A 57,671-nucleotide genomic window follows, 5' to 3' on the forward strand; every position below is an offset into this window, starting at 1 on the left:
CTAGATAGACGCTTTACAAGGGCAAATCTCACAAAGAGCGAAATGATAAATACGATACTTGCACAACTTGCCAAGACGGACACAAGCATAGTGATTGTGATTTTTCTTAATGGTGCATAGACTGAAGTTTGCGGTGCAGAGACAAGCACACTCCAAAACGAGCCAGTATTACGCCACACTTCAAAGGTAGAAACTCCACCGATTGCTTCTTTGCCGTGGCGATTTATGTATTCATATACACCACTTGTATGTGCAGCTTGAGCGTCTGTGATTTGTTGAAGTGATGGGTGAGTATTGACTTCGGCAATCTTTTTACCAAATAGGCTAATATCATCACTTGCCGCATACACACCACCGGTTGAAAGGATTAAGATAAAGTCATTTTCATACACGCTATTTTCTTTATTTAGCACGATTTGCTGGATAATCGTATCAAGGTTGATTGACATACCAAGCACACCGATGAGTTGATTCCCGCTAAAGAGTGGCACGACAGCATTGACTGCGTGGAAGCTTTCACCCTCAAGGGTAATTTCAACAGGCACACCAAAGATAGAGCGTTTTTCTTGTATCGCATTTTGCACAGCTGAAAAATCAAGCACCTTAGATTCAGCATTAACACGATGGACACCGCCGATACGCGTAGGATCATCATCACGATAAATCATTAAATATCCACTTTTGCCGTTTTTGGAAACAAAATCTTTTTGCAAACCATTGTGAGCGTAAGGCTCAAATAAAAATACATAGGCATATTTTGCCCAATTTGATGTATCTAGTAGGCTTGATACGCTTTCATCAATCGTCTTGTTATCAAGCGTGATTCCAGCTTTAAGAAAGTTATTGATTACACCTTGTGTGTTTTCCAAAAGTGCAAAACTCTCATCAAAAATCGGGGCAATCTTGTTTGCGTGTCGCTGGGCGACATTATAGAGCATAGTTTTAGCTTCCTTATCAAGCGTGGAGCGAGATTGTGAGAAAATGACAAGTGCCATAATACCAATACAGACTAAAACGACAATAGCAACAATAAGATTCATTTTAGTGCCAAATTTGAGTTTTCTTAATGATGTAAGCATAATGACCTCCAACTTATTTCAAAAAAATGAGAAATAATTGCTGTATTCTAGTCAAGTTTATTGAAAGATAGATAAAATGTTTTTTTTGTTTGTGGGATTTTGTTACTAAAAGTAATCAGTGGCTACAAAATGTATATGGGGGAGTTTTGATTTAAAATTACACAGATTCTATTTTTGATATTTAGGATAATTGACAGCTTGGGCTTGTGAGCTAGATTCTAAATAAGACACGCAGAAAAAGCAAAAAAGTTTGATAAACAAGCCACCAAAGCCTTAAAGGCTTTGGAGTAGAAGGGCGTGGAGTTCAGCATTGAAAGCTTTAGCATTTTCAAGGTTATTGCCTTCAAGCACCACTGCCGCACCAAAGAGTAAAGTAGCACTTTGTGCGATTTTTTCCGCATTTGCGGTTTTAAGCTTTTCAAAAAGTGGGTGAGTGATGTTAAGCTCTAAGATAGGCTTAGATTCGGGGAGTTTCTGCCCCATTTGTGCCATAAGATTTGCCATCATTGGATTGCTGTCTTCTTTAATCAGCGTGATTGGTGAATCGCCTAGTTGTGAGAGTTTGACTTCGCTGATTTGCTCTCCTAAGGTGTCCTTAAAGGCTTTTATCAGCGGCTCATAGGCTTTTTGTGTGGCTTCATCAATGCTCTGCTCCCCTAGCTCTTCTAAGGCTTCTTTGCTATTAATGCTTTTTAGCGGAGTTTTGTCATATTCGCCAATCATCGGCATTACAACCGCGTCAATCTCATCGCTTAAAAGCAAGACATCAAAGCCCTTTTGTGCGTATTTTTCAAGCAGTGGTGCATTTTTAATCGCTTCTTTATTTTCGCCTAGCATATAGTAAATGCTCTTTTGCTCACTACTCATTGCTTCTTTATAGGCTTTAAGCGAGATAGATTCAGCCTTTACACTCTCAAACCGCAGAAGTTCTAGAATCTTGTCCTTATTCTCATAGTCACCATACAAGCCTTCTTTCAGCACTTTACCAAACTGCTCGTAAAATTTCTTATACTCTTCTTCGTTTTTTGCGATATTAGCAATCTCGCCTAAAATCTTCTTTGTGGAGGCGGATTTGATATTAGCTAGAATCTTATTTTGCTGTAAAATCTCGCGGCTCACATTCAAAGGCAGGTCTTCACTATCAATTACCCCACGCACGAAGCGTAAATATGGCGGTAATAGCTCCTTGTCATCATCAGTGATAAATACCCGCTTGACATAGAGCTTCACACCTGATTGATAATCCACGCGGAATAAGTCAAATGGAGCTTTGCTAGGGATGTAAAAAAGTGTGGTGTATTCTAAATTGCCTTCAACCTTTGTGTGAATCCACCGCATAGGCTCATTATTATCGTGTGAGAGTGTGGCGTAAAACTCTTTGTAATCTTTATCTTTAAGCTTGGATTTTGGAATCTTCCATAGGGCTTTAGCGGTGTTGATTTGGGATTGCTTGTTTTCTTTGCTCTCTTTTGTAGAATCTCCTTTTTTAGAATCTTCTGCGTTTTCACTCTTGGTCTCTGTGTAATGGAGATAAATAGGGAATGCGATATGCTGGGAATATTTATGGATAATGTTTTCAATCTCCCAACGAGACGCAAAGTGTGCATCTTCATCTCGCAAATACAGCGTGATTTGCGTACCTTGAGATTCTTTAATACACTCGCCAATCTCATATTCGCCCTTGCCTTCACTTACCCACGCATAGGCTTTTTCTTCACCTGCTTTCTTGCTTTGCACCACGACACGATGTGCTACCATAAATGCTGAGTAAAAGCCTACGCCAAACTGCCCAATAAGTGCTGAATCTTTCTTTTTATCCCCGCTCAGTTGGCTAAGGAAGCTCTTTGTGCCAGACTTTGCGATAATGCCTAAATGTTCTTTCATATCAGATTCACTCATACCAATGCCATTGTCCTCTATGGTGAGTGTTTTTTTCTGCTCATCAAAGGATATGTCAATGCGTGGCTCAAAGCTTAGGGATTTGAGATTATCCTGTGTGAGCGTGAGATATGAGAGCTTATCAAGTGCGTCAGATGCGTTACTTACAAGCTCTCGCAAGAATATCTCTTTATTGGAATACAAGGAATGTATCATTAGGTCTAAAAGTTGTGTAATTTCTGTTTGAAATTGATGTTTTGTTGCCATTTTTTCTCCTTAAAATTCAAATTGAAGTGGCAATCATAGCAGAAAATATTAAATTATGTGTAAAGTTTATAATGATTCTATAAACTTTAATGAGTGAGTTTATATAATAAAAACTAAGTTTTTTGTATGATATTTGGAATAACAAAGCAAGATTCTAAGAATATTTATTATACAAGTTATACAGGCCGAGTTGTAAGTAATGACAAGCTAGAATCTTGGGATTTTTAGCGTTGGGATTGAAGGGTGGATTCTATAAAATTTTATAGAATCTATGGTGAGATTCTAAGACAAACATAATAAAAAAACATAAAGGAAAAAAGTGAAAGTAGCTATTGTGCTAGGTGGTGGAGGCTCTAAGGGGGCGTATCAAATTGGAGCGTGGAGGGCATTAAGGGAGCTTGGTATAAAGTATGATATGGTTACAGGCACAAGCATTGGGGCTTTGAATGGAGCATTAATGGTGCTTGGCGATTATGAAAAGGCGTTGGAGTTATGGCGTGAGATAGATATAGATAAGGTGGTGCTAAATGGGCTAAATCTCCGCACAGATTTGCAATATTATTATGAAAATAGTGAGAAACTTCTGCCCTTTATCAAAAGCTACAAGGATAATAAGGGTATGGATATCACTCCGCTTAAAAAGATTATTCAAAAATGCGTTGATGAGCGGTTTTTTAGCTCTAGCGTGGATTATGCGTTAATGAGTGTAAGATTCCCTAGCTTTGTGCCTGTAAAAAAATATAAAAATGAGCTTTCAATGGAGAATCTCGCTTCGTGGATTTTGGCTTCAGCCTCGTGTTTTCCGGCTTTTCCGGTATGTGAGATTGATGGATGGGGCTACATAGATGGGGGATATTATGACAATCTCCCTATTAGTCTTGCTTTTGAGCTAGGTGCAGAGCAGGTTATCGCCATAGCGTTAAATCCAGAATCTCACCCCTTTAGTCATCATCCGCTTGTGAAAAATATTTACCCCCTTAAGCCCCTTGGCGGTATGCTTGATTTTGACAAAATGAGTATTGAAGAGAACTTGGAGCTTGGCTATTTTGACACGCTCAAGGCTTTTGGTAAGTTGCAGGGCTTTACATACAGCTTTTATCCTAACACTAAAGATATGCCACAATATCTTATGGCGATGAGTAGGGCATTAAGCATTGTAATGCAAAAAGAATTACACAATACAAAGGAATTGCCTTTTGCTTTGCATAAAGCTTTGGAATTTATTATGCCTTTAGAATCTAAGCGGATTTTAGAGCTTTTATCTCATAATGAAATGATGAGTGTGAATCTAGGCGAGATTCACAATGAAAAATCTCAAATGATTTTTAATCAATCAAAACTTGCTGCTATGGTGCTTTGCCTTGTAGAGCTGATGATGGGGCAGTATGACTATGAGCGTAAAAGGATATATCATCTTAATGAGATAATAGATGAGCTTAAGGCTAAAAATACGCAAAGGCAGGAAAAGACGGAGTTTTTTCAGGCTTTGAATCTGCCAAATGTTTATCAAAGTGATAAAAAGATTATATGGGCGTTTTTTCATCTCTTTTGCTTTGAACTGCAAGGTGGCGGAGTGTGAGGGAAAGTCTATGTGAGGGTGGATTCAATCCGCAGTTTCAAGCAAAATTTACGCCACAATGCAAACCAGAATCTAAGCTAAAATTTGAAAAGATTTATATTGAAATAAGCGATTATTGTGGGCTGAAGTGTGGATTTTGCCCGAGTGCAAATATTGAGCAAAGACGCGGAGCTATGGATTTAGAGCTGTTTGAAAAGATATGTTATGAGATTCAGTCTCACACAAAGCGGGTGTGTTTGCATATTTTGGGCGATCCTTTGGGGGTAAAAGATTTTATCTCTTATGTTGAGATATTGAAAAAATATCATTTGGCAGTGGAGCTTGTTACCACAGGGCTTTTTTTGCAAGAGTGGCATTTTGAGCTACTCACACAAAAGCCTTTTGTGCAGGTGGCGTTTTCTTTAAGTGCGTTTTTGGCAAATGAGAATCTTTTGAAAAAGCGACATTTGGAGCAGATTCTAAAATTTTGTGCGTTTAATCTCTCTCAAAATTCGCCCATTTTTGTGAATCTGCGTCTGCATAGTGATGATATTTTTGCTGATAGTGTGAAGTTTAGGGTGTTGTGTGGCTTTGTGGCTAGATTTTTTGGGCTAGATTCTAATGTATTTATGGAAAGTCTTAAAAAAGGGCGAGTAAGGCTTGGGGCAAAGGTATTTGCTAATCCTAAAACTTCATTTGAATGGGAGCAAAGTGGCGGGGTGAAAACTTATCGGCTAAAAGCTCAAAAAAGTAATATAAAAGTGTTTTGCTATGGGGCGATAAAGCAGTTTGGAATCTTAAGTAATGGCAATGTGGTGCCTTGCTGTATTGATCATGGTGGGAAGACGAGCTTTGGCAATGTGAGAGAGCAGGGCATAAGGGAGATTTTACAAAGTAAAAAGTTTGTGGATTTTGCTTTGGCATTAAAGCGTGGAAAAGCCCCTTGCGAGCTATGTGAAAAATGCGGTTATAGGCTTATTTTGTGAGATAAATAAAAGTGGAATTATTTTTGCTGACAATCCTTTAAAAAAGTAAAGCTTCATCTCTAAAAGGACTTAGGGATTTGATTAAAGGGATTTTATGAAAAGAATACTAGCAGTTTTGCTGTGCGTATGTGGATTCTATGAAGTAGCAAATGCAAATAATATCGCACAATTGCTTTTAACTGGGCGTCCAAGCGGACATATGGGCGTGTATTATCAAGGTATGACAGGTGGTGCACCAAGTTTCGCTGATGCCAATGTGTCTTTAGCCTATCAAACCCAACGCTTTCAAGGTGTGGCACTTGGTGGCTCTATGTGGGCTGCAACAAAGCTATATCAAGCACACGGCGGAGACTTTTCGCAAGTGAAAGATAATTTTGTTCTCACAGAGCTTTATGCAAGTTTTGTGAATCCCAATCGCTTAAGTGTGTATGCAGGGAGATTCCAAACTAATAGCGAGTGGATTAAGCATTATACACAAGGTGTGTCAGCGACTTATGAAGATATAGAAAATTTAAAGCTTGATTTTATCTGGGCATATAAAAATGCATATGTAACAAATTATAGAATGGATAATTTTTCAAATCCATTTGGTAGTGTGGGTGCGTTGTATCTAGGGGCAACTATCACACTTCCCGAATCTCCTTTGCAAATTACCCCATATATTTATGCTGCTCCTAATGATTTTACCGCCTTTGGTGCAAAAGTGCTTGTGGCTGTGCCTGTAAATACTGCACTTTTATATGGGAAAATGCACTTTTTGTCTTTTAGTGCTAGGAATGATAAAATCATTGACCATTCAAGCACAAAAGGCGATGGAGGATTTGTATGGCTTGAGGGTGGAGCAAAGTGGCTGGGTATGAATGTTGGAGGTGGTGTTCTCTCTGTGGCTGAAAATGGAGCTAGGGGGATTGATTCGTTTGGGCAGAGTAGCTATTTTGAAAGGCGAGAAGGGCTTTTTTACAATAATGCCACATCACTTTATGGATTCTTAGAATATGACTTAAGGCAATATGTGCAGCTTGATGCAGCTATTAGGCATACAACCATAGGAAGCAAAAACATATTTAACTGGGAGATTGGACTTGTCTCTGAACCTCAACACAATATCAAGTTGGGTGCAAAGATTATAGGAATGATAAATAATGCCGATTTTACGCTCGATAATTCAATTTTTGCCAATGATGGTAGGAATTATCTACTAACTCGTGTCTTTGCACAAGTTAGTTTTTAAATCTTTTTAAGGAGTTTGTATGAAAAAAGTATATGTCTCACTTGCTTTAGTCTCTGCTATGGCGGTTGGTGCAAATGCGGTAGAGGTGAATCCTTTTGGGCATTTAGGAGCATTTTATCATCAAGGGTTTGGTGGTTTAGGCACATTGAATGATAAAGGCAAGGAAGTGCAAAAAGCCTATGGAAATGTTTCTGCACGCGTAGGGATTGAGCTAGGCTTGGGCAAAAATGTAAGCATTGGTCTTGGTGGCTGGGGTGCTTACCCATTCTATGATATTTCACAAAATGATTTTATCACTAAAAGTGCATTCCCAAATTATGCTGATGTGTCTGATGCGTATTTTAGATATGATGGCGGGAGATTAAGCTTTGTGCTTGGACGCTTTGATATAGGGCAGTTTTTCCTAGGCGTTGATGGTAAAAACTATACGGGTGTAGATTGGATCTATGGCAATGTGCAAGGTGGTGCGTTAAATGTAGATGGTGGGGCTATAAGTTTATGGGCATATTGGAGAAACTCTCAGCTTGGAGCAGGACAGGCTTATAACAGAATGGGCTATGAGCTTTCAAGCTTTGATACTTATCAACACCAAAAAGGTAAGAAAGGTGAGCTTGTAAGTGGTGGTGTGGATATCAAATTTGGTGAAATGTTTAAAGTTTCTCCATTTGTGAGCTATCTTACAGATACAAATACGAGTGTAGATTATAGTAAAAATACAAAAGGCGTTGATGATATATTGAATGCAGGTGCAAAAGCACAGCTTGATCTTGGCTCTGGAAATGTGCAGTCAAAGACGACTTTGCGTGCTGTGTATAGTATGACTAATCTTACAGGGAAAGCAGATACCGCAAGTGGTATGACTTTTTGGATTGATGAAGAGTTGCGTTTAAATGAGTGGCTTAAGCTTGGTGCAGGATATGTCTCAAATGACAAGGATTCATATATTCTTAATTATGGTGATAGAGCAAGATTCTATGGTTATCGTGGCGGTATGAGTGGAGCTGGAGTAGGTGCTTCACTTGGTTATGGTGATACTTGGTATATCTTCGGTGGTATTGAATCTAAACGAGTAGCCCTTGATGTGCTTTACTCTGGTGGTGATTATGAGGAAATCTCTGCAGTTGGTTCACTCACGCTTTGGCAAGGAAGTGATAAGATGTATTTCAAAGTCGGTGCTGGATATGTTGGGACAGGCAAACAAGCTAGCACAGATTCAACAGCCGAAAATGCTATAATCGGCTCTTGGAATGGCAAATGGCAAAACTCTGCACTTGCATTTGCTAAATTTGGATTCTAAGAATCCTTACAAGGCTAGGCTTCTAGCCTTGTAGTTTTATATACACACCACTTTATAAAATTTACTCTATTAAAGCAGGAATTAAAACATTTTTTGCTACAATCCCCAACTTTTTTACATCAACACAAAACAAAGGACATAGAATGAAAAAAGGAATCCACCCAGAATACATCCCTTGTAAGGTAACCTGCGTAACAAGCGGAAAGCAAATTGAGGTTTTAAGCAATAAGAGTGAGCTACGCATTGATATTTCAAGCTTTTGCCACCCATTCTACACAGGAAGTGATAAAATCACTGACATCACTGGACGCGTTGAGAAATTCCGCCAAAAATATAATATGAAATAAATCTATGCTGACACTTGTGCCAACCCCCATAGGAAACCTTGAAGACGTTACCTTGCGGGCGTTGGAAGCCATAAAGTCAGCTGATGTAATTTTGTGTGAAGATACAAGAGTGGCTAAAAAGCTTTTAGAGCTACTCATTTCACGCAATATCCTTGAACTTCCAAATGAACAGAATCCTAAGGAATTTGTGGATTCTAAGCAAATCAAATCCTTTCACTCACATAATCAAGATGAGTTTCTCTCCATCTTGTCGCAGGATTTTTTCAATACAAATGTCGTGTATCTTAGCGATGCGGGAATGCCTTGTATTAGTGATCCTGGTGCAAAGCTTGTATCTTATGCGATAGAACATCACATTGCCTTTGATGTTTTGCCCGGGGCTTGTGCGTTAAATGTGGCATTTTGTGGGAGTGGTGTAGAATCTACACCATTTGTTTTTGTAGGATTTTTACCACATAAAAAGCTAGAGCGACAAGCGAAACTTTTGCAGATTGCTAGGCTCAATATGGGCGGTGCGTATAGTGCGATTTGCTATGAAAGTCCGCATAGAATCTTAGAGACCTTGCAAGATATTGCATTTTTACTTCCACATACTCGCATTGCCGTGCAAAAAGAGCTTACAAAACTTCATCAGCAGCGATATTATGGCACAGCACACGAGATTGGCACAATGCTAGAAGATTCTGTAATACGAGGAGAGTGGGTGCTTATCCTTGATTTTTCGCATACTTTGGAGCATAAGGAATATTCGCTAGAGTATGAGGAAGCCCTGATGCTTGATATTCCACCAAAGATTAAGGCAAAGATTCTAAGCAAGATGAGTGGTAAAAGTATCAAGCAATGCTATGAAGAAATTTTGAGTGCGGAGTAAGTAGTGATTATTTATGGTAAGCAGCCTATTTTGTATGCCATAGAGACTTGCCCTTGCAGTATTACAGAATTTTATCTCGCAAAAGAATTGCCTAGAGATTTATTTTCACAACTTGCTAAATTAGACAAGCCCATTAAACGCGTGGATAATAAAAAAGCTCAAGCTCTCTCTCGTGGCGGTAATCATCAAGGGATTCTCGCGCAAATTATCCCGCCACAAGCTTTAAGTCTTAAAGAACTAAAGGAGAAAGATTCACTTTTGGTGCTATGTGAGATTAGCGATGTGGGGAATATTGGCTCAATTTTTCGCACAGCTTACGCGTTGGGTGTGGGCGGAATAGTCATTTGTTTGCCAAGCCTTAGTCAAAAAGCGATAGAAGGTATAGTGCGTCTTTCAAGTGGGGCGTTTTTAAATATGCCTTATGGGGTTTTTACACAAGTCTTTGATGTGCTAAATGAGCTTAAAAATGCAAACTTTACCCTTGTAGGTGCGGATATGCGAGGGCAAGAGAGAATAGAAAATCCACAAAAATGGGCATTGTTTCTAGGAAGTGAATCTATGGGTTTATCAGCACGATTGAAGCACAAACTTGATACAATGCTCTCTATCAAAATGAAGCATCACTTTGATTCGCTCAATGTAGCGGTGGCTACGGGAATTTTAATAGATAGGATTAATTATGCAGGGAAACATTAATATGCAATTACTTGATGAGGAACTAGGGAAGCTTAAGGCAATTGGGCTAAAGGAGCTAAGCAAAACAACTAAACTTGCGAGTTCTAAGATTGAAGATGTGCTAGAAAAGCGATTTGATAAGATTGATAGTGTGCGGGCAAAGGGCTTCATTGCGATTTTGGAGCGTGAGTATGGTGTTGATTTGCGTGATTGGATTCTCTCTAAAGAGCAGTTGCAAAAGCCTGATATAAGTAGTGTTGCAGAGGTGATAAGCAAACAGGATCAAGAAGAGCGATCTCAAAAGCTTATTGAAAATGTAGCGATTGTGAGAGAAAAAGAAGAAGAGAGAAAGAAAGATTTACAAAAAGAGCGTGAGCATTACGTGATTGAGATTGCATTAAAAAATGAATCTAAAAGTAAGTCTCACGCAGAATCTTACTCTTGGCTTTATGTGATTTTAGGACTTGTTTTTCTTGCACTTATGGGATATTTTGCCTACAAGGCTTTTATGCAGGATAGTCCTATTCCGCCTACTTCGCAGTCTAGTAGCACAGCACAAAATGAGAATGATGAGGGGTATGATGGTGTATTTTTTGATGCAACAAAACCGCTAGATAATGCCCCAACACAACAAGCAGATAAGCCAACACAAAATACACAGGAAGTGCAATCTCAAGATGTGCCTTTAGAATCTACAAGTAAGGATTCTATGCCACAAGCTTTAGCCCCACAAAATACAACAACGCAAACTCAAGAAACTCATCAATCAAGCCACCCAGAGCAAAATTTCTTTTTTAGCCCTAAGCCTAGTCAAGCAGATTCTCAAGCAGATAGTCAAAAGAAGCCGAGTGATAATATCTTATATATCCAAGCCGAGCAGGATTTGTGGCTTGGCGTGATTAATCTTGAGACAGGAAGCAAGGAGCAGTTTGCATATAAAAATAGTTATGAGATTCCATTAAACAATAAAATGCTTTTTGTGATGGGGCATAGTGCATTTAAGCTCACACTCAATGGCGAGGAAGTAGCTCACGGGAGCAAACATCCAGTGAGAATGTATTTTGATGGCTCAAGCCTTGTAGATGTGAATTATACGCGTTTTAAACAGCTGAATGGTGGTCTTGAATGGTAAGGCTTATCTTCATTCTTTTTTGTATTGTAGCGGGTGCGTGGGCTGATGCCTTTGATGATAAGATAAAAAATCTAATGGGGGAGCAAAGCTACCAAACAAACGCAAATTTCATTAATAGAATCTTTGCAAATAGAAATATATACTATACAGGCGGACGATTGGATATTGCTAAAATTGTTTATGCGCTAAAAAGTAATGGGCTACTTAGCTCGCGCTTTTCTCAACCAAGCGAGGTAAAACTTAGCTTTAGTGCAAGGACTAGTCCCGTGTTACTAACAAAGATTGGGAATAATATTTTAAGCACGATGGGATATTCATACTTTGTAGTAAGCAGAGCGGAGCTAAGTGGTGGGCTTTCAAGTGTGGAGTTTTCTTTTAATACCGAGCATAGCCCTGATATGGGGATTATTGTTGATGAGTTAGGTAAAAGGGGTTTTGTTTGCCTTGATATTAATCGTATCAATGCACAGAAGTGGGAATATATGCTTGAAGTCAATGAGTCGCGTCTGCCAAATACAAAATTCTTAGCAAAATCAGCAGCACTTAAATGGCGTGATGCCTCCGGGGAATATTGGGTCAGTGTCAATACAAGCGGAGATTTATATATACAGGCTGTGGATTTTCCAAAGTGGAATCCACATATTGTGTTGTATGATAAGAATCTTGGCATTATAGATATGATAAGTAATGCCGGTAGTAATGAAAGCTTGAAAGTTAAGATTCCACAAGGTGTGAAGTTTGTGATGATTACAGATTATGATGGGGCGGAGAATCTTAAGGGTGGTATTGCTGTGAATTTGAAGTAGATTATGAATCTAACAATGAGGAGAGAGCTATGTTTGATGAGATTGAGTTTGACAAAATAAAGCGTTTGCCAAAATATGTCTTTGCTGCAATTAATGAGATTAAACTTGAAATGCGTCGCAATAATGAAGATGTGATTGACTTTTCTATGGGGAATCCAGATGGTAAGACGCCTGAACATATTATCCAAAAGCTTTGTGAAGCCGCACAAAAAGATAAGAATCAAGGCTATTCTGTAAGCCGTGGAATCTACAAGTTGCGTTTAGCCATTTGTAATTGGTATAAGCGGACTTATGGTGTGGATTTAGACCCAGAATCTGAAGCGTGTGTAACAATGGGGAGTAAAGAAGGCTATGTGCATTTAGTCCAAGCTATTGCAAATGCTGGCGATAATGCCATTGTAGCCGAGCCTGCCTATCCTATTCATTATTATGCTTTTATTCTTAATGGAGCGAATGTCTCTACTTTTGGGCTAAAGTGGAATGATGAAATGGAGCTTGATGCAAATGATTTTTTTGCAAATATTAAAAGGGTGCTAAAAGAAGTAATGCCCCGTCCAAAATTTGTTGTTGTGAATTTTCCGCATAATCCCACGACTATTGTTGTGTATAGGGAGTTTTATGAACGCTTAGTGGCTATGGCAAAGCAGGAGCGATTTTATATTATTTCGGACATTGCGTATGCCGAGCTTTGCTTTGATGGCTTTAAAACACCAAGTATTTTAGAAATCCACGGAGCTAAAGATGTAGCTGTTGAGAGCTATACGCTGAGTAAAACTTATAATATGGCAGGTTGGCGAGTTGGCTTTGTGGTGGGGAATAAGAAAATTATTGAAGCGTTGCAAAAGATTAAAAGCTGGATTGATTATGGAATCTACACGCCTTTGCAAATTGCCTCTACTATCGCCCTTGATGGCGATCAAAGCTGTGTGGAAGAGATAAAGGGTAAGTATGAAAAGCGTATGGAAGTGCTGATTAAGAGTTTTAAAGAAGCGGGTTGGGAGATGAAAAAACCAAAGGCAAGTATGTTTATTTGGGCAAAGTTGCCTGAATGTGTGGGTGATATGGGTAGCTTGGAATTTTCAAAAAGGCTTTTAAAAGAGGCAAAGATTGCTGTGAGTCCGGGTGTGGGCTTTGGGGATTATGGAGAAGGGTATGTGAGAATTGCGTTAATTGAAAATGAAAAGCGAATCCGCCAATCCGCACGGAATCTCAAGGCATTTTTGAAGCAATTTTCATAAGATTTTATTAAGATTTTAAGGATTATTTGATGTCAAAGCTTGTTTTGGGAATGGTTGGCTTTGGGGTTGTTGGCTCCAGTGTGTTAAAGGCAATTTTAGCAAATGGTGAGATTATTAATGCAAGGGCAGGGAAGCAGATAGTTTTAAAAAGTATTGTTGTGCGTGATAAAGCAAAAGCGGCAAAAAAACTTGCCGATATGAATGCAAATGTAGCCCTTAGCACGAATATAGATGAGATTTTACAAGATAGTGAGATTGATGTTGTCATTGAGCTTATGGGCGGTGTGGAGTTTGCCTACACAATAGCACAAAGAGCATTGAAAGCAAAAAAAGCTTTTATCACCGCTAATAAGGCAATGTTAGCCTACCATAGAAGTGATATTGCACCCCTTGCGAGTGGTTTGCCTGTGGGCTTTGAAGCAAGCGTGTGTGGTGGCATACCCATTATACGCGTTTTGAAAGATGGCTTAAGTGCTAATCATATTTTAGCCATACGCGGGATTCTCAATGGCACGAGTAATTATATCCTAACTCAAATGCAGCAGTTTGGCAAAAACTTTGCCACCGCCCTTAAAGAAGCGCAGAATCTTGGCTATGCGGAGGCTGACCCTAGCCTTGATATTAATGGTGGCGATGCGGGGCATAAGCTTTTAATCCTTGCTTCCCTTGCGTATGGAATCCACGCTATGCCCGAAGATATATTGATTGAAGGTATTGCTGATATAACGCCTGATGATATGGAGTTTGCGAATGAATTTGGCTATGTGATTAAACTTCTAGGCATTGCTAAAAAGCAAGATGATGAAGTGGAGCTACGCGTCCATCCAAGTATGATTAAAAAAAAATCTATGATTAGCAAGGTTGATGGCGTGATGAATGGCATTAGTGTGATAGGCGATTATGTGGGGGAGAGTATGTATTATGGAGCGGGAGCAGGAGGGGAAGCAACAGCAAGTTCGGTGATAAGTGATATTGTCGCTATTGCTAGGGGGGAGAGTGCGGCAATGCTTGGCTTTAGCCGACCTTTGGAAGAGGGTAAATTGCGACTGAAAGATAAAGAAAAGATTCACTCACGCTACTACATACGCCTTTATGTGAGAGATAAGCCCGGAGTGTTAGGGGAGGTAGCACAGATTCTAGGGCGACATAATATTTCTATTGGTGCATTTTTGCAAAAAGAGACAGATAAGAAAAATATCGCCACAATGCTATTTTCTACACATCATTGCTTTGAAAGAGAGATAAATCACGCATTGTGTGAGCTTGAAAATATAGAATCCATTACCCAAAAGCCTTTCAAAATGCGGCTTGAAGATGAGTATGAGTAGGGCAAAGGGCAAAGAGGCAGAAGACAAGGCGTGTGCGTTTTTGCGTGAAAATGGCTTTGAGATTATAGAGCGGAACTTTTTTGCACGATATGGGGAGATTGACATTATCGCTCAAAGAGATGGAATCTTACATTTTATTGAAGTCAAAAGTGCGAGTGTTGGGGCTAAAAGTGGCTTTGAGCCTATTTATAACATCACGCCAAGCAAGATTGAAAAGCTTATATCCACAATAGGATTCTATCTTTCAACGCAGAATCTCACGCAAGAATATTGCCTTGATGCACTCATCATCAAAGGTGGGCATATTGAGTTTATAGAAAACATCACTTTGTGCTAGTTGAATTTCTCACGCTCAATGCCAACTTTTTCTTGCAAGGCTTTGATTTCTTTGCTCATAGCCGCTGTGGCACTGACTTGGTTAATTAAGATGTAAATATTAATAAGGCTTAAAAGCAAAGTAGCAAACACACAAAACAACGCAATTTTAACCGCTCTTTTAGCGATTTTGTTTGAATCCTCTTCTCTCATAAAAGCCTCCTTGTAATTTTATGAATAAGTATAGCACTAAACATTCCAAGTGCCAACAGCACGACAATACACGCCCCAATACTGACATTAAAATAATAGGCGATAAAAAACCCAGCCCACATAAAAATAAGTGAAATAAGCCACGAGATAAACATCATAGAGCCAAGCGAGTGGGAAAAGAGATTGGCAATATATGCAGGGATTGATAAAATCGCCAAAACAAGAATAAGCCCAGCCACGCTCATAGACAGCACCACACCAATGGCGATAAGCACAAAGACAATGCTTATCCACATATTCACATTTAAGCCCTTTGTTTGACAAAACTCACTATCATAAAATAAGCCTAGAATCTCATAATAATACAGCCTAACAAAAATGATAAGGAAAATATCAAATGCCGCCATTGCTATCATTTCATCTGTGCCAACAGCGAGAATTGAGCCAAAAAGATAGCTTGAAATATCGCTATTATATCCCGGACTTAAGTCAATAAGAATAATGCCTATTGCCATTCCAAATGCCCAGCTTGCACCCACATAGGCATCTAGCCTTTCTCTTTGGTATAAAAACGCATAGGCTAAAAATATCGCCATAAGCACCCCAAAGCACAACACTCCAAGCATCGTGCTAAAGCCACAAAAAAGAGCTAATCCAACACCGCCAAAAGCACTATGAGCTACGCCCCCAGCGATAAAGACATTTTTATTTGCCACAATCATAGAGCCGATGATTCCACTACAAATACTCACAAGAAATGATACAAATAATGCCACCCATACGAATTGATATGAAAAGAGTTCAATCATAATTTTAAATCCTTGAGATTATCCATCGCTTTTTGTGGCGATAAATTGCGTAAATTTGCCTGTGAATTGCCACCATTGATTTTTATGGTAGCAAAGTCGTGCTTTGCTACTGCGGAAATTATGAGATTTGTTTTAGATTCTAAGTTTTTAGATTTTTCGCTACACTCAAAATGACAAAGTGTGGAATCAACGCTATGATTACCCAAAGACGAATTGTTAGGTTGCATAGCAAAATGAGTTAGCAAATCTACTTCACAAATATGTCCACTCATATCAAGCTCAAAATGTGGAATCTCGTGTATAACAGCATTCTTATTGACATAAAGCACCTTTTTGGCATAGCCAAGTGTGAGTGAAATATCGTGGCTTACCACAACAATACTCATCGTGCGATTAAGCTTTTTGAGCAGTTCATAAATGCTTTTTTGTGCTTTAGAGTCAATATTTGCCGTTGGCTCATCAAGGATAAGAATCTGCGGATTATTCACAATTGCCCTTGCGATAAGCACCTTTTGCCGCTCTCCGCCTGATAGAGCATATAAGGGCTTTTTAGCAAGATGAGTGATTTCTAAAAGTTCCATTGCTTGAAAAATAGAACATTCACTCTTTTTTGGATTGAACCCAAAGATTCTAGGTTTAAGCAGCCCAAGGGCAATGGTATCTCTCACGCAAATGGGGAATTGTATATTGTGATAAGTCATTTGTGGGACATTGCCGATATGGCAGGGCTGTATATTTGAAGTGTAGCTAATCTCGCCCTTATTTGGCTTTAGTAGCCCAAGCAAAAGCTTTACAAATGTTGTCTTGCCCCCGCCATTTGGTCCTATCACCGCCCAAAAATCGCCAGATTCTAGCTTGAAGTTAATCTTTTCTAGCACATTTTCTGCCCCATAAGCAAAGCTTACATTTTTCATCTCTAGCATTATTTGTTTCTCTCTTTGCTAAAGTGCTTTTCTAGGCATTCTTGTAGTTTGGGATTATTCTCATCAAGGGATAGGGCGATTTGACACGCATAGAGAGCAAAGGAGTTAAGCCATTGGGATTTGAGTGGATTGAGAGTAAGAATTTCAAGCTTTAATTCATTCGCAAGGCTTTGGACGCGAGATTTTGAATATTGTGGTTGGATAAAAAGGGCTTTGATTTGTCTTTGTTTAATCTGTGCGATAAGCTCTCTCAAGTCTCTACCCTTAGCTTCTTTGCCATCTTTTTCTATGCTTAATTCTTCTAAGTCAAAATCCCTAGCAAAATCCCCAAAGGCTGGGTGATACACAAGAAAGCTTTTTGTTGCGTATTTGGCAAAAAGATTTTGAGCTTGAATATAAATCTGCTCAAGCTCTTTTGTAAGTTGTGTTGATTGTGTGGTAAAAAAGTCTTTATGCGTTGGTTGCAAGGTGCTTAGAATCTTGGCAATGAATGCTATTTGTGCTTGGGATTCTTTAAGAGAAAGCCAGATATGTGGATTGTGAGTGTGTGTGCTAGAATGTTTAGAATCTTGCGAGTGAGAAAGTGAGCTAGAATCTAAAGTGTGAGCGTGAGATTCTGAGAGATTATAATATTTTAGTTTTGGATTAATGCTGTGGAATTTCTTAAGCCAAGTGGATTCTAGAGGCATTCCCACGCCAAAAAACACTTCAGCATTTTGAATATGCTTCATTTGTTGTATATTTGGCTCATAGATTTCAGGGGATTTGCTAGGCGGGACAAGCACTTCTACTTCTACATATTCTTTGCCGATAGATTCTAGCATTTGCTTTTGTGGCAGAACACTCACAAGCACCTTAATAGGCTCGGCATAGCCACAAAGACAGAGTAAAAGTAAAATATAAGCTATTTTTTTCATTGAGCTTCTTTCATTTTAGATTCTTGCCAAATTCTTGTGGGGCGGTGATTTTTTCAGCAAGTTGAGAGATATTAGACATTGCCTTAACCTTATCAAGCAGAAGTGGGGATTTTGCAAATAATGAATTATGCTCTTCCCCCACATACAAGCTTGTGATAACAACACCGCCTAGCATATTCTCATAGCCTCTGCCCGTAGTCGCACTCCACGCACTATGAGCCACAATCGCCCTGCCTTCATACTCGCCGATGTAGAGCATAATATGCCCTTGTAGCCAAAGGATTGTTTGATAAGGCGTAGCATTAGCAATAATATAGCTTTCTTTTTCTTTGCGTGAAAGATTGCTTAAATCAACTTGATTATTTCCATAATACACTTGGGCTTTTGAATTACGCGGAAGATGAATGCCAAAATTTGTAAAAATATCACGGACAAAAGCCGAGCAATCACGACTTTCTAAGAATCCGCCCCAGCCATATTTATCCCCTATCATTGTATTGATGATTTCAGCAATGGCTTTAGAATCTGCAATTTGTGGGAAAGGCTTCATCATTTCATTAGGCAAATATACCTGTTCTCTTTTAGCTTCTCCATTTGGCAAACGCACATAGACTGCTACGCCCACAGATTGCTTTAGCTGTGTGCCATATTTGGGGAAAATCTGTCCAATGCGTGCTTGTGAGATAAAGTGATGCTGTGAGTTATAGAGTGGAATCTTATCAATCTTTGGGCTGATGTATTGTGTGTAGCTCTCTATCTCGCTAATCTGCTTAGATGTAAGCGTGGCAAGATGAGTAGATTCTACCCAGCCATACACAAAGCTTGATTGTATATGCACCCATTGCTTATCTTTGCTTATGTGTGTAATCAGCACAGGTGTATTGGCAAAGATAAGGGAGTTTTGCCACCTATCAAATGGATAGCCATTTATCTTATTAAACAAGGGCTTGTTTGTCGGCACGGCACGCACAGCAGTCGTTGTGGTGATAATGGCTTTTTGATTTTGGTTTGGATAGGAGCTAAGATTCATAGAATCTATAATATTTTGTGCGATTTGTGGGCTTATCTCTTGGAGATCTTCACCATAGCTTTTATTTTTGCTTTTGGTTTTGCTCTCATTTGTGGCAAGATTTTGCAGTGAAGGCACAATCCAAAAGACTTCATTTTTTTTAGGATTTGGCTTTTGATGCCACGGAGAGAAATGTTTTTGCAAATAGTCTTTTTGAAGTTTTGCTAGGACTTTGTCATTGCGTTTAGATTCTAAATCCGCTGGGAGATAAAAGAGTGCATCTTGAGGCAAAGTCTGTAAATCTTTGACTTGATGGCTAGGGATAACTTTATCCGCACAGGCATTCAAACCTAAGATGAGAAAAAAAGCATATATGATGAAAGCAGGGCGAAATGTCATTATAATGCCCTTTGTTGAAAGGCGTGGATAAGCTCTAAAATCTCGCTTTCATTATAGCCGATGATGAGGCGTTTATCACTTGTGATAATGGGGCGTTTTAAAAGCATAGGCGTGGCAAAAAGTATATCAATTTGCTCTTGTATATGTGAATCTAGGATAGATTCTGTGATTTTGCCTTCTTTTTTGAGATTTTTATAAGTAGTGCCTTTGCTGTTAAGAACGACTTTAATACCTTTAGATTCTATCCACGACTTGAGCTGTTTTTGACTTGGCGTAGTGGTTTTTAAATCAATAAAGTGAAATGGAATACTATGCTTATCTAGCAAGGTTATTGCCTTTTTGACACTACCGCAAGTTTTGATACCATAGAGTATGATTGTCATTATCCTGCCTTTAAAAGTTTGGTTGCTTAATATCTAAAAAATTTGAATCGGATTCTATCACAGGATAGTGCATACAAAGCAGATTTCTAACGCAAAATGCAATCATTTGATACACCTTTTCAAAGCCATCCATATCCTTGTAGCCATAAGGGTCAGGGACATCTACACCATTTAGCCCAAAATCGCCTAGCTTTTTTACTTTCTCTTTATCAAAGCCAAGCTGCAATAAATCCTTGTAATTACTTGAATCTAAGGCGATGATAATATCAAAACTATCATCAGCATACACGCTCACACGCCTACCACGCAAATCATCAATGCTAAAATTATGCTTTTTTGCTATTTGTCTAGACCCAGCGTGGGGGCATTCATCAATATGCCAACCGCTTGTCCCTGCTGAATCTACCTTTAAGGGTAGATTATATTTTTTCACAAACTCCCTTGCTATGCCTTCAGCTAGTGGGGAGCGACAGATATTGCCTAAACATACAAATAAAATACTAGAGACTTCTTTCATATTACCACCTTTGCGTTGATATAGAGATGAGTGGGGGAGTTTGCATTAAGGATAAAATGCAGCGGAGCTTGATTTAAATGGGTTTGATTTTCGCAAAAAAGTGGCTTTTCAAAATCAAAAATCGCAAAATCTACACTTTTATTTTTAGCCAAGATTCCATTATTTAGCCCTAAAGCTCTTGCCCCACAGAGTGTAGCACCAAGCAATAAAGTCTTAGATAGCTCTAAAATATCAGCTTGCGGATAGGCGTATAAGGCTGTGCGTAACTCATCAAGTAAATTAACATTATTATTTGAGCTTTTGCCATCAGTGCCAATGGCGGTTGGGCGATTTTGTAAAATCTCAAGGGGCAAAAAAGCATTGTTTAAAAGCCGATTGCTCCGCGGACAAGTGATGAGTGTCGCATTCTCACATAAATCTAGCTCTTTTTGCGTGATGTGTAAGCAATGTGTGAGTGAAAGGGCATTTTTTATAGGCAAGAGCATTTCTAAAAAGCTTTGTGGTGTATAAAAGGGCTTTGCGTTTTCAATGTTAGCTAAGCGTTTAAAAAAGCCCTTAAAATAGCCATCTTGCTGGGTAAGCCACTGCTTTTCTTGTGGAGATTCTAAAAAGTGAGCAGATAGTGGGAGGGTTTCACTCACACAGAGTTCTATAAGTTTTTTTGCCATAATGGGGTGGAGCGAGTAGGGCGAGTGTAGGGCGATGGCGGGGGTAAAAGTGGGCGATTTGAGATTCTTAGCATTATTTAATCGCTCTAGCACATTAGCGTAAAGGAAATCTATCACTTCTGCGTTGCTCCCTATGGCTTCGTTAAAATACACGCAACGCAAAGGGCTATGGGCTAGAATCTCCATATCATTACCATAGCTACTTATCGCCCCCACAGAGCCTACGCCTGATTTTAACTGCTCATTAATCCCTTGATTGATAATGGATTCAAACGCATCATTTTCTAACACATTATCGCGATTTTCCATAAGGCTATCAAGCCATTTTCCAAAATCCCCATAGCAAAACTCCGCCAAAACCCCGCCAAACTCAAAATGTATATGGGCGTTAATAAGGGCAGGAAGCAAGATTCCATTAGGGATAAAAGTCTTTTTTGCGTTTTTAAACTCAGCACTTAGGCTTTCATAATCCCCAACGCGTAAAATGCTATCCTTGCTAGATTCAAAGGCAATGCCACCATTATGCAAAATCTCAAACTTTTCATTACATACAAACACTAGTCCCGCACCAAATATTTCAATCATTATACGCCCTATTTTGTGCTTGTGATATTCACATCAAGCTTGTTATATGGAATCTCAATGCCGTTTTTATCAAGGGCGATTTTTATAGATTCTAACACTTTGCTTTGTGTGTTTAAAATGCCATATTCTATTTTCACCCAAAAGCGGAGTGTGAAGTTAAGTGAGCTTGCTCCAAGCTCGGTTAAGCCTATGAAATGCTGTTGATTTGGATCAACTTCAGGCGTGTTTTCTAGCACATCAATGATAATTTTTTTCACAGATTCTATATCGCTTTCATAACCTACACCGATGATAAGCTCAATGCGTCTTTGGTCGTTGAAAGTGGTATTTATGATATTTGCTGTTGCCATATTGCTATTTGGGATAATAGCGACCTTGCCATCATTTAAGCGGAGATTTGTTGTAAAAAGATTTATCGCCTCCACACTCCCTACCAAACCGCCTACTTCAATCAAATCCCCCCTTTTAAATGGACGCAAGATAATCAGCACAATGCCACTTGCCACAGATGAAAGAGAATCTTTAAGTCCAAGGGCGATAGCCACACCCGCAGTCCCAAGCACGGCGATGATGGAATTTGTTTGCACACCAATCGTGCCAAGTGCAGCGACAATCATCACCACAAGGCAGAGAATAAAGACAACTTGAGAGATAAAGCGGGATAGAATCTCATCTTTTTTGGCGACAATCTTGCGGATTTTAGAGCTTAAAAAACGCGAGAGATAATAGCCCACAATCAAAATAATACAAGCTTTGAAAAGAGCTATGCCTAAATGTTCTAGCTGTGGAATAAAAGTTGTAAGAAAGCTTTTAAAATCCTGCATTTTTTATCCTTTAAAGTTTATTGTTGGGATCGTGTAGAATCTCATTGCTTAAAAACGCTTCTACAACACCGCAAAGCTCCTGTTGATAGTAAGGAGAGAATATATCGCTACAAATGTATGTTTGATGTTGATTAAATAGCACAAGCTCGGCGATTTTCCCTTCCTGCAATGCTCCTTTGTTTAGTCCTAGAATTTGCGAGGGCGTGAAGCTTGTGAGCTTTGAGATTATCTCTAATGGAATCTTGTGGCTTTTATGCAAAAATGTATAAAGAAGTGATAGGTAAGATTCAAGGGCATCTATACCAAAACTTGCAAGCTCAAAAACTTGGTCCTTTTTAGAGTTATAATCTGCCGACTGCAAAGAGCCAAGCAAGTCAATCTCGCCATTTTTAAGCTTTTCTAGCAATGCTTTTTGTGAGATAGAATCTACAAGCGGAGGGTTAAGCTTGGCAGCGGTGTTGTAGTTTTGACATAGGCTTTCATCAAGCAGGAGATGATGGATTGGGCTTTGGGTAAAAAACTCACAGGCATAGCCCTTGTTTTTGTAAGATTCTAATAATTCAAAACTACGCGGATAGGTAAGGGAATCAAAAATAAGCCTTAAGGGTAAATCTTTTAGCATTTCGGCGATTTTTGGAATCTCTTTGGTTTGGCTATATGTGGGGATTGAAGGGAGTCCTAACTCCGCACTTAAAAGTCCTTCATTCATCGCCCCATCAGCGAGAGTAGAATCTTGAGGGAAGCATATAAGCGGAATGTGAAGCATTTGAGCGTATTGTGCGATACGCATAAAAGTATGGGCGTCATAATCACTTTTTACAAAAATAGCTTTGCCCCCACTTTGATGAAGTGAGCTAATATCGCTAAGTCTATCATTAGGCGTGAGTGGATTAATCGCGGGGAGCAGGTGGATAGGGGATTTGCTATTTAGGCTTTTTATGAGTTCAATAGAGCCATTTTCACTGCAAGGTGGATTTGTATAAGGATTCAGTAAAATTGTGCCAACACCGCCTTTTAGGGCTTTTTGTGCTAAGGAAATGAGCGTTTTACTTGAGAGAGATAGGGCTTTTGGGGCGATATTTAAATCAATCATCGCAGGAAATAGAATCTTACCCTGTATATCAAGCACCTTTTCATTCTCCATAGGACTTAAAGAGCCTATATGTGAAATCAACCCATTTTGTGTGCGTAAGTCCGCCTCTTTTACTCCCTGATAATCACAAAGTATCGCATTTTTAAACAGCATAAAACTCCTTTAGGTCAGTAAAAAATCACTCTTTTGTGCCATAATCAACACGCCTATAAGAATAAGCAAAATCCCCGAAATCACTTCAATGACTTTAAGAAAGGGCGTGAGTTTTTTGAGCATTTTAAGGGCAGTATTGATAAAAATCGCCACGAGCAAAAAAGCCAAACCAAGCCCCAAGCAATAGCATAGCATGAGCCACAATGCACTATTTTGATTAAAAATCCCAAGAGCTAAGATTGAAGCAAGAATGGGACCCACACAAGGACTCCAGCCGATACTAAAGCCAACGCCTAGCACAAAGGGGGATAAAAAGCCAAAGGCAGTGTGATTTGGGCTAAAATGAAAGGCTTTATACAAAAAGGCAAATTTAAATTGAAACAAAAAATGAATCCCAAAAAGGATAATCACCCCCCCAGCAATATACCGCATAATAGATGAGCTAAGGATTGAGCTAAGGGTAGATTCAGCAAAGAGAGCAAGGGTTATAAAGGTTGCTGAAAAACCAAAGATGAATAAAAGTGAAGCTAGGATTATGCGGGATTTGTGTGTTGTTTTTTGATGTAGCTCTTCAATACTTATGCCAGAGATGTAAGAGATATAAGGGGGGATAAGCGGCAGTAGGCAAGGGCTTAGAAAGGTAAGAATCCCAGCTAAAAAACTTGCCCCAAAAGGCGTAGAATCATAGAGTGTGATAAGGGTGCTTTCCAGATTCACTTTTATCCTTTATTTGATTGTGCTAAAAATTATTAAAGCATTAGCATTATAGCTAAGGCTTATAATATTTTTGTAAATTTATCCCAAAAAGCACAATTTTTGCTATAATCGCGTTTTTTAAATTGCTTCAAATTTATGAAAATAACATTATCAAATCCATTACATAAAGGCAACTAATGACACAAGATTCACAAACACCCACTCAAGAATCTCCAGCCCAAAACGAACAAAGCTTTGAAACATTTGGCTTAAAAGATTTTGTGTTAAAGGGCATTAAAGAAGCGGGATTTAGCTCTCCTAGCCCCGTTCAAGCTCAAAGTATCCCTATTGTTTTACAAGGCAAAGACTTAATCGCTCAAGCTCAAACAGGCACGGGCAAAACGGCTGCCTTTAGTATCCCCATTTTAAATGCCCTTAGTCGCAACAAAGAGATTGAAGCCCTTGTGATTACACCCACACGAGAACTTGCTATGCAAATTAGCGAAGAGGTGCTAAAGCTTGGGCGATTTGGGCGTATTAAAACCATTTGTATGTATGGGGGGCAGAGTATCAAGCGGCAATGTGATTTGTTAGAGAAAAAGCCAAAGGTGATGATAGCTACACCGGGCAGATTGCTTGATCACTTGCAAAATGGCAGGATAGAGAATTTCGCTCCAAAGGTAGTAGTGCTTGATGAATCTGATGAAATGCTTGATATGGGCTTTTTAGATGATATTGAAGAGATTTTTAAGTTTTTGCCAAATACGCACCAAACCTTGCTCTTTTCCGCCACAATGCCAGAGCCTATCAAGAATCTAGCCTTGAAGATTCTAGATAAGCCGGAGTTTGTAAAAATCACTCCCACAGATATTACAAATAAAGACATAGAACAGCAATACTACATTATCAATGAAGGGGAGCGAGATGAAGCGATTGTGCGGCTACTTGAGACGCAAAATCCCACAAAAAGCATTATTTTCACACGCACCAAAAAAGAAGCCGATGCATTGGCGACAAGGCTTGTTACAAAGGGATTCAAGGCTATGGCACTGCACGGCGATATGGAGCAGTGGGATAGACGCACAGCCATTAAGGCGTTTAAGGAAAATGAGATTGAACTGCTTGTGGCAACTGATGTGGCTTCGCGTGGGCTTGATATTAGCGATGTGAGCCATGTGTTTAACTATCACATACCGCTGAATCCTGAAAGCTATGTGCATCGCATAGGGCGAACAGGCAGGGCAGGGAAAAAGGGTGTGGCTATCACCCTTGCCACACCGCTTGAATATAAAGATTTAAGCAAGATTAAACAGATTACAAAAGCAAAGCTCACATTGTGTGAGATTACGCAGGAATACAGCGATGATGCGTTTTCACAAGAGATTTCCCACGCTAAGGTTAATGATAAATCTGTGGCGATTTATGAAAAGCTTAAAGATAAGGTTGATACAACACAACTTTGCCTTAAGCTCATTGCCTTGCATTTGGAAAAAAGTAAGCAAAATAAGATTGGGCTAAGTAAAGAGCAAATCGCCCAGCTTGAATCCCAATCCGAATCTAAAGAGCAAAAACACAATAAAAAATCTAGCAAATTTTCACACAATGCAAAGTCTAAGCCACAATCTCAAAGAAACAATAGCAGGGGTAATGGTAGAGATATGGGCGGAAATAAAAGAGGCAGAAAGCGTTATGATGATGTGGATAAAAGTCAGCCATACACAGGAAGCATTTGGGGGTAGTGGCTGTGGGAGGAATACTTAAGAGATTCTTACTTTCACTTTTTGTGTTGAGTGTGGGGCAGAATCTTCTCGCAGTGGATTTTTCACCCGCACCCATTTATGAGAATAACTCCACTTTTGGCAGTGTAAGTATTGGTGGTGTGGCGTATAATGTCAAAAGTAAGCAGGGCTATGATAATACACGCGGGGCAGTGCTTTTTGGGCTAAAGCGTGGATTTTTGCTTGGGGATTCTAAAAAGGTGCTTTTAAACGCGTGGCTTGAGGGGAGTGCTGGGGTTGAAAACAAAAATGGCTTGTATAGTGGCTCTGTGGGCGGACAGATTGGCTATCGTTTGTTTAATGGGTTAGTGATTGTGTTGCTTGGTGGGGGATTTGAGATGAGTAATCTTGCTATGCCACATATTCCAAAAGAGCAATATAACATCTATGGTGGATTAGCAAGAGCAGAGCTTTTTATAGATATTGCACAAGGCTATGGGCTAAGTGTGGGCTATACACGAGGGTTTAACGAAAAAAGCAAAAAGATTAAAGGTGAATCTTTTGATACACAAGGCATTATGTTAAGTGTGAGTTTTTATGATTTTAGTATTTAGGGCTAGATTCAAGCTCTAAAAGTTTAGCTTTTATGCCCCTTGCATTTTTGAATATATCTAAGGCATATCCGCCAATGTCCCCATTTTCACGCACTACACGATGACAAGGGATAAGTATCATTAATGGATTTGCATTGTTTGCGTTGCCAACAGCCCGTGAAGCATTAGGATTATGAATAGCTCTAGCAATGTCTTTATAGCTTCGTTTCTCCCCATAAGGAATCTGCCTTAAAGCTTCCCATACACGCATTTGAAACGCACTTCCCTGTGGCAAAAGGGGCAAATCAAAATAGAGAAGTTTTTTATCAAAATAGGCTTGAATCTGCAAGGCACATTCATCACTTAAGGGCGTTTTGTGAAATTTATTTAAAAGCTTTTTGTCCCAAGTGATGTGTGTGATATGTGTGGCGTTTGTGTAGATTCCTAAAGATATGGGCGTATTATCCCATAATAATGTGTAAATGCCACCATAGATATAGTGGAGATGTTGGATATGTTGGGGATTTGGCATTAGAAATATTTCACTACAACAAGCCTAGCTCCAGAGCCACTTTTGCCACTTGTGGGTGTGATAAAGCTTTGCATATCATTTTTATTTTTCACACCAAAGGCATTTGCAAGGCTCAAATCCTGCAAAATAAAACCCACAGGATCCATAAGAAGCAATGCAGTTTTGCCAAGGAATCTTGAGCCAAGCAAAGTATTGTGATTTTTGTGAATCTTCATACTCGCTTGATAAAATAGCTCTCCTAGAATTGAGCCAACCGCAGGGGTGATGACAAGATCCTGCCAAGAGGGCGTTTCGGCAAAGGCTTCCACACCATATTCCCAAAAGAGTGCAGAAGCAAGAGTGCTATACAGAGCAGATTCAGCCCAGCTATATCCTGCTACACGCGGCTGCATATAATACACTGCACCCCAATATGGGTGAGTAATCCAGTTTAAATACCAATCATCACCATCTACGATAGGACCACGCACAGTTTTCCTAGCCCAATTATCGCCAAGATTATAAATCTCTTTTTTATCCCAGTTTGTTACACTTTCCGGCATAAGATACAGCACACCAGCTCCTACAAGTGTCCCGCCTAAAATTAGCCCAGAGCCAACGCTAAGGTAGCCTAGCCTACTTGTAGGCTCATAGATGTAAGGATTCTCATAGTTTGTTAGATTCTTAGAATCTTGCTCTAAGGGTTGTAATGAGCTGTAATCAAAATGTTCTGCACAAAGGAATATGGGATAGGCAAAGAAAAAGCAAAATCGCATTATAAATTGTCTTAACATTGTTGCACCATAGGTTTTAGATTCACAATTTCTAGTATTTATAAATAAGCGGAAAAAAGAGAAACTGCCCCGATATGATAGCATACAGGGGCAAATAGAAGTGTTATTTACCAGCAACTTGTGCTTTGTTTGGATTATCAGCAGCTTGAGCTATCATACAGCTTTCAAGCGTTTTGGCATCAGCGGCATTATCCACTTTTTTTAGCCAACGATTGATTTGAGCCATTGTCTTAGATGATGGATCAGGAGCATTATATTGCTTCATAAGTGAAGCACAATCTGCTAACATAAAGCTAGGAAGCCCAGCGATAAGGGCGATTGCAATATATTTTTTCATTTCTTACTCCTTTCTTAGAATCTCAAAAGATACGCAAGAGCGATGTTTTGATTTGTAATATCTGCTTTTGGTGTAGGCGTAGGCATAGCAGCTGTGTTATAATCAAAATGTTGTCTTGTGTAGCTTAGGCGGAAAAATTGATTCAAATCAAGCTGCCAAATCGCATAGACATCGTGTACATCACCGCGTGTATTGCGGAAGTTGAATGGATCATTAATGCTTACACGAGAGAAGGCATACCAATATTGACTACCTTTGAAATACTCATAGCCGATTTTGAAAGCCGAGCCAATATCATAACGCAATCCAGCGTGAACTGCCCACGCATTTTCGTTGGCAAACTTGACATAAGGCGTATCCGCATTTTGTGTATTTTGTGTATTTTGTGCTTTTGCTATTGTTTCTGCTAGCTTGCTTGACTTACCATTACTACCTTTATAATAACTCGCTGATACAAACCAGTTAAGCCCTGTGCCAAGCATTTTGTCATTTTCAATATGAAGATTCACATATTGCATATCGCCAATATTTTGGGCGGGAAGTGCTGTTTGAGAAGTTGTTTGATTGTTTCCCATACTCATATTACTCATATAAGGTGTGGCATAGTTTTGGAGATTGATATAAGTCAGCATTAAGAGATTTTGCCCAAAGCTTTTTGGTGCAAAAGGTGTTTCAAACGCACCAAAGAACAGATTTGCATCACTTGCACCTTTATTACCCCAAATATTTCCACCAGCAGAAGAACTATTTGGATTCAAGGGTTGATAGATTTTAGAATATCCAGCTCTTAGGGCTGCGTTTGTATAAGGTTTGAGTGTTAGCACAGCACCATCGCCAAGTGCATTTACCGCAAGGGCAGGGTATGTGCTCATACGAGCCGAGCTATTGCGGAGATTTGATCCGGGACCATCAGTGCCGGGCAAACGACCGATAGTAAGGGCGGTATATTTCCCCATATAAATATCTACATAGGCTCTTTCTACATAGATAGCACTTCCTCCGGCTATACCGCGTCCTGCATCTAGCGAACCGATCGTCCCAACTGCAGGATAACCCAAATCAATATCACCAAATGCTTTTGTCATAGAAAGACGCCCTGTGAATTTTGTATATCTATTCACATCGGCATTCATATTAAGGTAAAGTCCCATAGCCCAGCGGTTTTTGTAATTTTCCGTTGTGCCTTCTGCTTTTGATTGAATGTTATTTAACGCTGTGGTAAATTCAAGCCCAAATTTCACTTTATTAAGTGTGGCGGCAAGCTCATTTGCATCAACGCGATCATTGAGTTCATCAATGTCTTTTTGAAGAGAATCTAATGTCGCAGCCAAAGTAGAAGAAGATAGCAGAAGCAGCCCCCCCCCAAGTGTAGCGATAAGCTTATGTCTTAGCATAAAAACTCCTTATTTGTGAAAATTTAAAGGTGGGATTTTCTTATTTTTTTGCTGAAAAATTGCTGAAAGCATATACTCTTAAGGTTTCACAAGTTATAATTTTAGCTCTGTTGAAAATCATAAAACAATGTAAAGGAGAGTTTATGAAAAAGTTGTTTTTAATCATTGGAGCACCGGGCAGTGGGAAAACCACAGACGCACAGCTTATCGCAAAGAATAGTGCGGATTCTATCGTGCATTATTCCACGGGCGATTTGCTAAGAGAAGAGGTCGCAAGTGGCAGTGAGCAAGGGAAAATCATAGATGGCTTTATCAGTAAAGGGAATCTTGTGCCGCTTGATATTGTGGTAAGCACGATTGTAAAGGCTATGGCAAACGCCCCAAAAGATGTGATTATCATTGATGGGTATCCGCGAAGTGTGGAGCAAATGGAAGCCTTGGATAAGAAGCTTAAAGCTCAAAGCGAAGTTAAGCTTATAAGCGTAATAGAAGTTGAAGTGAGTGAATCTGTGGCACGAGATAGAGTTCTAGGACGAGCTAGGGGGGCTGATGATAATGCAGAAGTATTTAATAATCGTATGCAGGTGTATCTCACTCCGCTTAAAGAGATTGAAGCATTTTATACACAAAGCAATGTGCTACATAGAATTAATGGTGAGCGGAGCATTGAAGCGATTGTAAGTGAAATGGAAGCCTTTATTAAAAGTAAGATTTGAGTAAAATAGATTCTAAAGGTTGCGGTGCTAGATTCTGTAAGAGAATAGAATCTAGCGGATTTTAGAATCTAAAATCCCGAGTTTTGAAAGAGAACTTGTTTATAAGATGGTATCCCATAGTTTTTGCCGGTAAAATCATATTTGTCAAAGATAGAGAATTGAAATGCTATGCAAAATATAAAAAGCACAACGCCAAGGCAAAAGCCAAAAATGATTGTAAGGCTTGAAGCTAGCACGATAGATGCATTGAGCTTGGGTGTGTTGCGGAAAAAGGTATTACACACAATGCCGACTATAATAAAGCTTTCCCATATCACAAACCAAGGAATCATAAAAATTTGATTGCTGAGAGTTAGGGTAGCAGGCAACCCCGTGAGAGAAAAGGCAACAACAAGGGCAAGACATACGCCAAAAACAACAAGACTTTGTCGCAATATGGGAATAAATATAAGAAAAAATGCAGGAAGATTCACGACAAAAAGATAAAAAACAAGGACAATTCCCCTTGATATAAGTTCTAAATAAGTGTGTTCAAAAAGTGGCGTTTGTGTGATGAAGTATCGGTAAGCTAAAATGCCAAGAATGCAAAGTATCACATAAAGCACAAAGAGAAAGGGCAAAGAGAGAAAGAAACTCTTTGTTTTTATATTGTTATGAGAATCCACTCATTCCCCTTTAAGGCGGATATGAAGATCTCTTAGCTGCTCATCGCTTACCGCACTTGGGGCAAGGGTAAGTGGGCAGGTAGCTTTTTGCGTTTTAGGGAAAGCTATCACATCGCGGATACTTTGCGTTTTAGCTAAAAGCATAATAAGCCTATCAAAACCTATGGCAATTCCCCCGTGAGGTGGCGCTCCAAAGCTTAGGGCTTCAAGCAAGAATCCAAACTTATCTTGTGCTTCATTATTGCTAATGCCAAGCAGTTCAAACACGCGTTTTTGAATGCTATCTTTATGGATTCTAATGCTTCCACCGCCGAGTTCAATGCCATTTAGCACCACATCATAGGCGATAGATTCTATCTCTTCAACATCATCTTTGTCTAAATCTTTTGGCATTGTGAAAGGGTGGTGCAGGGCTTTGACCTTGCCATCTTCTTTTTCAAACATTGGGAAATCCACCACCCACAAAAACTTCCGCATATTTTCATCAATAAGATTCATATCCATAGCAATTTTTAATCGCAACCGCCCCATATAGTCCCACACGACTTTTTTAGCCCCAGCACCAAAGAAAATAATGTCATTAGGCTCCGCCTCCACGCGTGAGATAAGCTCACTCATAGCAGATTCTGAAATAAATTTCACAAGCGGACCTTTCAATTCGTTTTCCTTCACTTGAATATATGCCAAACCTTTAGCACCAAACTTCCGCACAAACTCTTCTGCCTCGCCCAAACTTTTGCGTGTAAAAAAGCTATCTCCACCTTTGACACAAAGTGCCTTAAAGCGATTATTTTTGGAATCTTTAGCGATATTTTTAAATATCTCATTATTAGAATCTAAAAATAAATCGCCGACTTCCACAAGGGGCATTTCAAAGCGTAAATCCGGCTTATCACTCCCATAAGATTCCATTGCTTGAGTGTAAGGCATACGCATAAAAGGCGTTTGTATGCTTTCGCCACAGGCTACAAAAATATCCTGCAATAATGTCTCCGCCATAGTAATAATGTCATTTTGCTCACAAAAGCTCATCTCAATGTCAATTTGAGTAAATTCGGGCTGTCTATCCGCACGCAAATCCTCATCTCTAAAGCATTTGGCAATTTGAAAATATTTATCAAAGCCACTCATCATTAGGAGCTGTTTAAAAAGCTGTGGGCTTTGGGGCAGGGCATAAAACTCACCAGAATGCACGCGAGAAGGCACGAGATAGTCCCTTGCTCCTTCAGGTGTAGCCTTTGTGAGAATGGGTGTCTCCACTTCAAGAAAGCCCATTTTTTGTAAGCTATTCCTTGCTGCGATTGCCGCATCGGAGCGGATTTTAAAAATATTATAGGCTTTAGGAGAGCGTAAGTCCAAATAGCGATATTTAAGCCTTAGCTCTTCATTCACACTTTCATCGCCAATGGCAATGGGAGGTGTGGGCGATTTATTTTCAATCACTAGGCTTTCAAGCACGACTTCAATCATTCCCGTTTTGAGCTTTGGATTTTCTAGCCCTTCACCACGAGCGCGGATTTTCCCTTTAGCGATAAGCACATATTCATCACGCACACTTGAAGCAATGCTATGAGCCTGACTATTCGGGTCGCACACAAGCTGGATAATCCCGCTTTTATCACGCAAGTCAATAAAAATTACGCCGCCGTGGTCTCGGTAAGTATTACACCAGCCACATACCTGCACTTCTTTGCCAATATGTTTTTCATTTAATTCTGCACACAAATGAGTTCTTAACATTTTTTACCTTTTTCAATATGATGTTGGGATTCTAAAAATCAATATCTACGAGAATCTGCCGCAATGCTTGTTCTATCTCGGTAGGATTTGATTTACTAACAAAGCCATCGGCTTTCAGTCGCTCCGCCATTTGATGGTTGCTATCGCTACTCATTGATGAATTGATAATCACAGGGATATGGCAAGTTGATGGTGTTTCTTTAATGCGTTTTAACACTTCAAAGCCAGAGACAACAGGCATTTCTAAATCCGTGATAATCGCACCAATCTTTGCTGCCACACCCGGATTATGCAAGTAGTCAAGTAAAGCTTCACCATTAGGGAAGCTAAAGTATTTTAGATCAAGCTTTTCTATAATTCTTTGCAAGGATTTTGCCGCCGATTTAGAATCTTCAGCCAAAAGCACGATTTTATCACTAGCAATACTTTGCAAGTCGTTAATCTCAAGCTCATTTGCAGCATTACCTACAGGAAAGGCTTCTGTAAGCATTCGCTCCACATCTAGAATCTGTATCACAGAGCCATCATCATATTTTGTTGTTGCTGTGATTTTCGCATCGCCATCAATGCCAAATTCCGATCCGACACTAATAGCATTCCAGCTTTTGTGAATAATGCGTTTCACACCCATAATCTTAAGCCCCACGGTGTTGTTTGAAAAGCTACAAATAATCACAAGGCTTTTTTCGGTATTGAGTGAGTATTCTCGCAAATCTCTGCAAGGATCGTCCTTGCTATAATACAGCCATCGCCGCATATCTACAAGCGGAATTGTCTCATCTCTTACCGTGAGATAGCCTAGAATAATTCCGCTATTATCCCCAACGGTTTCTGTTAGCTCATTATCATAGTAGATAATCTCACGGATTTTAAATACATTCATTGCGTAAAGCTGATTTGTGCCATCTTTTTCCTCTTCAAGTGTAAAGCATAAAAACTGCACTTCATTATTAAGGTGTAACGAAGTGGTTTTGTCAATTGCATTTTGTCCCTGTGTCAAACCCTGCCTCCAAATTTGGTATTTTCAAAACTTAGCATTTGCAAAATGTAGCATTTGAATGAAAGTGCTATAATTCTATCGCAAAATACATAAAATAGCATTAAATCCTAAAAACTTAGAATCTAAAGGGCAACTTATGACGCAGCAAGAATACAGCTCAAACATTCAAAAGCTCACAAAAATGGCGTATCATTACTATGTGCTTGATGACCCAATCGCCACGGATAGCCAATATGATGAGCTGTATCATCAAGTCTTAAACTTTGAAAGGCAAAACCCAATATTGATTAGCCCAAACTCCCCAACCCAACGCGTAGGTGGCACACCTTTAGAATCTTTTAGTAAAAATTCCCATATAGAGCGTATGTGGAGCTTGGAAGATGTCTTTAATCAAGCGGAGATGCAAGAGTGGTGTGAAAGGATTTATAAAAGCTATCCGCATTCACACTTTACCTGTTCGCCAAAGTTTGATGGGGCAAGTCTCAATCTCTTATATCGTGATGGAATCTTAGTGAGTGCGACTACAAGGGGCGATGGCATTGTAGGAGAGCTTGTAACGAGCAATGCTAGGACGATTCAAAGCATTCCTTTAAGCATTGATTATAAAGGTGAGATTGAGATACGCGGAGAAGTTGTGATAGCTAAAGATGATTTTGAAAAGATAAATAACGAGCGATTGGAGCAGAATCTAAGCCTTTTTGCTAACCCACGAAACGCCGCTGCTGGCAGCCTAAGACAGCTAGATTCTAAGATTACGGCTCAAAGGAAACTCCGCTTTATGCCTTGGGGGATTGGGGCGGGGCTTAGTCAATTTGGTAGCTTTTATGAAGCGTTACAAAAAATTACAGATTTTGGCTTTGCTCCTGTGCCTTTCCTTACGCACTGCGAGGGAAGTGATGATATTATGCAGATGTATAAAATACTTATATCAAAACGCGATGACTATCCCATAATGCTTGATGGTATGGTGATAATGCTAGATGAAATAGAGATTCAACAAAGGCTGGGCTGGACGATTAAAGCTCCGCGTTTTGCGTGTGCGTTTAAGTTTCCAGCGGTGGAGAAAAGCTCTAAGATTCTAGATATTACCTTGCAAGTGGGACGCACGGGGATTATCACACCTGTGGCGGAACTAGAGCCTGTGGAGATTGAAGGGGCGATGATTGCTCGTGCGACACTGCATAATTTTAGCGAGATTGAACGCAAGGATATACGCATAAATGATGAAGTGATTATTATCCGCAGTGGCGATGTGATACCTAAGATTATTAAGCCTATAACTGCGTTGCGTGATGGCACACAAATCCCTATCACAAAGCCCACGCATTGCCCTGTTTGTAGGCAGGAGCTATTGATTGAAGAGATTTTTATCAAATGTCAAAATTTGAGCTGTGAAGCACGAGTGATAGAATCTATTATCCATTTTGCTTCAAAAAAAGCACTCAATATTGATGGGCTTGGCGAAAAGATTGTAATTCAGCTTTTTGAAAATGGCTTAATCCAAAGTATTTTAGATATTTATGCTTTAGAAGAATCTCAGCTTTTAGCCCTTGAGGGCTGGAAAGAAAAAAGGGCGAAAAATCTTATTGTAGCCATACAAAATACCATAGGCGTGGAACTATGGCGTTTTATCAATGCACTTGGGATTGAGCATATAGGCGAGGGGGCAAGTAAGAGATTAGCTCAAAGCTTTGGCAGAGATACTTTTAGTGCGGATTTTCAGCAGATTCTAGGTCTTGATGGCTTTGGGGAAGAGATGGCGTATTCACTTGTGGAGTTTAACCACGCAAATAAGGAGCTTATAGCAAAATTGCTTGAAATTATTAGTCCAAAAATTGAGCAGATAAAGCTTGATAGTGGGCATATTTTTTATGGCAAAAGTATCGTGCTAACAGGCACATTGAATAAGCCACGAGATGAGATTGTTGAAATGCTAGAATCTAAGGGGGCAAAGATAAGCTCAAGTGTCAGTAAGAAGACGGATTTTGTGATTTATGGAGAAAAGGCAGGGAGCAAACTTGAAAAAGCACAGAATCTAGGTGTTAAGACTTTGAGTGAGGAAGAGTTTATGGCGTGTATGCAGGAAAGTTAAGCTGAGATTCTAGGCGAAAGCATATTTATTTTAAAGATTTTGGACTTAAAGCAGACTCGCAAGTGATTGATTGAGTTTTGCTAGAGATTCTAATTTACAAGTTTTTAAATTTACCACTTGCCTTAGAGAATCGGGCTTACCGGGACTTTTAGCACACTTTTTTTGATAATTTTAGAATGTGGGAGTATATCAGGTGTTAGCTCTAAGCCCCCAGCGTGTGTGTCTTCTGGAAAAAATATAGCCAAATCCCCACTACTTAAAAGAATCTGTGTGCGGTAAGGGGCATTTAAAGTTTCGTTGTTTGGGAGTGTATAGCAAGATTCTAGCATTCTATTTTGATTATTGCTAGAATCTTGATGTGTTTGCGTTCCTTTGGTATTTGTATTACTTAAGCAAAGATTCTGTGGTAGGGTGTTTTCATACACGATTAAATCCCTAGATTCATTATAAGGGATTTTCACATCAAAAGTGTCTTTATCGCCAATACACATATACTCATAGCCACTTATCACAAGCTGGAAGTCCAAATAGGCTTTGTGTGTTTCAAAAAATGCGTTTTTCATAGGCTTAAGATAATAGCTTTGCTCAATGGCTCTAATGCCGTATTCAAGGGGATAACTCACTTCAATTCTATCTTGAGATTGTGGAATTTGAAGTGTTGAAATTCTTTTATGAATCTCACTTTGCGGATTGAGAGCTTGAGAGATATATTCTTTTACGACATTGAGCTGTGGGTAAGCTTTAAAAAACCACTCTAATGTCCTAGCTTGTGCGATAATTGCCATTTATAACTCCTTTTATAGATTGTGTAGATTCTAAACTCAAACAAATTTTTTAGCACTATTTTTAAAAATTGCTAGAAAATCAATGAAAATATCGTGCAGTATGAGAATATCATCTATTTTTACTCGCTCATTGATGGCGTGGATTCTATCATTTGGGACGCCAAGTTCTACCACTTTGACACCAAAAGCAGAGAAAAATCTCGCATCGCTTGTCCCACCGCTTGTGCTAAGCTCCGCCTTTTTACCCACCTTTGCTTCAATCACGGCATTGAGTGATTTTACAAGCTCTGTGTTGCTTTCAGTGATAAAGGGCAGAGAGCTTGTTTTGAGTGTCAGCGTATAGGGCAGTGTGGCAAGAGTAGATTCTACATATATGCGGATAGAAGATTCATCACTTAAAGGGGAATTTCTTACATTAAACATTATTTTAAGATTCTGCGGTGTTACATTCACAACCTCCATACCCCCGCGAATATCGGTTATCACAAGTTTGCTTGGTTCAAAATAGCTATTGCCATTATCAAGATTCACTCCAGCCAAAAACCCAAGTCTGCCCCCAAGCAATTCTATGGGATTAAGACATTTTTGCGGATAGGCGGCATGCCCTTGTTTGCCTTCAATGATGAGTGTGCCATTAATGGATCCGCGACGCCCGATTTTTATCGTATCGCCTGTGTGATGTGTGCTTGTAGGCTCGGCGACAATACAGCAATGGGGCAGTAAGTGGCGTTTTTGTAGCGTTTCTAGCATAATTTTTGTGCCATAAGTTCCTTCCCCTTCTTCATCGCTTGTAAGTAGGATAGAGAGCATACAATTTTCAAGGCTTTGAGATTCTAAACTTTGGCAAATTGCACTCACAAACGCACTCACACCGCCTTTCATATCCTGTGTTCCCCTGCCATAGATATATCCATCTACTTCTTTAGCAGAGAATGGTTCATACTGCCAACTTTCCCCTGTGGGGACGACATCAATATGCCCAGCAAAGCATAAATGGGGCAATGCACTTATATCAGCCCCCTTTGGATAGAAAAGGTAAAAAAGATTTTTCACACCATTATTTTCCTGCTCAATGACAAGGCTTTCTAAAAGCGGGGTTTGAATCTGGCTAAATTTTTCTTTAATCATAGTGTAGATTCCACATTCCTGCGGGGTGATGCTAGGGAGCTTGACTAAATCTTTTAATAATGACAAGGGCATAATCAATCCTTTTTTTCGTGGTTGTTTTGTAAGAATATTTGACTGCCCGGGCTTTTGTAAATCCGCCCTACGCGTCCAATAAATTGTGGCAAAAAGTTTAAATCCTGCGTATAAATTTCATCAGCGATATAAAAGCTTTTTGCTTCAAGTAGCACACTCTTACTATCGCCAAGCTCTAGCACATCATACAGCTCACACATAAAAGCGACTTTTATTCCTTGCGGCACGGGTGGATAGTTAGATTCTATAATCTCAAGCGAAATACCAAACTCACTCGCTTCACTCACATTAAAATCAAGTTCATTGCTAGAATTCTGCAAGGCTTCTAAATGCGAAAGCTCGCACATACTGATGGTAGCTCTTTTTGATTGTGTGATATTCCTAAAAGTATCTTTTTGACTGCCATCACTTTTTTGCATTATACAGAGCGAAAAAATAGGCGGATTCACGCTGATGGGTGCAAAGAAACTAAAGGGTGCGAGATTTATCCCACCATTTGGAAAAATCGTGCTAACCCACGCGATTGGGCGGGGGGTTATGGTATTACTTAGAATCTTGTAGCGTTGCAATGGTGTGGAGCTATGTGCGTCAATTATCATCATTTAGCCTTTTTTGGTTGATTTCTAGCACTCTTAGAGTGGAAGTGATAACTTCCTGTGGCGAGATGAGCTTCATACAATTATGATGTTTGAGCGGACATTCACGCTTTTTGCAAGGAGAGCAGGGCAAGTCAGCGTGAAGTAGGGCAATAGACTGCTCTGTGTGGGTTGGGGTATATGGGGCAGTTTCATTTATATCTGTTGGTCCAAAAATGGCTACTATTGGGACCTTCAACGCTGTGGCGATATGCATAGGTCCGCTATCATTCGTAACAAATACACTCATAGCGTTGATATAGTCAATTAATTCGCTTAAGCCTGTTTTATCTGTGAGATTATGAAAATATTGTAAGTTTTTATGATTCTTTAAGGCGTTAGCAATGTCTATATTTGCACTAGATTCAGCACTTGATCCAAAAAGATAAACTTGATATTCTTTATCTAAAAAATATTCTATCACGCTTACAAAATGCGACTGCTCCCATCGCTTCGCACTCCCAAAGGCAGCACCGGGATTTATACCGATAATTGGCTGATTTGAGTTTGTTTTTGAGGAAGCTAAATGTGCTAAATCTATGGAATGTGAGATAAGCGTTAAAGGCTTTGTTGAAAGGGCTTCTAGGATTTCATTTGGCATTAGAATCTTATGTGAAATTGGCTCTTTTGGGGCATTATTTGGCAATGTTCTTGTAAGAGTGTTAGAAAGTATGTGTGCGACTTGCTCTCTTACTTGTAAAAGTGGGGCGATGAGAGAGAGATATAAAAGCACTTGATGATATTTTTTGCCTTGTAAATTTTGCTTTTGTAATTTTAATGCGTGGGTAAGCAAGAATCCACGAGCGTTTTTTGCGTAACCTATACGCACAGGGCTTTTTATGAGATACAAAAGCAGGGCAGAAAAAAAGGTGTTGCTAAAAGTAATGGCTAAGTCGTGTTTGCCTATGGCGTTGGCTAAGTCTTTTGTGGCTAGGATTCTAGATTTAGCCTTTTTGCTTTCATCAATAAAAATATGTTTAATGCGTGAATCTCGCTCATAGATTCCACAACTCGCCTTTGTGCCTACAAGGCTAAAATCAGCACAGGGGAAGCTAAGCTTAAGCCATTCAAACGCAGAAGACACCATAACGCTATCGCCTAGCCAATTTGGCAGCCGCAACAAAATGCTTTTAACATCTTTGGTATGAATTGTATGATGAGATTGAAACAAGATTCTAACTCCACAAATTAGCATAATGCAATAAAGTCAAAATTGTAGCAAAGAAAAAGCCAAAAAATTCAAAAATTAAAGTATGTGAGAATGAAAATAGTTAAAAATATAGCCGAAATACAACATTTTTAAGATAAAATCTTGCATTTATCTTAAAAAATCTAAACATCGCACCAAAAAATGTAGAGTTTTGGAATTTTAATAGGTTAAAATTTTGCTTTTTTATTCTAGGAGGTTTTATAATGGCACTTATCACGCCCCGCACACTTAGTGGCTTTAAGGATAGATTACCCAAAGAGGCTCTTGCTAAAGCTCATTTGTTAAGTAAGGTTAGCAGTGTGTTTATGAACTTTGGATTTGTCCCCATTGAGACGCCGCATTTGGAATATGCTGAAGTGCTTGTAAAGCAGGGGAGTGAAGAGATTCAAAAAGAGTTGTATCGCTTTAAGGATCACGGGGATAGAGATGTAGCGTTGCGTTTTGATTTGACTGTGCCTTTAGCACGCTTTGTCTCGCAATATAAAAACGAAGTGGATTTGCCTTTTAAACGCTTTGCTATTGGGAATGTGTTTCGTGGAGAGAGAGCGCAAAGGGGGCGATATAGGGAATTTACACAATGTGATTTTGACTTTATTGGGAGTGATAGTATCTCTTGTGATGCGGAGATTCTGCAAGTGATATACGCTTCGCTTGTGGGGCTTGGCATAGATGAATTTACTATTTGGCTTAATCATCGTAAAATCTTAAATGGAATCTGCGAGTATTGCGGCATTGTAGGGGAGCGGAATGTCAATGCGACTTTGCGGATTATTGATAAGTTAGATAAGATTGGAAAAGAGGCTGTAAGTGCGGAACTACAAAAAGAGCTTAGTCTTTCTAGCACTCAAGCTGATAATCTGCTAGAATATACTTCAATCAAGCAGCAGGGCGATAGTGAGAGCTTTTTCAAACAAATATCATTTATGGAAGAGTGGAATGAAAATACAAGGGAAGGCATAAAGGATTTAAAAGCCTTGTATGCGGTGCTAGAGCCTTTACAAATGGATAGGGATACTTATCGTGTGAATTTTTCAATCGCTAGAGGGCTAGGCTATTACACAGGAATCGTGTATGAAACAACGCTGAATGCCCTAAAAAGCATAGGGAGCGTGTGTTCAGGTGGGCGGTATGATAATCTCACACGCACTTTCTCTAAGGACAAAATGAGCGGCGTGGGGGCGAGTATCGGCATCGATAGGCTTTTGGCAGCGTTAGAAGAGCTAAATCTACTTGATAAAAAGGCAACTTCAGCTCGTGCGCTTATTGTTTGTATGGATTCTACATATTTTGGCTACGCACATTTTTTAGCAGAATCTTTCCGCCGCTCAAAAGTCCCCATTGAAGTCTATCCGGAAATAAGTAAGCTTAAAAAACAATTTGGCTATGCTAATGCTAAGGGACACGAGTTTGTCATCGTTATTGGTGAGAGCGAGTTTAATTCAAAAACGCTGACTTTGAAAAATATGACTTCAGGTATGCAAATGGATAAACTCAGCTTCCTTAAGGCTTTGACACTGATTCAAGAAGATGAGCCAGAAGAGCTAAAAATTTAAGCGATTACAGAATCCAAAAAGGAGATAAAATGATAGAAGTTACAGAATGGGATTTAAAAGCACTTTTTAGGAGTGAAGAACAGCTTGAGCGATTTATGAGCTCTCTTAAACGCAATGCTAGGCAGTTTGCTAAGGCTTATGAAGGTAAGTTAAGCGAGATAAAATCGCAGGATTTTTGTGCAGTGATTAGGGAGTATGAAGAGATTTTAGAGGGTATTGGACGGGTGATGACCTATGTGTTTTTGGGCTTTGCCAAGGATAGCACACAGGGCGATGTGTATGCTAAATATGAAATGCAAACAACGCAGATTCACAATCTTGTGCTATTTTTTGAGCTAGAGTTTTGCAAACTCTCACAAAATCAACAAAAAGAATGTATTGAATCTAGCCCACAATATGCCTATTTTTTACAAAAACTCATTGAACAAGATGAGTTTAGCCTGTCGTTGAAAGAAGAAAAGGTGCTTTTAGTGACTTCACCTGTGGGTGTGGGGGCGTTTTCTCGGCTTTTTGATGAGCATTTATCGCATTTGAGTTTTAAAAATCCTGTGTCAAATCTTAAAGCAAATGATAAAAGTCCCTTGCAGAAAAAGATTAAAAAGTCAAAGGCGAGTTTAAAAACTACTATAAGTGAAGAGGAGATTTTAAGTCTATTACATCATTGCAAACGCAATGTCCGCAAGGAAGCTCAAAAGATTTTTACAAAAAAGTTAAAAAAATCTCGGCATTTATTGAGCTATATTCTTAATATGGTGCGTAAGGATTTAAGTATTATGCAGTCATTGCGTGGATACAAGCTCCCTGAATCTTTTCGACATCTAAGCAATGCTGCAACGCAAAAAAGTGTAGATAAGCTCGTAGATGTTGTAAGCTCACATTATGGTCTTGTTGGCGAGTATTACACGATAAAGGCAAAGCTACTTGGCATTAAGCAATTAAAAGATTATGACAGATATGCACCGCTAGAATCTAGCCAAAGTGAAGTTGGCTACAATGACGCATTAAAGCTTGTGCTAAAGGCATTTGGGGATTTCAGCAAGGAGTTTAAAGACATAGCTACAAAGGCATTAAAAAAAGGCTGGGTAGATTCCCACCCCACCCCAAATAAAAGAGGAGGGGCATTTAGCCACGGCAGTGTGCCAACCGCACACCCCTATGTGCTTTTAAACTACACAAATTCTCGCCGCGATGTCTTTACAATCGCTCACGAGTTTGGTCATATGATTCACCAAGAGTTATCAAAAACGCAAGGCTATCTCAATATGGATACGCCACTGACTACGGCAGAGACAGCTTCGGTCTTTGCTGAAATGCTACTTTTTGATACATTAAAAAAATCTTTAAGCAAAGATGAGCTTATCCCACTTTATGCAGGAAAGTTAGAAGATATTTTTTCAACGCTTTTTCGGCAGATTACGATGACACATTTTGAGCGGAGGATTCACGCTACAAGCGATGAACTGAAGCCTGAGGACTTTGATAGAATCTGGCGTGAAGAAAATGAAAGAATGTTTGGGGATAGTCTCATACTCACTAAAAATTATGAAAGTTGGTGGTGCTATATCCCCCATTTTGTGCATTCACCCTTTTATTGCTATGCGTATAGCTATGGACAGCTGCTTGTTTTGGCGTTATTTGGCTTGTATAAGGCACAAAAAACACCACGCAATAGGGAGAAGTTTATCCAAAAATATACCGAGTTTCTTTCACTTGGCGGAAGTAAAAGTCCCAAAGAGCTTATTAGTGCGTTTGGATTCAATTTAGAAAGCGATAAATTTTGGCTTATTGGTATGAATGAAGTGCAAAAAATGCTTATGGAATTTAAGGAGCTAGTCAATGCACAAGATACTTTTTCAGCCACAATTTAAGGCGGTGATGACCGCACATACGCGGGATATTTTGCAGTTTTTGCTTAATAATGGCGTGAATTTTAATATCCTATGCGATATGAAAAAGGCAAGTTTCTCTCCCCAGCTGCCAGAGCATATCACAAGCACTTTTAATGATATTACACTTTTTGTCTTAGCAGGATATACTTTTGAGAGTATAGAGCTACACGATAGCGGTATGAGCTTTGAAGCGGGATTTGGCAGTGAGAATATTGGAAGCTTTGTGAATATTAAGTATGAAGGGATTGTGCAGATTTTACTTCACGATAATGAATTGTTGCGTGAGATTCTACTTTTTACAAATGTAAGCCACCCTTGTTTTTATAACCTTTCAAAACAGGAGCTTGAAGAGATTGAATCGATCCAAAAAGAGGGGTTGGAGCAGTCTAATCTCGCCTTTGCTTCAAGTCCAGAAAATGGTAGATTTTTTAAAAAATAATTAACCTTTTAAGGGATAGTGTAAATGAAATGTGTTACAATCAGGGCATTTGAGACAAGATTCTAAATAAGATAAGGAGTTTTGATGAATAAGGTGCAACTTGAAGTTTTTGCGTTTGAAGCAGGTGTGGATTATCTGCCTTATTATAAAAAGCTATGTTTGCAGATAAAAGATAATCAAACTTTGCGAGACTTACTCGTATTTTTACAGCAGGAAATTAGCGGATATGTTTGTGATATAGAGCATTTGGCACTAAGGATTAATGGTATTGCTATTTTTGAGAATCTAAACTTGATTGATGTAGTCCAGCGATTTGGTGATGAATGGCAGATTGAACCTATTAGCGTGTATTATGCGTATAAAGATTTGCTTGTGGATAAAAAAGCGTTGAGAAAAAAATATGATGCGTTTTTTGCGTGGGCGGACTTTTTGAATGCGGAGGAAAGAGAAGAGCTGGATAAATATCTATTGCTTAATCTCATTACACCAATGAGTAATGATGAGTATTTGGGCGATGGATTCTTCTTGTATTTTAAGTGGCTACTTTCCCGCCATCCAGAAAAGCTAAATGAGCTTTTGGAGTGGATTGTCCAACCTCAAAGTGGGATTTTAAACTTTGTGAGTTTAGCAGATATGGCGTATCCACGCGGAAATACGCTTGATGAAGAGATGTGGGAGCTTATAAGCCTTGTGCTTTCTACAAAACATAAGCAATTTGCTCATTTGCATACACTAAAGGAGATCTAGGCAATGAAATATATTATATATGATAGATATGAAAATGCAAAGGCGTTGCTAAGTAGCACAAATGAATTGTTTGCAAGACTAGGACTTGAAGTGCTAAAACCAAAAGAATCCTTGCTTGATTGTGGCGGATATTTTGCTAGATTCACACAAAAAGACATTTTAGTGCATAATGTCGCCTATAATCTTGCCTTAGCAAACTCGCTTAATGCTACACTTGTGTTTGCCGAGGAAGATGCCTATGCTAATGCGTTGTATGCTAAGACACTTATAGAATCAGATTCTACACTTATGCGTGATATTGAAACAAATTTTTTACATCAATTTAAATTGCTCTATGATAGCAAGGTGCAGATGAGCTATTTGCCCGATTTGCTTAATACTTTGGAGTTTGACAATCTTATTCAAAAGAGATTTTCACCCTTTAGCTCTATTATCGTGCGTGGGGCGTATCAAGGACATTTACCAAAAAGCACGAATCACAGAATCTATGAAAAAATTGATTTAAAAATGCTTGAAAATCCACTTGCATTGCAGTATTACACTCATCTTTTAGAAGTCAATCCACAAAGTGCGTTGTATAACGGAGCAAAGCTATTTTTTGATTTGGCAGATTTGGGTGTGGATTTTATCCTTTCTTATTCATTGGGGCAATTTGATTTGCTAGATTCTAAACGCACGGAGCTTTGCAAAGCGTATAATCGCGATAATATCACGCTGCCGATTGTGTTTTTGCCTCAAATTTTGCTCCTTGCTTGTGGAGAGAGCGATCATAAAAAACTTGGCTTTAACCATCATCAGCAAAAAGTGGAGATGTTTTAATGCAGGCTTTTTGGAAACTTCTTCTTGCCGCGGTTGTTGGAGCGACTTGGTATCACTTTGGCGGAGAAGATGCGGCAATGGCGTTGGTGTTTTTTTTCATCATCGTGGGAGTGCTATTTATGAAGCCTATCCGCTATCAGGACCCAAAAAGGCGTGAGGAATATATGCAGAGAATCCGCGATAGTAGGGAAAAGAAAATCGCTCTTGAGAATGAGCGGATTGAAGAGCTTAAGCGGTTGAGAAAAGCCGAGCGAGAGCAGGAAGAAAAGCTTAAAAAGGATTTTGAAAAGCGTATTAACAAACGCTAAAGTAAAATTTGCTACAATATTTGCCAAACTCACACAAAGGATAATACACTATGGAGATCGTGCTTTTACTCATTGCAGGAGTTGTGATATATTTTCTTTATAACACTTTGCAGGATTATCTCAAAAACTCATTACACCAAAATCCACAAAATACATCATTTGGCTTTGGTAATGCGGATAATACACCGATAAATTTTGATAATCCTTATCAGGTGGAGGATACTTGGGAGAGTAAAATCAAATCAAACGAGTTTTCAATCCTTGCGGCGATTATCGCACGAGTGGTGTGGAGTGATGATAAAATCTGTCCTTTGGAGAAACAGCTTTTAGATGAGATACTAAGCGATATGGCAGCTGAATCTAAGAATCCTAAGCTTAGCAAGGAAGAGCTAGAAGAGATTGTTGAAAAAGAAAAAACACCAAGTGTTGAGCTTGATGAATTGTGTGAAAACTATGTGGCTTTGACAAAGGGCGAGTATAAGAAGCGGTTGAAGGTGGTGGAGTTTTTATTCGCTCTTGCGTATGCTGATGGGAAGCTTGAAGATTCTGAACAGGAGCAGATTATTGATATTGCAGCGTATTTTGAGATAGTTAATGATGATTTTAATAGCATATACAACGCATTTGAAAAAGAGTATGCCGATGAGATTGAAATGGATACACAACAGGCTAGGGCTATTTTTGATATCACAGATACAAACAAGCTAGATAAAGCGAGTTTAAATGAAAAGTATCACGCACTTATCAAGCAAACAAAGCAAAATATTTTTGATAACAAAAATATTAATAAAAGCTTTCAAGACACTTCTTTGACGCGTCTTAAGGAGATTGATAAGGCTTATTTGATTTTGCTAGATTTAGCAGAATCTCAAGGGCAAGATGTCGGCAAACAGGAAGAGGGAAATGAGAGCGAGGGGCAAGATATAAAGCAGGATCAATCACGCAAGGGTTGGGATTTTTAGGAATGTTATTTGCTTAGGTTCTATTTATATTAGATTTGATTATGTAGCGGGAGATTACAGGTGGATATTACAAAAGCTAGTCACGGTGGTGTGCAAGGACTACTAGCTAATATTTATAATGTTGCTAATCAACCTCAAGATGCTAACAAAACACGAGAGAGTGAGCAGGATATTAATGGTGTTGATAGTCTCCATAATAGAGATAAGGCTACGCATTCCCTGCAATATATAGATATTACCAAAAGAATTGAGGATAAATTTTCCCCATCACAAGAGCTAAAAAAGGCTAAAGAAATCGGTGGTGAGCTCAAAGATAAGACTTCTTTTGAGAATCTTGCAAAGACACTTAAACAAGAGGGTTTGATCAATAGTAATGAAAAAGTGGCAATGGATTATCTTAAAAACAATTCTTCAAAACTAAGCTTTGATGAATTTGAAAAAATCGCCGCAAATGACAATCACAGCAAAGAGATGAAAGGGCTTATAGATTCTGTTGTGAATAAGATGAGATTTGTTGATAGTGTTAATGGTGGGATTTTTTAAGTTTTAGAATTTTAACGGATTTAGGCTTTTTATTTTCTAAATAGTGCGATAAGCGTTGTTTGGAAATCTTCTTTATATTTAAACCAAAAAATCACAAAGTTACTTCAGTATAAGTAGTGCAGGGTGGGATTTAGAGTATTTGTGTTTTGTATGGAATTTGTAAGGATAAGTCTCTGTAATGAGTGTTAGCAAATCTAAAATCTTTAGAGCAATGCCATAGTCAAAAAGAAGTAAGTTTGGCTCCCCACAAGGAGAAGCCATTTCAAAATACCTAGAGAGTTTTATCCCTCTACCCACTCTTGGAGTTTTTTGTAGAGCTGAACACCTATGCGTTTAGCAGTAAAGCCAAGAGAATTATCAATATTGTTGCCTTGATGTGTGTTACTCACACTTGTTGCAAATACAGCATTTTTGCGACAATCATAAATAGTCATAATCGCATCAGCTTTAATCGTATTTCCATTAATAAGATTCATCTTAAGCTTGACTTGAATCACACTTTCCGCTTCTAAGTCAAAGTTGTAGAATTCTCCCAACTCCTTTTCAAGCTCTGCTGCCACAATATCCCCAGCTGCACCCTGAATCTGAAGTCTTGTAGTAGGCAAGGGTGAGTTTTTTGAAAGCGTATCTTCAAGTGCTGAAAGATCCCTTGTATTCACACCAAGCGAGTGCAAAAGCATTCCATAAAGACTAAGTTTATCTAATGCATACGCTAGACGCATTTTGTCTTTGATTGAAATGCTACTGCATTGCGACATTCTATTAAAGTTTAAAGCACCATACTCTTTGTTAAATGAGTTTTGAAACTGCTTAATGAGTGAAGCTTTTGGAATCTGAGCTTGGACAAAATATTGATTGTCCTTAAACTCATCTTTGACATAGCTCACATCACTTAGCTCAATCCCAGCCGTATCAAGCTTGACTTCATTACTCGCACTATGTGTGATATGGGAATCTTGCCTTTGTGTGTGTGATTTAAACTGCGAACTCACCTGCACACTTAGCTGATTGCTTATATCACTTAATGCTCTTGCTTTGGCGACATCAAGCGTTTTGGCACTACCAAAGCCAATCATAAAAGCTTCACTTTGTGCGTTTTTACCAAACCAAGTAGGTTGCTTAGGCGAATCGCCACCGCAACCAGCCAACCAAAAAACAGCCCCTATCGCTAAGATACCTATTAACCGCATTCTCTACCAATCTTTATTCAGCACTAGAGCTTAAATCAAGGTTTTCCAGCATTTCTCGCTTCATATCATTGGGGATAAGCCTGTTTTGAGCAATTTGCTTTTTTACACTTGCTTCAAGTTTTGCTTTGTTACCTTCATCAAGCTTTGCAAGAACAAAAATGCGTGAGCCATCATCAGTTATCCAAGTGTCAGTTTGCTTTGTCCCACTAAGAATCGTATCTGTGCTTTGTTTTGTAATTTCCTCTGTGATAGACTGCATACTCGCATCGCCCATATCACTTTTAGTTTTGCTTTTAGCATTTAAAAGTGAGCCTTTAACACTTACTGAAACTTGTCGTGCGATTTCATCTCTAGCTAAAGCAAGGGCTTCATTGCGCGCAAAGCCTAAATCTCCACCTACAATTTCCGCATCTCCAATAGCACTCATATCGCCTTGTCCAGCATTAAGCACCCAATTTGGCGCACCTTTAAGATTGAGAGCCTTAAGTGCTTTTTTATCTATGCTTTTACCGCCAACCCCAAGTGAATCATCGCCACCACAGCCAATGAGTAATAATGCCGCTACAACACTTCCTGCTAACAATTTTGCCTTTGTATTCATTTTATCTCCTTTGTTTTTAGTTTTAGAATCTTACCAAGTTACCGATGAGTTTGAGCCAAGCTTGATGATATTGACTTCATCGTCCCAGACAACAGTTCCATCTTTAAGATTGGTCAGTGTAAGTAAGAAAAAGTAATCTGTGCGTTGCTTTGAGCCAACTTTTGTGTTCTTTTGCACGATTTTCCCAGAGAGTGAAAGCTCGGCAGATTTTAGATTGCCTTTTTCTATGGTTGTGCGTTGATCAAACTCATCATTATCACGCGCACTTCTTGCCATATCAATGCCTTTTTCAGTCTTTGCCCCTTGAGCCAGAGTAAGCACAAACTTACCACTATTTCTCATATCGCGTGTAATCTTACGACTAAGCTGGTCGGTATCAATCGTCTGCATAGTGTCATTAATTACACCAGAAATCATAACGACTCTTTTCTTCCCACCTTGTGAGATTTCACGCACTTGAGCACTGCTTAGAAGCGATTGCACACTATCACTTGCTGCTTTTTCAATATCGTGATAGTCTAAGCCCATACTCGCATACGCCTTAGAATTTGACGCATCTACATATTCAGGTCCGCCACCGCACCCAGCTATGAGAAGTGTGCTTAAAGCCACTCCACACGCTACTAACTTCTTATTCATTGATTCCTCCTTTTAGAATTTGATAAGTTGGATTTTTACCTTTTGAACGCAGATAAAGAATGTTATCATTTTTATCGCACAAAACAATAACATTGCTTACTTTTTTCTCGCTTTCTGTATCTTTTTTGCAAGAAAAACTTACTTCATACAATGTGTTGCCATCGGCTTGAAGTGCAAAATCTAACGCATTATTTGGCACTTGCAGAGCTAAAACTCGCTTTGGCAGAGCTGTTGTGATACGCACATCAGCATTATTTGTAGCTGCAGAATAAGCCGCTCCAACAAGCGAGCCTACAATCGCTCCAGTCGCACCAAACTGATCGCCACCCACATTATTTAAAGTCGCTTGAGTTGTTGCCTTTAAGATGGCAGAGCTTATAGCACGAGTAAGGATAAAAGGGAGTTTTTCACTAAACTCATTTGCAATAACACCATCGGTATCACTTACTTCAAAAGCCTTGTATTCTCTCTTGTTCTTATGACTCACTGCTTGGTATAAACTTGCACTTGGGATACCCTCTTTCAGTTGTGGGATTGACACGCCCACGTGCAAGACACTTTCACTTACAAGATATGCAGGTAAGTCAATGGACAGCTCTTCAAGTGAAGCACTTTTGCCATCTTCTATGATAAACCAAGTGTATTTTGTTTTATCACCCCTTTTGCGTTTATTCATCACTTCTAAATCCTGATTGATTACATAAGCGTGTGTGATTCCATAGGCTTCTTTGTATAAATCAGTCGCTTTTGAGTAGTCAGCCTCACTCATAAAAAACAACGCAGACACATAACTCACAGCAGGATTAATAAAGCCTTCATAGATATTAAAGTTTTTAAGGTTGCTATATTGAGATTCTAAAATGGAAGCTGTGCTTTCCTTGGTATGTCCAGCATTAATATTTTTAATATCCTCATTTGAAGCAATTTCCTTCTTGCTTTCTTCCATTGCTTTATTAATATCTTTTCTAAAATACTCCTTTGCCCTGCGTTGCCTGTCATTTGCTCTATTAAACTCTACACGAGCCAAAGCGTAATCTCCTAGCTCCATAGCATTTAACGCTTTGTAGTAGTTAAATAAAACGCCCTCATAGATATTGCCACGATAGGTTTTGACATTTTCATTCACAAGCACAGCACCCACATTGCCAAATAAGCCACCCATCAAGCCTTCAGATTCATATTTGCTAAACAATCCCTCTCCTTGTTCTAGCAAAGTTGCAACATCTTCTTGTGATGAGCCAAAGCCACTGACACCCGCTTGCAGATTCCATAAGACATCTCCAGAATCTCCTGCTTGTGATTTTGCGTATTCATAAGCCTTTGTATCCTCTCCACCATAATAGTGTTCGTTGAAAGTTTGCAAAGCCCCTTGATGAGAACACGCAGTCATTAAAATCAGCCATAATGGCACTAAAACTGAATAAACATACCTCATTACACTCCTTTTATAGTAAAATTTTGAGAGGATGCATATTGTATTTCTTTTTTTTAAACTTCACTTAAAATTCACATTTTTTCAATAGTATGCCAAGAGTATGCCAAGCTTTATTTTTTTATTAAGGATTCTAGTGGATAAAACAACGCTTTTTAAGGTTTTTTATAAAATCTTGCTTGTTTGTATTTTTGCAGGGTGTAGCACCAAGATTCCAAGCCTTGAAGAGACTGCTACGCAAACGCATATCCCACAGCAATTTCGCAACGCCCCTTCACTCATTAAAGATTCACAAGATTCCAAAACGCAACAGAATCTACAATCTCCCCAAAATCACACAGATGATGAGCCTTTTAGCCTAAGACAATTTATAGCCCTTATTGATGACAAGACACTTCATTCCCTGCTTTATATAGCACTAGAAAACAACACCAATGTGCTGACAATGGCATCTCGTATCAAACAAGCCAAATCGCAAGTAAAAATCAACACCGCAAGTATGCTGCCTACAATTAATGGATCTATCAACTCAAGCTATATTGATAGACGCACCCTTTCGCAAAGCACGATGATTCGCCCGGGAGCAAACTCTGTAAATGCGAGTGTGGGTATGAGCTGGGAGATTGACTTATTTGGTAAGCTTAATGCCCTGCGACAATCAAGTAAAAAAGACTATGCTACCGCTCAAAGTAACCTTGCCTACGCACAAATCTCACTCATTGCTGAAGTGGCAAGTCTCTACTTCACATTGCGTGAAAATGCCAATGCCTTGCTTTTAGCCAAAAACACACTTGAAAATCTTCAACATATAGAATCTATTAATGCAGAAAAACTGCAAGTTGGGCTTATTGACATTGCGACACATCAAAGCTTTGTAGCAAATACCACGACACAAAAAAACAATTATGAGAGCTTACTTTACACCTTTGAACAAAATAAAAACGCCCTGCTTGTGCTATTAAACATCGAATCTGGTGAACTACATAAACATATAGATTTTATGGAATCTACTTATAGCTTTCCGCAAATTACGACTTTTTACATAGATAAAATGCCAAGTGAGATTCTGCTATCCCGCCCCGATATTGAATCTAGCCTATACGCCCTACATTCTCAACTTTACAAGCAAACTAATGCAAAAGCTGCAAGGTTGCCTAGCATTTCTCTAAGTGGTTCTGTGGGCGAGATTCTATATAGTAGTGCAGGGGCAGGCTCGCTTGTGTTTCAAATCGCAAATTCCATTACCGCCCCGCTTCTTAATCGCACATCTTTAAAGCAAAACTACCTTATTCAAAAGGAGCTAAGTAAAGAGGCGTATTACACCTTGCAAAATAATATTAACACCGCTTTGGGCGAAATTGAAAATGCCTTATTTGATATAGAATCTAAAAAACGACAAACTCAAAATACGCAAAATGCCTATGAAGTAGCAATAAAAGCCCATGAAAGCAATAGGGCTAAAAATACGCGTGGATTGCTTGATACAAATGATTTTTTAACGCAGGAAAACACCTATCTTTCTTCGCAAACACAGCTTTTTACCGTAAAGACAAATGAGATTCTCTCACTTATCACGCTTTTTAAAGCATTAGGCGGGAATCTTGCACTAGATACTTCAGCTCAACTCAATACTCAAACCGACACTTTACCAAAAGGGGAAAAATAATGAATCTCTACCAAACATTAAAACCAAAAAAAATAAGAAAAAAGCTTACTCCATTAGCGTGGGGCATTATCATCGTTGTTTTAGTGGCTATCATTATAAGCTCTTGGCTTGTATGGTGGCTATTTGAAGAAAAAATTAGCTTTGAAACCACACACGCAACAAGGGGCAATATACATTCAAGCATTTCGGCTTCTGGCTCACTTTCCCCTGTGAATGAAGTGGAAATCGGCAGTGTTATATCCGGGCTTGTGCTTGAAGTGCTAGTAGAAGAAAATGATGAAGTCAAAAAGGGGCAGATTCTAGCGCGTATCAATCCTGATAGTATCAATCAGCAGATTGCTAAATACACCGCACAGCTTAATTCCGCCAAAGCCCAGCTCAAAGCAAGTGAGCAAACTTTAAAGGATAAAAAGTGGAATTATGATAGATTACAAGAGCTATATAATGCGACTAATGGAGCTTCACCTTCACTTTTAGAGCTACAAAATGCTAAGACAAACTATACAAGTGCAGGGGCTGATGTGGATATTAAACGCGCTTCCATTGTGGAGATTCAAACAAGTATTGAAAGTGCTAAAATTGATTTAAAAAATTCTATCATCATATCCCCCGTTGATGGTATTGTGCTTTCTCGCAATGTGGAAGTAGGGCAGAGTGTGGCGGCGAGTTTTCAAGCACCGACATTATTTAAGGTGGCTGAAAATTTAGAAGAAATGCAGCTGTATGCGAGTATTTCAGAAGCAGATATTGGCAAGGTTAAAGAGGGGCAGGAAGTTACTTTTAGTGTTGATGCTTATCCAGATAGAATCTTTCACGCAAAGGTTAATCGTGTGAATTTTGGTTCAGGTGATGGCAGCACAATAAGTTCAAGCTCTAGCAGTTCTAGTGCTTCTAGCTCTAATATTGTCATCTATCGTGCTAAAATTGAAGTAGATAACAAATCCTTGCTTTTACGCCCCGATATGAGTGCCACAGCTGATATTATCACCGCAAAGGCAGAAAATGCCCTGCTTGTGCCAAGCTCGGCTTTGTATTTTGACTTAAACAAATCCTTGCAAAAAGTGGGGGGTAAAAAAACTAGCTCATCTCTTGGGAATATGTTTGCCCCGCCACCTCGCCCCAAAGCACAGATTCATAGCAAACAAAAATCTCATACAAAAACGGGGACTCTGTGGATTCTAAACAATGGCAAGGCAGAATCTGTGAGCGTGGAGCTAGGCATTAGCAATGGGAATTTTACGCAGATTCTAAGTGGAATTGATGAAACAACGCCCATCATTACAAATATAAAGATGAAGTAAGGCAGAGATATGGAATCTCGTAATTTTATTGTCCTAAAAAATATTCATAAGACTTATGGCAAGGGAGAGAGTGCGTTTGAAGCATTAAAGGGCGTGAGTTTGCAGATAGATAAGGGGGAGTTTGTCGCCCTTATGGGTCCTAGTGGATCGGGTAAATCAAGCCTTGCCAATATTCTAGGCACACTTGATGTGGGGAGTAGTGGAGAATATCACTTTGGGGATATAGATGTGTTTAGCTTATCTCACAATGAACGCGCCTTGCTCCGCCGCAATTATATAGGCTTTATTTTTCAAGGATTTAATCTCCTGCCCCGCACAACGGCACTTGAAAATGTGGAGCTACCCTTGATGTATCGTGGGGTGAAAAAGGCAGTGCGTGAAGAGATAGCCTTGAAAGCGCTTGATAAAGTAGGGCTTAGAGAATGGGCAGAGCATACAAGTGCCAAGCTAAGTGGCGGACAGCAGCAAAGAGTGGCTATCGCTAGGGCGATCGCACAGGAACCACTTTTTTTACTTGCCGATGAACCAACGGGGAATCTTGATACCAAAAGAAGTGTGGAGATAATGGAGATTCTAAAGAGCTTAAATCAAAGTTTAGGTATTACGATTCTTATGGTAACGCACGAGCCGGATATGGCGAGATATGCCAAGAGAGAATTGCATTTTTTAGATGGTAAGTTGGTGGCTGATTCACAAAGCGATACTTTAAACGCTCAAAAGGCTGAATCTTTAAGGGCGGATTCTATAACTACTGATACTTTAGAGATGGATTCTAAGGGGGATTTATGATACTCAATGCCTTTATGTTAGCCTTTCGGCAGATAAGGCGGAATTTTCTACGCGCATTTTTGACAATGCTTGGCGTGATTATTGGCGTTGGGGCGGTTGTTGTGATGATTAGCATAGGCAATGGCACAACCAAAATGATAACAGATAGAATTTCTTCACTTGGAAGCAATCTTTTGCTTGTGTTTCCTGCAAGGGCTATGAATCCAAGTGGGGCAAATTTACGCCGTAATTTTAGTTTGCAAGAAGCCCAAAGGCTACAAGCCCTTACACAAGATTATATACAAGCTGTTGCACCCATCTCGCAAAGTTCAGTTGTGCTGCAATTTCAATCTCAAAATACCACTACACAGGCTCAAGGCGTAACGGAAGGCTTTTTTGAAGTAACGCAATGGGATAGTAGTGAGGGCAGGGACTTTGAAGAAAATGAATATCGTGTGGGGAGTAATGTCTGCTTGATAGGCGAATCTGTGCGAAAAAATCTTTTTAATGAGAGTAATCCGCTCGGGCAGAAAATCCGCTTAAATAACATTGTATGTGAATGTATAGGCGTTTTAGAATCTAAAGGGCAGGGCGGTATGGGAAATGATCAAGATGATGTGATTTTACTGCCTATGAAGGCGTTTTTACGCTCTGTTTCAGGGAATAACTCACTCTTTTTTGTTAATCGCTTAATGCTTAGGGCAAAGGATAATGCCGATTCCACAGAAATACTTCCTGTTTTAACTCAGGCTTTGCGTGAAGTGAGAAATGTCCGCGTTGGTGAGAAAGATTCCTTTGAGATTATGGATACTAAGCAAATTGAGCAAACACTTACTTCCACGACAAAAAGGCTAACAGGGCTTTTGGGTATGATAGCGGGGGTGAGTTTGATTGTTGGGGGTATTGGCATTATGAATATTATGCTTGTTTCTGTAACCGAGCGGACAAAGGAGATTGGGACGCGTATGGCGATTGGGGCGTTGCAAAGTGAGGTGCTTATGCAGTTTTTGATTGAATCTATTACACTAAGCTCCTTTGGTGGTTTGATTGGGATTATATGGGCGTTTTTTGCTTCACTTGGATTAAGCTATTATATGGAGATTCCATTTATTTTTGATGTGCCAACAGCCATTGTTGCCTTTTTGTTTTCTGCTTTTATTGGAATCTTGTTTGGCTATCTCCCAGCTAGACGCGCTTCAAAGCTTAACCCCATTGACGCCCTGCGACACGAGTAATTGATATTTCTAAAATTTATTTTAGATTCTAAAAATACCTCCGCAATAGACTTATTTCACCGCGATAATACTTCCAAAATTCACCCATTTAAACAGTACTTCAGCTCCGCTAAAACCGACATTTTTTAGCAGTGCCATATTCTCTTCAAGGCTAAATGGGATAAGCACATTTTCTAATGCCTCACGCTTTTTGTTTATCTCATATTGCGTGTAGCCCTGCTCCATTTTATACCGCAAATACCGCTCTATCATTTGCCTATCAAGGATTCTATGATGACTTGTCATTTTTTCACTCACGATAAGAATCCCGCCAGATTCTAAAGAATCATATATCTTTTGGAGCAGGTTTTGCCGCTGCATAGGGCGGATAAACTGCAAAATATAATTGGCAAGAATAATGCGTGAGGGCAAAAAGTCATATTCTAACAAATCCGCATATTCAAAGCTAATCTTAGCCCCATACGCTTGTGCTTTAAGTCTTGCCTTTTCTATCATCGCTTGTGAATTATCAATGCCCACAAACTTTGCGTTCATATTGTTATTTTCTTTATATATTGCGTGATACAAGGCTAGAAGTGTGCTGCCTGTGGAACTGCCTAAATCATAAATAAGCGGAGATTGCGTATTTACATTTTGTATCCCATCACTTAGATTCAGCATACAAAAATCCACAATCAAATCCAGCACTTCCCTGTAATGCGGGATTGAACGCTCAAGCATATCGTCAAATACACTTGCTACTTGTGCGTCAAACTCAAACTGCTTGTGTGTATTTTGGGTAAAAAGCTTATCTTTCATATTTTATTTTTCAAGCCTAGATTCTATCACCACATATTTTTTAGAATCTAGCCTAGATTTGCCATTCCATCAATGGGCGAACTCGCACTCGCATAGGCTTTGCGTGGGATTCTCCCAGCTAGGTAGCTCAAACGCCCAGCCTGCACGGCGTATTTCATCGCTTCTGCCATAAGCGTGGGATTCTGTGCTTGTGCGATAGCTGTATTTGTCAAAACGCCATCAGCTCCAAGCTCCATAGCAATACTCGCATCACTGCCACAGCCCACACCCGCATCAACAATCAATGGCACTTTGATGGCTTCTTTGATAAAAGCAATATTATAGCGATTTTGAATCCCAAGCCCACTGCCAATAGGAGCAGCAAGAGGCATTACCGCACTTGCCCCAGCATCTTCAAGTCTTTTTGCCATAATGGGATCATCATTTGTGTAAGTCAGCACACAAAAGCCCTCTTTTGCTAGAATCTCCGTGGCATTTAGTGTTTCAAGCACATCGGGATAGAGCGTTTTTTGCGTATCGCCAATAATCTCAAGCTTGATAAAATCAATACCTGTGGCTTCTCTTACAAGGCGAAAAAGTGTAACAGCTTCTTTAGCATTCACACACCCTGCGGAGTTTGGCAGAAACTCAATCTTTGTGTCCTTAAAAGTCTCTAGCAGATTCTCACTCTTATTATCCATAATATTCACACGCCTTACCGCCACGGTAATGATTTCTGCTCCACTTGCTAAAGTCGCTTCTTTTGTCGTGGCAAAATCCTTGTATTTCCCACTCCCCACGATAAGACGCGAAGTAAAAGTGTGTTTTCCTATTTGCAATGTATCAGTCATAATAATCCTTTGTAATGTATTTTAACGCAGTGTGCTAATGGCTTGTAATAGATGATTTGGGGTAAGTCCAAAGTCTGCGATATGCTTTAAGCATTTTTGTGCGGCAATGCTATGAGCTAAAGTGCCTTGCAGGGCTGAATCTAGCCCATTATACCCTTGAGCTAAAAGGGCGGCAATAAGCCCACTTAGCATATCGCCACTCCCACCTTTAGCAAGGGCATTAGAACCAAGCGGATTGATATAAATTTTTTCACTCTTAGCAATAAAGACATTTGCCCCTTTGAGCAAAAGCGTTGTGTGTGGGTATTTCTGCGTAAAATCTAGCATAGCTTGAATGCGTTTGCTAGGGTTATATTCCCCCAAG

Annotated in this window: 60 protein-coding genes (1 of these 60 running past the window's edge); 28 read left to right on the forward strand and 32 right to left on the reverse strand. The window is 39.4% G+C overall.

Annotated features, from left to right (window positions below; all coding sequences use genetic code 11):
- Together HCCG_RS06195 and htpG are read right to left on the reverse strand one after the other, a co-directional pair.
- Positions 1–1,079: PDC sensor domain-containing protein (locus HCCG_RS06195; RefSeq protein ID WP_034548209.1), on the reverse strand; the 1,079-nt coding region annotated here is incomplete at its 3' end.
- Positions 1,080–1,352: 273 nt separating this feature from the next.
- The gene (gene htpG, locus HCCG_RS06200) at positions 1,353–3,224 is read right to left on the reverse strand and encodes a molecular chaperone HtpG (RefSeq protein ID WP_002956603.1); all 1,872 of its coding nucleotides are present in this window, start codon (positions 3,222–3,224) and stop codon (positions 1,353–1,355) included.
- A 319-nt stretch (positions 3,225–3,543) separates the two neighbouring features.
- On the opposite strand from htpG, the gene HCCG_RS06205 reads away from it, so the two are divergent.
- From HCCG_RS06205 to HCCG_RS06260, 12 genes are all read left to right on the forward strand, one after another.
- Positions 3,544–4,803 carry a patatin-like phospholipase family protein gene (locus HCCG_RS06205; RefSeq protein WP_002956605.1) on the forward strand — a complete coding sequence of 420 codons (1,260 nt, stop codon included), beginning with the start codon at positions 3,544–3,546 and terminating at the stop codon, positions 4,801–4,803.
- The gene (locus tag HCCG_RS06210) at positions 4,800–5,768 is read left to right on the forward strand and encodes a radical SAM/SPASM domain-containing protein (protein WP_015453464.1); all 969 of its coding nucleotides are present in this window, start codon (positions 4,800–4,802) and stop codon (positions 5,766–5,768) included. Before HCCG_RS06205 ends, HCCG_RS06210 begins: the two co-directional genes overlap by 4 nt.
- 94 nt (positions 5,769–5,862) lie before the next feature.
- Complete coding sequence (locus HCCG_RS06215; RefSeq protein WP_002956608.1) at positions 5,863–6,999, forward strand: Opr family porin; 1,137 nt, start codon at positions 5,863–5,865, stop codon at positions 6,997–6,999.
- A gap of 19 nt (positions 7,000–7,018) precedes the next feature.
- The gene (locus HCCG_RS06220) at positions 7,019–8,296 is read left to right on the forward strand and encodes a hypothetical protein (RefSeq protein WP_002956609.1); all 1,278 of its coding nucleotides are present in this window, start codon (positions 7,019–7,021) and stop codon (positions 8,294–8,296) included.
- A gap of 143 nt (positions 8,297–8,439) precedes the next feature.
- Positions 8,440–8,643, forward strand: a complete 204-nt coding sequence (rpmE, locus tag HCCG_RS06225; RefSeq protein ID WP_002956610.1) for a 50S ribosomal protein L31 — start codon at positions 8,440–8,442, stop codon at positions 8,641–8,643.
- Positions 8,644–8,647: 4 nt separating this feature from the next.
- Positions 8,648–9,514, forward strand: a complete 867-nt coding sequence (rsmI, locus tag HCCG_RS06230; RefSeq protein WP_002956611.1) for a 16S rRNA (cytidine(1402)-2'-O)-methyltransferase — start codon at positions 8,648–8,650, stop codon at positions 9,512–9,514.
- Between the two features lie 3 nt (positions 9,515–9,517).
- The gene (gene rlmB, locus HCCG_RS06235; RefSeq protein ID WP_002956612.1) at positions 9,518–10,210 is read left to right on the forward strand and encodes a 23S rRNA (guanosine(2251)-2'-O)-methyltransferase RlmB; all 693 of its coding nucleotides are present in this window, start codon (positions 9,518–9,520) and stop codon (positions 10,208–10,210) included.
- Positions 10,194–11,321: a hypothetical protein gene (locus HCCG_RS06240; protein WP_002956613.1), complete on the forward strand. Its 1,128-nt coding sequence runs from the start codon at positions 10,194–10,196 to the stop codon at positions 11,319–11,321. Before rlmB ends, HCCG_RS06240 begins: the two co-directional genes overlap by 17 nt.
- Entirely contained in the window at positions 11,315–12,127 is an 813-nt protein-coding gene (locus HCCG_RS06245) for a hypothetical protein (protein WP_002956614.1), read from the forward strand. The genes HCCG_RS06240 and HCCG_RS06245 overlap by 7 nt, the downstream gene beginning before the upstream one ends.
- Before the next feature lie 29 nt (positions 12,128–12,156).
- A complete protein-coding gene (locus tag HCCG_RS06250; protein WP_002956615.1) occupies positions 12,157–13,365 on the forward strand; it encodes an LL-diaminopimelate aminotransferase in 1,209 nt (402 codons plus the stop codon).
- Between the two features lie 26 nt (positions 13,366–13,391).
- Positions 13,392–14,693 (forward strand): homoserine dehydrogenase, encoded by a 1,302-nt coding sequence (locus HCCG_RS06255; protein ID WP_172583176.1) that lies wholly within the window; start codon positions 13,392–13,394, stop codon positions 14,691–14,693.
- Entirely contained in the window at positions 14,686–15,030 is a 345-nt protein-coding gene (locus HCCG_RS06260) for a YraN family protein (RefSeq protein WP_002956617.1), read from the forward strand. The genes HCCG_RS06255 and HCCG_RS06260 overlap by 8 nt, the downstream gene beginning before the upstream one ends.
- Here HCCG_RS06260 and HCCG_RS06265 read toward each other — a convergent pair.
- From HCCG_RS06265 to HCCG_RS06315, 11 genes are read right to left on the reverse strand one after another with little or no spacing between them, the layout of a single operon-like run.
- A complete protein-coding gene (locus HCCG_RS06265) occupies positions 15,027–15,221 on the reverse strand; it encodes a DUF5408 family protein (protein WP_002956618.1) in 195 nt (64 codons plus the stop codon). The two genes, HCCG_RS06260 and HCCG_RS06265, sit on opposite strands and share 4 nt — an antisense overlap.
- Positions 15,218–16,030, reverse strand: a complete 813-nt coding sequence (locus HCCG_RS06270) for a metal ABC transporter permease (RefSeq protein ID WP_002956619.1) — start codon at positions 16,028–16,030, stop codon at positions 15,218–15,220. Before HCCG_RS06270 ends, HCCG_RS06265 begins: the two co-directional genes overlap by 4 nt.
- Complete coding sequence (locus tag HCCG_RS06275; protein WP_002956620.1) at positions 16,027–16,953, reverse strand: metal ABC transporter ATP-binding protein; 927 nt, start codon at positions 16,951–16,953, stop codon at positions 16,027–16,029. Before HCCG_RS06275 ends, HCCG_RS06270 begins: the two co-directional genes overlap by 4 nt.
- A complete protein-coding gene (locus HCCG_RS06280) occupies positions 16,953–17,870 on the reverse strand; it encodes a metal ABC transporter solute-binding protein, Zn/Mn family (RefSeq protein ID WP_002956621.1) in 918 nt (305 codons plus the stop codon). Before HCCG_RS06280 ends, HCCG_RS06275 begins: the two co-directional genes overlap by 1 nt.
- A 10-nt stretch (positions 17,871–17,880) precedes the next feature.
- Entirely contained in the window at positions 17,881–19,278 is a 1,398-nt protein-coding gene (locus HCCG_RS06285; protein WP_002956622.1) for an SH3 domain-containing protein, read from the reverse strand.
- Positions 19,278–19,661 (reverse strand): arsenate reductase family protein, encoded by a 384-nt coding sequence (locus HCCG_RS06290; RefSeq protein ID WP_002956623.1) that lies wholly within the window; start codon positions 19,659–19,661, stop codon positions 19,278–19,280. Before HCCG_RS06290 ends, HCCG_RS06285 begins: the two co-directional genes overlap by 1 nt.
- A 10-nt stretch (positions 19,662–19,671) precedes the next feature.
- Positions 19,672–20,178 carry a low molecular weight protein-tyrosine-phosphatase gene (locus HCCG_RS06295; RefSeq protein ID WP_002956624.1) on the reverse strand — a complete coding sequence of 169 codons (507 nt, stop codon included), beginning with the start codon at positions 20,176–20,178 and terminating at the stop codon, positions 19,672–19,674.
- A complete protein-coding gene (mqnF, locus tag HCCG_RS06300; RefSeq protein ID WP_002956625.1) occupies positions 20,175–21,431 on the reverse strand; it encodes an aminofutalosine deaminase family hydrolase in 1,257 nt (418 codons plus the stop codon). The genes HCCG_RS06295 and mqnF overlap by 4 nt, the downstream gene beginning before the upstream one ends.
- Positions 21,432–21,439: 8 nt before the next feature.
- Positions 21,440–22,255 carry a small-conductance mechanosensitive channel MscS gene (gene mscS, locus HCCG_RS06305; protein ID WP_002956626.1) on the reverse strand — a complete coding sequence of 272 codons (816 nt, stop codon included), beginning with the start codon at positions 22,253–22,255 and terminating at the stop codon, positions 21,440–21,442.
- A 10-nt stretch (positions 22,256–22,265) separates the two neighbouring features.
- Positions 22,266–23,501: a metal-dependent hydrolase gene (locus HCCG_RS06310; protein ID WP_002956627.1), complete on the reverse strand. Its 1,236-nt coding sequence runs from the start codon at positions 23,499–23,501 to the stop codon at positions 22,266–22,268.
- 9 nt (positions 23,502–23,510) lie between these two features.
- Positions 23,511–24,218 (reverse strand): cytochrome c biogenesis CcdA family protein, encoded by a 708-nt coding sequence (locus HCCG_RS06315; protein WP_002956628.1) that lies wholly within the window; start codon positions 24,216–24,218, stop codon positions 23,511–23,513.
- A gap of 176 nt (positions 24,219–24,394) precedes the next feature.
- On the opposite strand from HCCG_RS06315, the gene HCCG_RS06320 reads away from it, so the two are divergent.
- Both HCCG_RS06320 and HCCG_RS06325 read left to right on the forward strand, forming a co-directional pair.
- Entirely contained in the window at positions 24,395–25,936 is a 1,542-nt protein-coding gene (locus HCCG_RS06320) for a DEAD/DEAH box helicase (RefSeq protein ID WP_002956629.1), read from the forward strand.
- A 5-nt stretch (positions 25,937–25,941) separates the two neighbouring features.
- Positions 25,942–26,529, forward strand: coding sequence for a hypothetical protein (locus tag HCCG_RS06325; RefSeq protein ID WP_002956631.1), 588 nt, complete (start codon positions 25,942–25,944; stop codon positions 26,527–26,529).
- Here HCCG_RS06325 and HCCG_RS06330 read toward each other — a convergent pair.
- The 4 genes from HCCG_RS06330 to HCCG_RS06345 form a co-directional block, all read right to left on the reverse strand.
- Entirely contained in the window at positions 26,519–27,040 is a 522-nt protein-coding gene (locus HCCG_RS06330) for a methylated-DNA--[protein]-cysteine S-methyltransferase (protein ID WP_002956632.1), read from the reverse strand. The genes HCCG_RS06325 and HCCG_RS06330 overlap by 11 nt on opposite strands.
- On the reverse strand, positions 27,040–27,795 hold the full coding sequence (locus tag HCCG_RS06335) for a DUF3943 domain-containing protein (protein ID WP_015453467.1): 756 nt from the start codon (positions 27,793–27,795) through the stop codon (positions 27,040–27,042). Before HCCG_RS06335 ends, HCCG_RS06330 begins: the two co-directional genes overlap by 1 nt.
- Before the next feature lie 121 nt (positions 27,796–27,916).
- The gene (locus HCCG_RS06340; RefSeq protein ID WP_002956635.1) at positions 27,917–28,150 is read right to left on the reverse strand and encodes a hypothetical protein; all 234 of its coding nucleotides are present in this window, start codon (positions 28,148–28,150) and stop codon (positions 27,917–27,919) included.
- Positions 28,151–28,164: 14 nt separating this feature from the next.
- On the reverse strand, positions 28,165–29,544 hold the full coding sequence (locus HCCG_RS06345) for a DUF3373 family protein (RefSeq protein ID WP_002956636.1): 1,380 nt from the start codon (positions 29,542–29,544) through the stop codon (positions 28,165–28,167).
- 143 nt (positions 29,545–29,687) lie between these two features.
- Between HCCG_RS06345 and HCCG_RS06350 the strand changes: the two genes are divergently transcribed.
- A complete protein-coding gene (locus HCCG_RS06350) occupies positions 29,688–30,260 on the forward strand; it encodes an adenylate kinase (RefSeq protein WP_002956637.1) in 573 nt (190 codons plus the stop codon).
- Between the two features lie 68 nt (positions 30,261–30,328).
- On the opposite strand, the gene HCCG_RS06355 is transcribed toward HCCG_RS06350, so the two are convergent.
- Genes HCCG_RS06355 through HCCG_RS06365 form a run of 3 tightly spaced genes read right to left on the reverse strand, consistent with a single transcriptional unit; the run spans position 30,329 to position 33,665 of the window.
- Complete coding sequence (locus tag HCCG_RS06355; protein WP_002956638.1) at positions 30,329–30,925, reverse strand: hypothetical protein; 597 nt, start codon at positions 30,923–30,925, stop codon at positions 30,329–30,331.
- Complete coding sequence (aspS, locus tag HCCG_RS06360) at positions 30,926–32,665, reverse strand: aspartate--tRNA ligase (RefSeq protein ID WP_002956639.1); 1,740 nt, start codon at positions 32,663–32,665, stop codon at positions 30,926–30,928.
- 31 nt (positions 32,666–32,696) lie between these two features.
- Complete coding sequence (locus HCCG_RS06365; RefSeq protein WP_002956640.1) at positions 32,697–33,665, reverse strand: chemotaxis protein; 969 nt, start codon at positions 33,663–33,665, stop codon at positions 32,697–32,699.
- Positions 33,666–33,801: 136 nt separating this feature from the next.
- On the opposite strand from HCCG_RS06365, the gene ligA reads away from it, so the two are divergent.
- Positions 33,802–35,757 (forward strand): NAD-dependent DNA ligase LigA, encoded by a 1,956-nt coding sequence (ligA, locus tag HCCG_RS06370; protein ID WP_002956641.1) that lies wholly within the window; start codon positions 33,802–33,804, stop codon positions 35,755–35,757.
- Positions 35,758–35,879: 122 nt separating this feature from the next.
- On the opposite strand, the gene HCCG_RS06375 is transcribed toward ligA, so the two are convergent.
- The 4 genes from HCCG_RS06375 to waaF are packed head-to-tail and all read right to left on the reverse strand — an operon-like array spanning position 35,880 to position 39,497.
- Positions 35,880–36,542: a YhcH/YjgK/YiaL family protein gene (locus tag HCCG_RS06375; RefSeq protein WP_015453470.1), complete on the reverse strand. Its 663-nt coding sequence runs from the start codon at positions 36,540–36,542 to the stop codon at positions 35,880–35,882.
- A gap of 36 nt (positions 36,543–36,578) precedes the next feature.
- Positions 36,579–37,742: a succinyl-diaminopimelate desuccinylase gene (gene dapE / locus HCCG_RS06380; protein WP_015453471.1), complete on the reverse strand. Its 1,164-nt coding sequence runs from the start codon at positions 37,740–37,742 to the stop codon at positions 36,579–36,581.
- Between the two features lie 2 nt (positions 37,743–37,744).
- Positions 37,745–38,341, reverse strand: coding sequence for a flavin reductase family protein (locus HCCG_RS06385; RefSeq protein ID WP_002956644.1), 597 nt, complete (start codon positions 38,339–38,341; stop codon positions 37,745–37,747).
- Positions 38,331–39,497 carry a lipopolysaccharide heptosyltransferase II gene (gene waaF, locus HCCG_RS06390; protein WP_230197913.1) on the reverse strand — a complete coding sequence of 389 codons (1,167 nt, stop codon included), beginning with the start codon at positions 39,495–39,497 and terminating at the stop codon, positions 38,331–38,333. The genes HCCG_RS06385 and waaF overlap by 11 nt, the downstream gene beginning before the upstream one ends.
- Positions 39,498–39,790: 293 nt before the next feature.
- Between waaF and hisS the strand changes: the two genes are divergently transcribed.
- The 8 genes from hisS to HCCG_RS06430 all read left to right on the forward strand — a co-directional run bounded on the left by hisS (position 39,791) and on the right by HCCG_RS06430 (position 46,847).
- Positions 39,791–41,140 carry a histidine--tRNA ligase gene (gene hisS / locus HCCG_RS06395; protein ID WP_002956646.1) on the forward strand — a complete coding sequence of 450 codons (1,350 nt, stop codon included), beginning with the start codon at positions 39,791–39,793 and terminating at the stop codon, positions 41,138–41,140.
- 29 nt (positions 41,141–41,169) lie between these two features.
- Positions 41,170–43,008 carry a M3 family oligoendopeptidase gene (locus HCCG_RS06400; protein WP_002956647.1) on the forward strand — a complete coding sequence of 613 codons (1,839 nt, stop codon included), beginning with the start codon at positions 41,170–41,172 and terminating at the stop codon, positions 43,006–43,008.
- Positions 42,977–43,468 carry a hypothetical protein gene (locus HCCG_RS06405; RefSeq protein WP_002956648.1) on the forward strand — a complete coding sequence of 164 codons (492 nt, stop codon included), beginning with the start codon at positions 42,977–42,979 and terminating at the stop codon, positions 43,466–43,468. Before HCCG_RS06400 ends, HCCG_RS06405 begins: the two co-directional genes overlap by 32 nt.
- An 84-nt stretch (positions 43,469–43,552) precedes the next feature.
- The gene (locus HCCG_RS06410) at positions 43,553–44,215 is read left to right on the forward strand and encodes a DUF5644 domain-containing protein (protein WP_002956649.1); all 663 of its coding nucleotides are present in this window, start codon (positions 43,553–43,555) and stop codon (positions 44,213–44,215) included.
- A gap of 3 nt (positions 44,216–44,218) precedes the next feature.
- Positions 44,219–45,034, forward strand: a complete 816-nt coding sequence (locus HCCG_RS06415; RefSeq protein WP_002956650.1) for an HdrB C-terminal domain-containing protein — start codon at positions 44,219–44,221, stop codon at positions 45,032–45,034.
- Entirely contained in the window at positions 45,034–45,342 is a 309-nt protein-coding gene (locus HCCG_RS06420) for a hypothetical protein (protein ID WP_002956651.1), read from the forward strand. The genes HCCG_RS06415 and HCCG_RS06420 overlap by 1 nt, the downstream gene beginning before the upstream one ends.
- 50 nt (positions 45,343–45,392) lie before the next feature.
- The gene (locus tag HCCG_RS06425) at positions 45,393–46,304 is read left to right on the forward strand and encodes a TerB family tellurite resistance protein (protein ID WP_002956652.1); all 912 of its coding nucleotides are present in this window, start codon (positions 45,393–45,395) and stop codon (positions 46,302–46,304) included.
- A 60-nt stretch (positions 46,305–46,364) separates the two neighbouring features.
- Positions 46,365–46,847 (forward strand): hypothetical protein, encoded by a 483-nt coding sequence (locus HCCG_RS06430; RefSeq protein ID WP_002956653.1) that lies wholly within the window; start codon positions 46,365–46,367, stop codon positions 46,845–46,847.
- Between the two features lie 99 nt (positions 46,848–46,946).
- On the opposite strand, the gene HCCG_RS11965 is transcribed toward HCCG_RS06430, so the two are convergent.
- Genes HCCG_RS11965 through HCCG_RS06450 form a run of 5 tightly spaced genes read right to left on the reverse strand, consistent with a single transcriptional unit; the run spans position 46,947 to position 50,712 of the window.
- Positions 46,947–47,108 (reverse strand): hypothetical protein, encoded by a 162-nt coding sequence (locus HCCG_RS11965; protein ID WP_002956655.1) that lies wholly within the window; start codon positions 47,106–47,108, stop codon positions 46,947–46,949.
- Positions 47,109–47,128: 20 nt separating this feature from the next.
- Complete coding sequence (locus tag HCCG_RS06435) at positions 47,129–48,037, reverse strand: LPP20 family lipoprotein (RefSeq protein WP_002956657.1); 909 nt, start codon at positions 48,035–48,037, stop codon at positions 47,129–47,131.
- 13 nt (positions 48,038–48,050) lie between these two features.
- The gene (locus tag HCCG_RS06440; RefSeq protein ID WP_034548221.1) at positions 48,051–48,638 is read right to left on the reverse strand and encodes an LPP20 family lipoprotein; all 588 of its coding nucleotides are present in this window, start codon (positions 48,636–48,638) and stop codon (positions 48,051–48,053) included.
- 30 nt (positions 48,639–48,668) lie between these two features.
- Entirely contained in the window at positions 48,669–49,277 is a 609-nt protein-coding gene (gene lpoB / locus HCCG_RS06445) for a penicillin-binding protein activator LpoB (protein ID WP_014666737.1), read from the reverse strand.
- Positions 49,270–50,712, reverse strand: a complete 1,443-nt coding sequence (locus tag HCCG_RS06450; protein ID WP_015453474.1) for a hypothetical protein — start codon at positions 50,710–50,712, stop codon at positions 49,270–49,272. Before HCCG_RS06450 ends, lpoB begins: the two co-directional genes overlap by 8 nt.
- Before the next feature lie 133 nt (positions 50,713–50,845).
- Here HCCG_RS06450 and HCCG_RS06455 point away from each other — a divergent pair, with 133 nt between their 5' ends.
- The 4 genes from HCCG_RS06455 to HCCG_RS06470 are packed head-to-tail and all read left to right on the forward strand — an operon-like array spanning position 50,846 to position 55,679.
- Positions 50,846–52,375 carry a TolC family protein gene (locus tag HCCG_RS06455; protein ID WP_002956661.1) on the forward strand — a complete coding sequence of 510 codons (1,530 nt, stop codon included), beginning with the start codon at positions 50,846–50,848 and terminating at the stop codon, positions 52,373–52,375.
- Entirely contained in the window at positions 52,375–53,676 is a 1,302-nt protein-coding gene (locus HCCG_RS06460; RefSeq protein WP_002956662.1) for an efflux RND transporter periplasmic adaptor subunit, read from the forward strand. Before HCCG_RS06455 ends, HCCG_RS06460 begins: the two co-directional genes overlap by 1 nt.
- 9 nt (positions 53,677–53,685) lie before the next feature.
- Entirely contained in the window at positions 53,686–54,465 is a 780-nt protein-coding gene (locus HCCG_RS06465) for an ABC transporter ATP-binding protein (RefSeq protein ID WP_002956663.1), read from the forward strand.
- Complete coding sequence (locus HCCG_RS06470; RefSeq protein WP_002956664.1) at positions 54,462–55,679, forward strand: ABC transporter permease; 1,218 nt, start codon at positions 54,462–54,464, stop codon at positions 55,677–55,679. The genes HCCG_RS06465 and HCCG_RS06470 overlap by 4 nt, the downstream gene beginning before the upstream one ends.
- 51 nt (positions 55,680–55,730) lie before the next feature.
- Here the strand turns inward: HCCG_RS06470 and cmoA are convergent, their stop codons facing one another.
- The 3 genes in view from cmoA to HCCG_RS06485 are tightly spaced (at most 47 nt apart) and all read right to left on the reverse strand, a layout consistent with a single transcriptional unit that may run on beyond the window.
- The gene (gene cmoA / locus HCCG_RS06475) at positions 55,731–56,477 is read right to left on the reverse strand and encodes a carboxy-S-adenosyl-L-methionine synthase CmoA (RefSeq protein WP_002956665.1); all 747 of its coding nucleotides are present in this window, start codon (positions 56,475–56,477) and stop codon (positions 55,731–55,733) included.
- Between the two features lie 47 nt (positions 56,478–56,524).
- Entirely contained in the window at positions 56,525–57,307 is a 783-nt protein-coding gene (locus tag HCCG_RS06480) for a thiazole synthase (protein WP_002956666.1), read from the reverse strand.
- 21 nt (positions 57,308–57,328) lie between these two features.
- Positions 57,329–57,671, reverse strand: the 3' end of a protein-coding gene (locus HCCG_RS06485; protein WP_002956667.1) for a bifunctional ADP-dependent NAD(P)H-hydrate dehydratase/NAD(P)H-hydrate epimerase. Its footprint extends 1,106 nt past the window's final position; the window shows 343 of its 1,449 coding nt (coding positions 1,107–1,449); the start codon falls outside the window, past its right edge; it ends in the stop codon at positions 57,329–57,331.

Origin of the sequence: Helicobacter cinaedi CCUG 18818 = ATCC BAA-847, assembly GCF_000155475.1 — a bacterium.
Lineage (GTDB): Bacteria > Campylobacterota > Campylobacteria > Campylobacterales > Helicobacteraceae > Helicobacter_C > Helicobacter_C cinaedi.

Coding starts and splice junctions, on each gene's coding strand:
- HCCG_RS06410 (WP_002956649.1), top strand. CDS start 43,553: ATGAATAAGGTGCAACTTGAAGTTTTTGCGTTTGAAGCAGGTGTGGAT.
- HCCG_RS06465 (WP_002956663.1), top strand. CDS start 53,686: ATGGAATCTCGTAATTTTATTGTCCTAAAAAATATTCATAAGACTTAT.
- HCCG_RS06275 (WP_002956620.1), bottom strand. CDS start 16,953: ATGCTAGAGATGAAAAATGTAAGCTTTGCTTATGGGGCAGAAAATGTG.
- HCCG_RS06470 (WP_002956664.1), top strand. CDS start 54,462: ATGATACTCAATGCCTTTATGTTAGCCTTTCGGCAGATAAGGCGGAAT.
- HCCG_RS06245 (WP_002956614.1), top strand. CDS start 11,315: ATGGTAAGGCTTATCTTCATTCTTTTTTGTATTGTAGCGGGTGCGTGG.
- HCCG_RS06460 (WP_002956662.1), top strand. CDS start 52,375: ATGAATCTCTACCAAACATTAAAACCAAAAAAAATAAGAAAAAAGCTT.
- HCCG_RS06270 (WP_002956619.1), bottom strand. CDS start 16,030: ATGATTGAACTCTTTTCATATCAATTCGTATGGGTGGCATTATTTGTA.
- HCCG_RS11965 (WP_002956655.1), bottom strand. CDS start 47,108: ATGGCTTCTCCTTGTGGGGAGCCAAACTTACTTCTTTTTGACTATGGC.
- HCCG_RS06335 (WP_015453467.1), bottom strand. CDS start 27,795: ATGCGATTTTGCTTTTTCTTTGCCTATCCCATATTCCTTTGTGCAGAA.
- HCCG_RS06330 (WP_002956632.1), bottom strand. CDS start 27,040: ATGCCAAATCCCCAACATATCCAACATCTCCACTATATCTATGGTGGC.
- HCCG_RS06420 (WP_002956651.1), top strand. CDS start 45,034: ATGCAGGCTTTTTGGAAACTTCTTCTTGCCGCGGTTGTTGGAGCGACT.
- HCCG_RS06250 (WP_002956615.1), top strand. CDS start 12,157: ATGTTTGATGAGATTGAGTTTGACAAAATAAAGCGTTTGCCAAAATAT.
- HCCG_RS06280 (WP_002956621.1), bottom strand. CDS start 17,870: ATGAAAAAAATAGCTTATATTTTACTTTTACTCTGTCTTTGTGGCTAT.
- HCCG_RS06450 (WP_015453474.1), bottom strand. CDS start 50,712: ATGAGGTATGTTTATTCAGTTTTAGTGCCATTATGGCTGATTTTAATG.
- HCCG_RS06405 (WP_002956648.1), top strand. CDS start 42,977: ATGCACAAGATACTTTTTCAGCCACAATTTAAGGCGGTGATGACCGCA.
- HCCG_RS06415 (WP_002956650.1), top strand. CDS start 44,219: ATGAAATATATTATATATGATAGATATGAAAATGCAAAGGCGTTGCTA.
- HCCG_RS06385 (WP_002956644.1), bottom strand. CDS start 38,341: ATGATAATTGACGCACATAGCTCCACACCATTGCAACGCTACAAGATT.
- HCCG_RS06295 (WP_002956624.1), bottom strand. CDS start 20,178: ATGAAAGAAGTCTCTAGTATTTTATTTGTATGTTTAGGCAATATCTGT.
- ligA (WP_002956641.1), top strand. CDS start 33,802: ATGACGCAGCAAGAATACAGCTCAAACATTCAAAAGCTCACAAAAATG.
- HCCG_RS06425 (WP_002956652.1), top strand. CDS start 45,393: ATGGAGATCGTGCTTTTACTCATTGCAGGAGTTGTGATATATTTTCTT.
- dapE (WP_015453471.1), bottom strand. CDS start 37,742: ATGCCCTTGTCATTATTAAAAGATTTAGTCAAGCTCCCTAGCATCACC.
- HCCG_RS06440 (WP_034548221.1), bottom strand. CDS start 48,638: ATGAATACAAAGGCAAAATTGTTAGCAGGAAGTGTTGTAGCGGCATTA.
- aspS (WP_002956639.1), bottom strand. CDS start 32,665: ATGTTAAGAACTCATTTGTGTGCAGAATTAAATGAAAAACATATTGGC.
- HCCG_RS06220 (WP_002956609.1), top strand. CDS start 7,019: ATGAAAAAAGTATATGTCTCACTTGCTTTAGTCTCTGCTATGGCGGTT.
- HCCG_RS06375 (WP_015453470.1), bottom strand. CDS start 36,542: ATGGCAATTATCGCACAAGCTAGGACATTAGAGTGGTTTTTTAAAGCT.
- cmoA (WP_002956665.1), bottom strand. CDS start 56,477: ATGAAAGATAAGCTTTTTACCCAAAATACACACAAGCAGTTTGAGTTT.
- HCCG_RS06265 (WP_002956618.1), bottom strand. CDS start 15,221: ATGAGAGAAGAGGATTCAAACAAAATCGCTAAAAGAGCGGTTAAAATT.
- HCCG_RS06310 (WP_002956627.1), bottom strand. CDS start 23,501: ATGCTGTTTAAAAATGCGATACTTTGTGATTATCAGGGAGTAAAAGAG.
- rsmI (WP_002956611.1), top strand. CDS start 8,648: ATGCTGACACTTGTGCCAACCCCCATAGGAAACCTTGAAGACGTTACC.
- HCCG_RS06350 (WP_002956637.1), top strand. CDS start 29,688: ATGAAAAAGTTGTTTTTAATCATTGGAGCACCGGGCAGTGGGAAAACC.
- HCCG_RS06320 (WP_002956629.1), top strand. CDS start 24,395: ATGACACAAGATTCACAAACACCCACTCAAGAATCTCCAGCCCAAAAC.
- HCCG_RS06285 (WP_002956622.1), bottom strand. CDS start 19,278: ATGACATTTCGCCCTGCTTTCATCATATATGCTTTTTTTCTCATCTTA.
- HCCG_RS06260 (WP_002956617.1), top strand. CDS start 14,686: ATGAGTAGGGCAAAGGGCAAAGAGGCAGAAGACAAGGCGTGTGCGTTT.
- HCCG_RS06345 (WP_002956636.1), bottom strand. CDS start 29,544: ATGCTAAGACATAAGCTTATCGCTACACTTGGGGGGGGGCTGCTTCTG.
- hisS (WP_002956646.1), top strand. CDS start 39,791: ATGGCACTTATCACGCCCCGCACACTTAGTGGCTTTAAGGATAGATTA.
- HCCG_RS06480 (WP_002956666.1), bottom strand. CDS start 57,307: ATGACTGATACATTGCAAATAGGAAAACACACTTTTACTTCGCGTCTT.
- mscS (WP_002956626.1), bottom strand. CDS start 22,255: ATGCAGGATTTTAAAAGCTTTCTTACAACTTTTATTCCACAGCTAGAA.
- htpG (WP_002956603.1), bottom strand. CDS start 3,224: ATGGCAACAAAACATCAATTTCAAACAGAAATTACACAACTTTTAGAC.
- HCCG_RS06215 (WP_002956608.1), top strand. CDS start 5,863: ATGAAAAGAATACTAGCAGTTTTGCTGTGCGTATGTGGATTCTATGAA.
- HCCG_RS06435 (WP_002956657.1), bottom strand. CDS start 48,037: ATGCGGTTAATAGGTATCTTAGCGATAGGGGCTGTTTTTTGGTTGGCT.
- HCCG_RS06340 (WP_002956635.1), bottom strand. CDS start 28,150: ATGAAAAAATATATTGCAATCGCCCTTATCGCTGGGCTTCCTAGCTTT.
- rpmE (WP_002956610.1), top strand. CDS start 8,440: ATGAAAAAAGGAATCCACCCAGAATACATCCCTTGTAAGGTAACCTGC.
- HCCG_RS06290 (WP_002956623.1), bottom strand. CDS start 19,661: ATGACAATCATACTCTATGGTATCAAAACTTGCGGTAGTGTCAAAAAG.
- HCCG_RS06240 (WP_002956613.1), top strand. CDS start 10,194: ATGCAGGGAAACATTAATATGCAATTACTTGATGAGGAACTAGGGAAG.
- HCCG_RS06400 (WP_002956647.1), top strand. CDS start 41,170: ATGATAGAAGTTACAGAATGGGATTTAAAAGCACTTTTTAGGAGTGAA.
- lpoB (WP_014666737.1), bottom strand. CDS start 49,277: ATGAATAAGAAGTTAGTAGCGTGTGGAGTGGCTTTAAGCACACTTCTC.
- mqnF (WP_002956625.1), bottom strand. CDS start 21,431: ATGATTGAAATATTTGGTGCGGGACTAGTGTTTGTATGTAATGAAAAG.